Annotated in this window: 56 protein-coding genes, 1 pseudogene and 1 riboswitch (2 of these 58 running past the window's edge); of the genes and pseudogenes, 24 read left to right on the top strand and 33 right to left on the bottom strand. The window is 59.3% G+C overall.

Annotated features, from left to right (window positions below; translation table 11 throughout):
- Both BLW50_RS01490 and BLW50_RS01495 read right to left on the bottom strand, forming a co-directional pair.
- Positions 1-860, bottom strand: partial view of a DHA2 family efflux MFS transporter permease subunit gene (locus BLW50_RS01490; protein WP_090696497.1) — the 5' portion only. It extends 682 nt beyond the left edge of the window; 860 of the gene's 1,542 nt are visible here — the first part of the coding sequence; it begins with the start codon at positions 858-860; its stop codon lies off the left edge, out of view.
- Positions 853-2,115 (bottom strand): HlyD family secretion protein, encoded by a 1,263-nt coding sequence (locus BLW50_RS01495; protein WP_090708545.1) that lies wholly within the window; start codon positions 2,113-2,115, stop codon positions 853-855. The genes BLW50_RS01490 and BLW50_RS01495 overlap by 8 nt, the downstream gene beginning before the upstream one ends.
- 344 nt (positions 2,116-2,459) lie before the next feature.
- Between BLW50_RS01495 and BLW50_RS01500 the strand changes: the two genes are divergently transcribed.
- A complete protein-coding gene (locus tag BLW50_RS01500) occupies positions 2,460-2,984 on the top strand; it encodes a flavin reductase family protein (protein ID WP_090696500.1) in 525 nt (174 codons plus the stop codon).
- 23 nt (positions 2,985-3,007) lie between these two features.
- Here the strand turns inward: BLW50_RS01500 and BLW50_RS01505 are convergent, their stop codons facing one another.
- The gene (locus BLW50_RS01505; protein WP_139267417.1) at positions 3,008-3,547 is read right to left on the bottom strand and encodes a MarR family winged helix-turn-helix transcriptional regulator; all 540 of its coding nucleotides are present in this window, start codon (positions 3,545-3,547) and stop codon (positions 3,008-3,010) included.
- 256 nt (positions 3,548-3,803) lie between these two features.
- Here BLW50_RS01505 and BLW50_RS01510 point away from each other — a divergent pair, with 256 nt between their 5' ends.
- Together BLW50_RS01510 and BLW50_RS01515 are read left to right on the top strand one after the other, a co-directional pair.
- Complete coding sequence (locus tag BLW50_RS01510) at positions 3,804-5,321, top strand: 4-hydroxyphenylacetate 3-hydroxylase family protein (RefSeq protein ID WP_090696507.1); 1,518 nt, start codon at positions 3,804-3,806, stop codon at positions 5,319-5,321.
- 146 nt (positions 5,322-5,467) lie between these two features.
- Complete coding sequence (locus tag BLW50_RS01515) at positions 5,468-6,757, top strand: MFS transporter (protein ID WP_090696509.1); 1,290 nt, start codon at positions 5,468-5,470, stop codon at positions 6,755-6,757.
- 52 nt (positions 6,758-6,809) lie between these two features.
- Here BLW50_RS01515 and BLW50_RS01520 read toward each other — a convergent pair.
- Positions 6,810-7,588: pseudogene (locus BLW50_RS01520) on the bottom strand (phytanoyl-CoA dioxygenase family protein).
- A 303-nt stretch (positions 7,589-7,891) separates the two neighbouring features.
- On the opposite strand from BLW50_RS01520, the gene BLW50_RS01525 reads away from it, so the two are divergent.
- The 6 genes from BLW50_RS01525 to BLW50_RS01550 all read left to right on the top strand — a co-directional run bounded on the left by BLW50_RS01525 (position 7,892) and on the right by BLW50_RS01550 (position 13,389).
- A complete protein-coding gene (locus tag BLW50_RS01525; protein WP_090696512.1) occupies positions 7,892-9,523 on the top strand; it encodes an FAD-dependent oxidoreductase in 1,632 nt (543 codons plus the stop codon).
- Positions 9,520-9,804 carry a 4Fe-4S dicluster domain-containing protein gene (locus tag BLW50_RS01530; protein WP_090696515.1) on the top strand — a complete coding sequence of 95 codons (285 nt, stop codon included), beginning with the start codon at positions 9,520-9,522 and terminating at the stop codon, positions 9,802-9,804. The genes BLW50_RS01525 and BLW50_RS01530 overlap by 4 nt, the downstream gene beginning before the upstream one ends.
- Before the next feature lie 63 nt (positions 9,805-9,867).
- Positions 9,868-10,929 carry an ABC transporter substrate-binding protein gene (locus BLW50_RS01535; RefSeq protein WP_090696518.1) on the top strand — a complete coding sequence of 354 codons (1,062 nt, stop codon included), beginning with the start codon at positions 9,868-9,870 and terminating at the stop codon, positions 10,927-10,929.
- Positions 10,930-10,971: 42 nt separating this feature from the next.
- Complete coding sequence (locus tag BLW50_RS01540) at positions 10,972-11,835, top strand: ABC transporter permease (RefSeq protein ID WP_090696521.1); 864 nt, start codon at positions 10,972-10,974, stop codon at positions 11,833-11,835.
- Between the two features lie 4 nt (positions 11,836-11,839).
- Positions 11,840-12,634: an ABC transporter permease gene (locus BLW50_RS01545; protein WP_090696524.1), complete on the top strand. Its 795-nt coding sequence runs from the start codon at positions 11,840-11,842 to the stop codon at positions 12,632-12,634.
- Positions 12,619-13,389, top strand: coding sequence for an ABC transporter ATP-binding protein (locus BLW50_RS01550; protein ID WP_210186014.1), 771 nt, complete (start codon positions 12,619-12,621; stop codon positions 13,387-13,389). Before BLW50_RS01545 ends, BLW50_RS01550 begins: the two co-directional genes overlap by 16 nt.
- 207 nt (positions 13,390-13,596) lie before the next feature.
- On the opposite strand, the gene BLW50_RS01555 is transcribed toward BLW50_RS01550, so the two are convergent.
- Positions 13,597-14,682: an aromatic ring-hydroxylating dioxygenase subunit alpha gene (locus BLW50_RS01555; RefSeq protein WP_090696526.1), complete on the bottom strand. Its 1,086-nt coding sequence runs from the start codon at positions 14,680-14,682 to the stop codon at positions 13,597-13,599.
- Between the two features lie 237 nt (positions 14,683-14,919).
- Here BLW50_RS01555 and BLW50_RS01560 point away from each other — a divergent pair, with 237 nt between their 5' ends.
- From BLW50_RS01560 to BLW50_RS01575, 4 genes are all read left to right on the top strand, one after another.
- Positions 14,920-15,684, top strand: a complete 765-nt coding sequence (locus tag BLW50_RS01560) for a GntR family transcriptional regulator (protein WP_090696529.1) — start codon at positions 14,920-14,922, stop codon at positions 15,682-15,684.
- Between the two features lie 140 nt (positions 15,685-15,824).
- The gene (locus BLW50_RS01565; protein ID WP_090696531.1) at positions 15,825-16,685 is read left to right on the top strand and encodes a hypothetical protein; all 861 of its coding nucleotides are present in this window, start codon (positions 15,825-15,827) and stop codon (positions 16,683-16,685) included.
- A 157-nt stretch (positions 16,686-16,842) separates the two neighbouring features.
- Positions 16,843-17,874, top strand: coding sequence for an ABC transporter substrate-binding protein (locus BLW50_RS01570; protein WP_244544429.1), 1,032 nt, complete (start codon positions 16,843-16,845; stop codon positions 17,872-17,874).
- Positions 17,875-17,980: 106 nt separating this feature from the next.
- The gene (locus BLW50_RS01575; protein WP_090696537.1) at positions 17,981-18,808 is read left to right on the top strand and encodes an SDR family NAD(P)-dependent oxidoreductase; all 828 of its coding nucleotides are present in this window, start codon (positions 17,981-17,983) and stop codon (positions 18,806-18,808) included.
- Here BLW50_RS01575 and BLW50_RS01580 read toward each other — a convergent pair.
- From BLW50_RS01580 to BLW50_RS01595, 4 genes are all read right to left on the bottom strand, one after another.
- On the bottom strand, positions 18,801-19,580 hold the full coding sequence (locus tag BLW50_RS01580; RefSeq protein WP_090696539.1) for an ABC transporter permease: 780 nt from the start codon (positions 19,578-19,580) through the stop codon (positions 18,801-18,803). The two genes, BLW50_RS01575 and BLW50_RS01580, sit on opposite strands and share 8 nt — an antisense overlap.
- Positions 19,577-20,350: an ABC transporter permease gene (locus BLW50_RS01585; RefSeq protein WP_090696541.1), complete on the bottom strand. Its 774-nt coding sequence runs from the start codon at positions 20,348-20,350 to the stop codon at positions 19,577-19,579. Before BLW50_RS01585 ends, BLW50_RS01580 begins: the two co-directional genes overlap by 4 nt.
- Positions 20,350-21,207 (bottom strand): ABC transporter ATP-binding protein, encoded by an 858-nt coding sequence (locus BLW50_RS01590; RefSeq protein ID WP_244544105.1) that lies wholly within the window; start codon positions 21,205-21,207, stop codon positions 20,350-20,352. The genes BLW50_RS01585 and BLW50_RS01590 overlap by 1 nt, the downstream gene beginning before the upstream one ends.
- A 246-nt stretch (positions 21,208-21,453) precedes the next feature.
- On the bottom strand, positions 21,454-23,010 hold the full coding sequence (locus BLW50_RS01595) for a tetratricopeptide repeat protein (protein ID WP_139267418.1): 1,557 nt from the start codon (positions 23,008-23,010) through the stop codon (positions 21,454-21,456).
- A 478-nt stretch (positions 23,011-23,488) separates the two neighbouring features.
- On the opposite strand from BLW50_RS01595, the gene BLW50_RS01600 reads away from it, so the two are divergent.
- Positions 23,489-24,949, top strand: coding sequence for a porin (locus BLW50_RS01600; protein WP_139267419.1), 1,461 nt, complete (start codon positions 23,489-23,491; stop codon positions 24,947-24,949).
- Between the two features lie 196 nt (positions 24,950-25,145).
- Here the strand turns inward: BLW50_RS01600 and BLW50_RS01605 are convergent, their stop codons facing one another.
- The 4 genes from BLW50_RS01605 to BLW50_RS01620 form a co-directional block, all read right to left on the bottom strand.
- Complete coding sequence (locus BLW50_RS01605) at positions 25,146-25,886, bottom strand: SDR family NAD(P)-dependent oxidoreductase (RefSeq protein ID WP_090696553.1); 741 nt, start codon at positions 25,884-25,886, stop codon at positions 25,146-25,148.
- 32 nt (positions 25,887-25,918) lie between these two features.
- Entirely contained in the window at positions 25,919-26,887 is a 969-nt protein-coding gene (locus tag BLW50_RS01610) for a Bug family tripartite tricarboxylate transporter substrate binding protein (RefSeq protein ID WP_090696556.1), read from the bottom strand.
- A gap of 79 nt (positions 26,888-26,966) precedes the next feature.
- Positions 26,967-28,100 carry a Rieske 2Fe-2S domain-containing protein gene (locus BLW50_RS01615; protein ID WP_170849926.1) on the bottom strand — a complete coding sequence of 378 codons (1,134 nt, stop codon included), beginning with the start codon at positions 28,098-28,100 and terminating at the stop codon, positions 26,967-26,969.
- A 248-nt stretch (positions 28,101-28,348) separates the two neighbouring features.
- Positions 28,349-29,269: a LysR family transcriptional regulator gene (locus BLW50_RS01620; protein WP_090696560.1), complete on the bottom strand. Its 921-nt coding sequence runs from the start codon at positions 29,267-29,269 to the stop codon at positions 28,349-28,351.
- A gap of 153 nt (positions 29,270-29,422) precedes the next feature.
- Here BLW50_RS01620 and BLW50_RS01625 point away from each other — a divergent pair, with 153 nt between their 5' ends.
- Complete coding sequence (locus BLW50_RS01625) at positions 29,423-30,703, top strand: DUF2235 domain-containing protein (protein WP_090696562.1); 1,281 nt, start codon at positions 29,423-29,425, stop codon at positions 30,701-30,703.
- 48 nt (positions 30,704-30,751) lie between these two features.
- Entirely contained in the window at positions 30,752-30,973 is a 222-nt protein-coding gene (locus tag BLW50_RS01630) for a hypothetical protein (protein ID WP_090696566.1), read from the top strand.
- A gap of 6 nt (positions 30,974-30,979) precedes the next feature.
- Here BLW50_RS01630 and BLW50_RS01635 read toward each other — a convergent pair whose 3' ends face one another.
- Complete coding sequence (locus tag BLW50_RS01635; protein ID WP_090696568.1) at positions 30,980-31,516, bottom strand: invasion associated locus B family protein; 537 nt, start codon at positions 31,514-31,516, stop codon at positions 30,980-30,982.
- A 318-nt stretch (positions 31,517-31,834) separates the two neighbouring features.
- Here BLW50_RS01635 and BLW50_RS01640 point away from each other — a divergent pair, with 318 nt between their 5' ends.
- Positions 31,835-34,549, top strand: coding sequence for an autotransporter family protein (locus tag BLW50_RS01640; protein WP_244544430.1), 2,715 nt, complete (start codon positions 31,835-31,837; stop codon positions 34,547-34,549).
- 50 nt (positions 34,550-34,599) lie between these two features.
- On the opposite strand, the gene BLW50_RS01645 is transcribed toward BLW50_RS01640, so the two are convergent.
- Both BLW50_RS01645 and BLW50_RS01650 read right to left on the bottom strand, forming a co-directional pair.
- Positions 34,600-35,118, bottom strand: coding sequence for a YidB family protein (locus BLW50_RS01645; RefSeq protein WP_090696574.1), 519 nt, complete (start codon positions 35,116-35,118; stop codon positions 34,600-34,602).
- A 126-nt stretch (positions 35,119-35,244) separates the two neighbouring features.
- Positions 35,245-35,499: a GlsB/YeaQ/YmgE family stress response membrane protein gene (locus tag BLW50_RS01650; RefSeq protein ID WP_090696576.1), complete on the bottom strand. Its 255-nt coding sequence runs from the start codon at positions 35,497-35,499 to the stop codon at positions 35,245-35,247.
- Between the two features lie 383 nt (positions 35,500-35,882).
- On the opposite strand from BLW50_RS01650, the gene BLW50_RS01655 reads away from it, so the two are divergent.
- Positions 35,883-36,305 carry a DUF3597 domain-containing protein gene (locus BLW50_RS01655; RefSeq protein WP_090696580.1) on the top strand — a complete coding sequence of 141 codons (423 nt, stop codon included), beginning with the start codon at positions 35,883-35,885 and terminating at the stop codon, positions 36,303-36,305.
- A gap of 57 nt (positions 36,306-36,362) precedes the next feature.
- Here BLW50_RS01655 and add read toward each other — a convergent pair whose 3' ends face one another.
- The 6 genes from add to metA form a co-directional block, all read right to left on the bottom strand.
- Positions 36,363-37,472, bottom strand: coding sequence for an adenosine deaminase (gene add / locus BLW50_RS01660; protein WP_090696583.1), 1,110 nt, complete (start codon positions 37,470-37,472; stop codon positions 36,363-36,365).
- 7 nt (positions 37,473-37,479) lie between these two features.
- Positions 37,480-38,844: an NCS2 family permease gene (locus tag BLW50_RS01665; RefSeq protein ID WP_090708549.1), complete on the bottom strand. Its 1,365-nt coding sequence runs from the start codon at positions 38,842-38,844 to the stop codon at positions 37,480-37,482.
- 127 nt (positions 38,845-38,971) lie between these two features.
- On the bottom strand, positions 38,972-39,346 hold the full coding sequence (locus tag BLW50_RS30180; protein ID WP_139267421.1) for a hypothetical protein: 375 nt from the start codon (positions 39,344-39,346) through the stop codon (positions 38,972-38,974).
- 160 nt (positions 39,347-39,506) lie between these two features.
- Complete coding sequence (locus BLW50_RS01675) at positions 39,507-40,286, bottom strand: hypothetical protein (protein ID WP_139267422.1); 780 nt, start codon at positions 40,284-40,286, stop codon at positions 39,507-39,509.
- Between the two features lie 149 nt (positions 40,287-40,435).
- A complete protein-coding gene (locus BLW50_RS01680; RefSeq protein ID WP_090696591.1) occupies positions 40,436-40,903 on the bottom strand; it encodes a hypothetical protein in 468 nt (155 codons plus the stop codon).
- A gap of 44 nt (positions 40,904-40,947) precedes the next feature.
- Positions 40,948-41,871, bottom strand: a complete 924-nt coding sequence (metA, locus tag BLW50_RS01685; RefSeq protein ID WP_090696593.1) for a homoserine O-succinyltransferase — start codon at positions 41,869-41,871, stop codon at positions 40,948-40,950.
- 43 nt (positions 41,872-41,914) lie between these two features.
- Positions 41,915-42,019, bottom strand: a riboswitch (SAM-I-IV-variant riboswitch).
- A 202-nt stretch (positions 42,020-42,221) separates the two neighbouring features.
- Between metA and BLW50_RS01690 the strand changes: the two genes are divergently transcribed.
- Positions 42,222-42,644: a VOC family protein gene (locus BLW50_RS01690; protein ID WP_090696596.1), complete on the top strand. Its 423-nt coding sequence runs from the start codon at positions 42,222-42,224 to the stop codon at positions 42,642-42,644.
- A gap of 273 nt (positions 42,645-42,917) precedes the next feature.
- Here BLW50_RS01690 and BLW50_RS01695 read toward each other — a convergent pair whose 3' ends face one another.
- On the bottom strand, positions 42,918-43,316 hold the full coding sequence (locus BLW50_RS01695) for a DoxX family protein (RefSeq protein WP_090696599.1): 399 nt from the start codon (positions 43,314-43,316) through the stop codon (positions 42,918-42,920).
- Positions 43,317-43,331: 15 nt separating this feature from the next.
- Complete coding sequence (locus BLW50_RS01700) at positions 43,332-43,733, bottom strand: DoxX family protein (RefSeq protein ID WP_090696601.1); 402 nt, start codon at positions 43,731-43,733, stop codon at positions 43,332-43,334.
- Positions 43,734-43,852: 119 nt separating this feature from the next.
- Between BLW50_RS01700 and BLW50_RS01705 the strand changes: the two genes are divergently transcribed.
- Positions 43,853-44,254, top strand: a complete 402-nt coding sequence (locus BLW50_RS01705; protein ID WP_090696603.1) for a winged helix-turn-helix transcriptional regulator — start codon at positions 43,853-43,855, stop codon at positions 44,252-44,254.
- A 43-nt stretch (positions 44,255-44,297) separates the two neighbouring features.
- Here BLW50_RS01705 and BLW50_RS01710 read toward each other — a convergent pair whose 3' ends face one another.
- From BLW50_RS01710 to BLW50_RS01730, 5 genes are all read right to left on the bottom strand, one after another.
- Positions 44,298-44,882 carry a glutathione binding-like protein gene (locus BLW50_RS01710; RefSeq protein ID WP_090696605.1) on the bottom strand — a complete coding sequence of 195 codons (585 nt, stop codon included), beginning with the start codon at positions 44,880-44,882 and terminating at the stop codon, positions 44,298-44,300.
- Positions 44,883-45,008: 126 nt separating this feature from the next.
- Entirely contained in the window at positions 45,009-45,242 is a 234-nt protein-coding gene (locus tag BLW50_RS01715; RefSeq protein WP_090696608.1) for a LapA family protein, read from the bottom strand.
- Positions 45,243-45,330: 88 nt separating this feature from the next.
- The gene (locus BLW50_RS01720; protein WP_090696611.1) at positions 45,331-45,648 is read right to left on the bottom strand and encodes a hypothetical protein; all 318 of its coding nucleotides are present in this window, start codon (positions 45,646-45,648) and stop codon (positions 45,331-45,333) included.
- Positions 45,649-45,651: 3 nt separating this feature from the next.
- Positions 45,652-47,319, bottom strand: a complete 1,668-nt coding sequence (leuA, locus tag BLW50_RS01725; protein ID WP_090696613.1) for a 2-isopropylmalate synthase — start codon at positions 47,317-47,319, stop codon at positions 45,652-45,654.
- A gap of 342 nt (positions 47,320-47,661) precedes the next feature.
- Positions 47,662-49,068: a patatin-like phospholipase family protein gene (locus tag BLW50_RS01730; protein WP_170849927.1), complete on the bottom strand. Its 1,407-nt coding sequence runs from the start codon at positions 49,066-49,068 to the stop codon at positions 47,662-47,664.
- A gap of 200 nt (positions 49,069-49,268) precedes the next feature.
- Here BLW50_RS01730 and BLW50_RS01735 point away from each other — a divergent pair, with 200 nt between their 5' ends.
- The gene (locus tag BLW50_RS01735) at positions 49,269-49,955 is read left to right on the top strand and encodes a response regulator transcription factor (protein WP_090696617.1); all 687 of its coding nucleotides are present in this window, start codon (positions 49,269-49,271) and stop codon (positions 49,953-49,955) included.
- Complete coding sequence (locus BLW50_RS01740) at positions 49,952-51,343, top strand: sensor histidine kinase (protein ID WP_090696619.1); 1,392 nt, start codon at positions 49,952-49,954, stop codon at positions 51,341-51,343. The genes BLW50_RS01735 and BLW50_RS01740 overlap by 4 nt, the downstream gene beginning before the upstream one ends.
- Positions 51,344-51,349: 6 nt before the next feature.
- Here the strand turns inward: BLW50_RS01740 and BLW50_RS30955 are convergent, their stop codons facing one another.
- The 3 genes from BLW50_RS30955 to BLW50_RS01755 all read right to left on the bottom strand — a co-directional run bounded on the left by BLW50_RS30955 (position 51,350) and on the right by BLW50_RS01755 (position 52,922).
- A complete protein-coding gene (locus BLW50_RS30955; RefSeq protein WP_244544106.1) occupies positions 51,350-52,054 on the bottom strand; it encodes a DUF930 domain-containing protein in 705 nt (234 codons plus the stop codon).
- A gap of 72 nt (positions 52,055-52,126) precedes the next feature.
- The gene (locus BLW50_RS01750) at positions 52,127-52,531 is read right to left on the bottom strand and encodes a SecDF P1 head subdomain-containing protein (RefSeq protein ID WP_170849928.1); all 405 of its coding nucleotides are present in this window, start codon (positions 52,529-52,531) and stop codon (positions 52,127-52,129) included.
- Between the two features lie 13 nt (positions 52,532-52,544).
- Complete coding sequence (locus tag BLW50_RS01755; RefSeq protein WP_090696623.1) at positions 52,545-52,922, bottom strand: DoxX family protein; 378 nt, start codon at positions 52,920-52,922, stop codon at positions 52,545-52,547.
- A 471-nt stretch (positions 52,923-53,393) separates the two neighbouring features.
- On the opposite strand from BLW50_RS01755, the gene BLW50_RS01760 reads away from it, so the two are divergent.
- The gene (locus tag BLW50_RS01760) at positions 53,394-54,593 is read left to right on the top strand and encodes a multidrug effflux MFS transporter (RefSeq protein WP_090696625.1); all 1,200 of its coding nucleotides are present in this window, start codon (positions 53,394-53,396) and stop codon (positions 54,591-54,593) included.
- Between the two features lie 46 nt (positions 54,594-54,639).
- Here BLW50_RS01760 and BLW50_RS01765 read toward each other — a convergent pair whose 3' ends face one another.
- Positions 54,640-55,188, bottom strand: a complete 549-nt coding sequence (locus BLW50_RS01765; protein WP_090696627.1) for a hypothetical protein — start codon at positions 55,186-55,188, stop codon at positions 54,640-54,642.
- Between the two features lie 131 nt (positions 55,189-55,319).
- Here BLW50_RS01765 and BLW50_RS01770 point away from each other — a divergent pair, with 131 nt between their 5' ends.
- Positions 55,320-55,611, top strand: the start of a protein-coding gene (locus BLW50_RS01770; RefSeq protein WP_090708552.1) for an FMN-binding negative transcriptional regulator. Its footprint extends 371 nt past the window's final position; the window shows 292 of its 663 coding nt (coding positions 1-292); its start codon is at positions 55,320-55,322; its stop codon lies beyond the right edge, outside the window.

Here is a 55,611-nt window from a genome sequence, read left to right on the forward strand (position 1 = left end):
GCGTAGTAGGTGAGGCCGACAACGAAGATATACAGCATGCCCAGCGTAAAATTGCGGTCGAGGAAGAGGCGCGGATTGACGAACGAGCCGGTTTTGACCGTAAACGTGTGAACCAGGAAGATATAGAACGCCGCGGCGCAGACGGTTGCTTCAAAGACGATCTCGAAGGACGAGAACCAGTCGAGCTGCGAGCCGCGATCGAGAAAGACCTGTAAGGCAGCAATGGCGATACTTAGGCTGCCAAAGCCAATCCAGTCGAGCTTGGTCTGCGCATTGGCCTTGGTTTCGCTGATGAAGAACCAGACGCCGGCCAGCGCCATAATGCCGATCGGCAAATTGATATAAAACACCCAGCGCCAGCTGATGTTTTCCGTCAACCAGCCGCCGATCACCGGGCCAAGCACGGGGCCGACCATGACCGAAACACCAAACAGTGCCATCGCCGAACCGCGCTCTTCCTCCGAATAGATATCGAGCAGGATCGATTGCGATATGGGGACCAGCGCCGCACCGAAGAAACCTTGCAGCAGACGGGCGCCGACGATCTGAAACAGCGATTGCGACATGCCGCACAGCATGGACGCAATGACGAAGCCGGCGATGGCCACCATCAGAACGTTTTTGCGGCCGAACCGGCTGGCGAGAAAGCCCGACGGCGGGGTCATGATCGCCGCAGCAACGATATAGGAGGTCAGCACCCAGTTGATCTGGTCGGCGCTCGCCGACACGCTGCCTTGCATATAGGGCAGGGCCACGTTGGCAATGGTGGTGTCCAGAGCCTGCATCACCACCGAGAGGATCAAGCACGCCGTGATCGCCGCGCGGTTGGCAATGGGCGCGCTGGCGGCGGCGCTAGCCATTGCTCGCTCCTGTCGACGTGTGGAACCAGCTGGTCAAGAAATTCGGCAGGCCACGGCTATGGCCGGTTTCGACATTGACTTGGACGCTCATGCCAATGCGCAGGGGCGGTGCATCGGCCGGCGTTTCGATACGTATACGCATGGGAATGCGCTGGACGACCTTGACCCAGTTACCGCTGGTATTTTCCGCCGGCAGCAGCGAGAAGCTCGCGGCCGAAGCTGGGCTGATGCTGTCGACCGTGCCGGTCCATGTTTTGCCCGGATAGGTGTCGACATCGACCGTCACCTTCTGGCCGGGCTGCACATAGGTCAGCTCGGTTTCTTTCGGATTGGCTGTGACCCAGACGTGGTCGGTGGAGACGATGTTGAAGGCTGTCGTCGCGGCAGTCAGATATTGGCCGGGTTGCAGCGAAGGAACGTTGGTGACGATCCCGTTGAACGGCGCATGCACGACCGTGTGAGCGAGCTGCCGGGCGGCTTCGTCACGGGCCGCCAAGGCTTCCTTGTAGCTGGGCAGGGTCTCGACCTGTGCATCGGGCGTGTCGTTTAGATTGGCGGCAACACCAGCGAGCTGTTGCTGCAGAGAAGCAAGCTTCTGCTGCGAAGTCTGTAAGGTGTTGCGAGAGGCATCGAAAGTCGCCCGGGGCGTGAAGCTGTTGGTCAGCAGTTGCTGCTGGCGGTTAAAATTGGCTGTGTTGAAGTCGACGTCTTTCTTCGCCTGTTCCACCTGCGCTTGCAGATCGCGATAATTAGTCTGCAAGGCGTGCAGATTGTTGCGCGTCATATCGAGTTGCGCCTGCGTGCGGTCCAAGGCCAGTTTGAACTGCTGGTCGTCGAGCTTGAAGAGAATGTCGTTCTTGGCGACTTTCTGATTGTCGTGCACGGTCACTTCGCGGACGATGCCGGAAACGTCGGTGGTGATGCCGACGGTGTCGGCCTGCACATAGGCGTTGTCCGTCGACATGGTGGCGCCGCCGGTGACGTAGAAATAGCCGCCGGCGACAAGCATCACGGGGAGAAGGGCGAACAGTACGCGCCGCGTCATTGAACCTTTCGGCGCTTCGGTCTCTTTGACAGGAGGTTCTTCAGCCGGAGGTGGAGTGGCAGGCATCAGATCATCCGGCCGTGCTTTGGTTTCCGGCGGCGTGATCTCGTCGGTTACAGGTCCAGGCGCGGTATGAGCGGTGCGCAGCTGGCGAATATTGGTGATTTCGGCCGTGGTTTGGTCGCTGGAATCGAGGCCCGTCGTAGACATGGAAAGTCCCTTTATTTCTTTTTCCAGGCCGACCACTGGCAACCCTTAATCGTGTCGGGTCGGTCCAATCCGTCCGAGCGCGGGTATGGCCGCAATGGCCCGCTCACTCGCTTCTGGCGAATTATCTTAGAACGATACCGTATCGTTTTGTTTTTTTCAAGGCAGAGGCTTAGCCATTGTGCATTGCGCTGGTGAATGCTTACATCTTAGAAATATCATAAATATCAGTGTATTGAGCGAAAGCTTCTTCCTCGGCTTGACAGATTGCGATGTGATATTTCACCTTCATTTCAGAATCGCTCGATGTGGAAGGTTGCAAGCCTCCCGGCGTGCAGGAGTGTCAGATGAGTTTTTCGGACCGTGATTTCCGCAATGCGCTGGGCCTGTTTGGCACTGGCGTGGCCATCGTCACCGCCGAGGTCGAGGGCACTTTGCTCGGCACCACGGTGAGTTCCTTCAACTCAGTGTCGCTGGCACCGCCGTTGGTTCTGTTCAGCTTGGCGCGTTCGGCGATGGCGCATGGCCTGTGGACGAAAGCCAGTGCATTCGCCGTGACGGTGCTGCGCGAGGATCAAAACGAATTGTCGAATCGTTTCGCGCGCGGCGGGTCCGACAAATGGGCTGGCATTACGCCGGCGCGCAGCGATACGGGCACGCCTTATATCGCTGATGGCTTGGTCAGCTTCTTTTGCGACACCCAGGTCATTCATGAAGGTGGCGACCACGACATCGTTGTCGGTCGCGTAACCTCATTCCGGTGCAATGAAGGATCGCCGTTGTTGTTTTTCAGCGGACGCTATCGCCGGCTGCAAACCGATCAGCCGATCGAAACGCCGGCCGATGCGGATCTATGGCTGCACGGCTGGTGAGATCAGGCCAAATGAGTTGAAGACTAGCCGCGTGCCTCTCGTTTGCGGCGGCGCACTTTGGCCAGCGCTTCGTCTGAATTGAGAATGAGCTGGCGGGCCACTTGTCTAGCGGTTTCCAGCGCTGCCGGGTCGATGCCTTCGAACAAAGTGTCGTTCACCAGGCGGACCAACGGCGCCACATGGGCGATGGCTTGTTCGCCGTCTGGCGACAGCGATACATGCACACTGCGTCGGTCCGAAACATTCTGCCGCTTCACCAGCAGGCCTTTGCGTTCGAGCCGGCCGACTTCAGTGGTGACATGGGTGGAGGCGAGGGCGACATGCTCGGCCAGTTCCTTGATCGTGACACCTTCGGCGTTCTGGCGATAGGCAACGCCCATCAATACGGCGAACTGGCTTGCTGTCAGTGACAGGTCGTTGCCAAAAGCGTCGCGGCAGGAGAGCAGGCGGCCGGTGCATTGGACCATCGCATAGATGCTCTCGCGGAAAAGCCGGTCGGAGCCGTTGCGCAGATAGTCGTTGCGCGAAATGGTGAGCGGCGGCTTGTAGGCTTTGACGGACATTTTCTCTCGTTTCAGCACAGTGCAGCCGGGCAGGCTGCCCAAATCGATCACATCCCTCGCAGAGAGCAAGGCACAGTGATCAATGACTGAGTCTTAGGGAAACGCGCAACACCGATTGACACCTACAAAATGTAGCTATATTTTGTAGCTATATTTTGTAGCTATATTTTGTAGCTATTATGACGTAGCCAGACGCTTGGGGCCGCTCGTGCTTCCCCGCGGAGGCCAACAAACAACAAGCAGATGGAGACGAGACATGAATGCGAATGCAGCCGGCCAGCTGAAACAGCAGGCCAAGCTCGCCACCGCGATACCGCTGCGCAGCGGTGAAAGTTTCCTCTCGGATCTGAAGGCGAGCAAGCGCACCATTTTCGTCGAAGGCGAGCGCGTGAGCGATCCGGCCAATCATCCGGCTTTCCGCAACGGCGCGCGCACCGTGGCCCGTCTCTTCGACTATGCTGCGGCGCCTGAGAATCGCGAGCGTATGACCTACATTTCGCCAGACACCGGCGCTCCGGTCTGGCGCTGCTTTCAAATTCCGAAAACCCATGCAGATCTGCGCGCCAAGCGTTTGGCGGCGGAAGGCTGGGCCGAGCAGACCTTCGGCCTGATGGGACGCACGCCCGATCATGTCGCTAATTTCTTTGCCGGCTACGCAGCCAAGCCGGCGTTCTTCGCTCGCGGTGGTCAGCAGTTCGCCGACAATGTGGTGAATTTTTATAAGCACATCCGCGACGAGCATAAATATGTGGCCTATGCGATCGTGCCGCCGCAGATCGACCGCAGCAAGCCAGCGCATCAGCAAAGCGATCCGACGCTCTATGCCGGTGTCGTCAAGGAAACAGATGCGGGCATTATCGTGCGCGGCGGCCAGCAGCTCGCCACCGGCGCGGTCTTCGCCGACTATTTGCAATTGAGCTGTATTCATCCGCTGCGGGCAGGCGACGAGAATTATGCGATCAGCGTCGCGCTGCCGCTCGATGCGCCGGGCGTGAAACTGTTTTCGCGCCGCGCCTTTCCGTTGCAGGCAACGAGCGCCGAAGATTATCCGCTCACCAGCCGCTTCGATGAGACAGACTGTTTTGTTGTGCTCGACGACGTGTTCATTCCCTGGGAGCGGGTGTTCATCTATCGCAACACCGAGCTTTGTTTTGGCCAATGGTGGCAGACGCCATCGCATTCCTACGGCAATCACCAGGCGCAGGCCCGCTATGCCACCAAGCTGCGCTTTCTGCTGGGCCTTGCCAAGCGCATGAACGAAGCGACGGGTAACGATGCCGCGCCGCCGGTTCAGGCCGAGATGGGCGAACTGGCTGCCTATGCGTCGATCGTCGATCACATGCTGCATTCGCATGAAATCGATGCGCCGATCGATGAGGATGGCGTTCTCTGGCCGTCCAAGACAGCGCTTTATGCGGTGATGGCGCTCCAGTCGCAGATCAATCCGCATATGATCGATATCGTGCGCGAACTTACGGGCGCGGCCATGATCACGCTGCCGTCTTCCGCCAAGGATTTCGACAATCCGGAAGCACAGCCCGATCTCGATCGTTATTTCGTCTCTGGCAATATGAGCGCGCGCGATCGTGTGCGTTTGATGCGGTTGGCGTGGGATTTCATCGGTTCCGAGTTCGGCAATCGTCACCAGCAGTATGAGAAGTTCTACGGCGGCGCGTCTTACTTGGTGAAGATGAATATGTTCCGCGCTTATGACTTCCCGCGCGCCGGACGGTTGGTTGACGCGGCGCTCGCGCTGCCTGCGCTCGACGCGTGATGTTGACGCGGGCCCTTCTCATGGCCCGGTCTTTGCAACGCTGGCGATGGCATCATGTGCCATCGCCGACGCAAGTCGCTCTGGGGCCGCGGCGAGTGTCGATCTGCTTCGCGACAAGAAATTCTTTTCAGGGAATGGGGGCGTAGATGAGTGTTGATAATTCCATTCAGTCCGGTTCAATGCGTGCTGCAACGGTCTCGATGACCGACGCAACGGACGTGAAGCCCACCAAAAAGCGTTGGGCGATCGCCTTTATTCTCTTCCTCGCTGTTCTCTCCGCTTTCTTCGATCGCATCAGTGTCGCGGTCCTGTTCACCAACACCGATTTTCAGAACGCCATGGGCACGGGTTTCAACCCAACCTTGCTCGGCCTTCTGATGACATCTTTCGTTTTCGCTTATGGCTGCTCTGGTGTGCTGCTGAGTTTTGTCGGCGACATTTACGGCTTGCGCCGTTCACTGGCGATTGGCACCGCCTGTTGGGGCGTGTTGATGGCGCTGATGGGTGGTGCCGGTTCATTCACCGCCATGCTCACCTTGCGCATTCTGCTCGGCGTCGCCGAAGGCCCGCAATTTTCCATCACCAATTCGCTGGTGAAGCGCTGGTTTCCGCGACGCGAACAGGCGCGGGCCAATTCGATCTGGATGGTCGGCAGCCCACTTGGTTCTGCCATCGGCTTTCCGCTGATGATCTATCTGGAAACCGTCTACGGCTGGCGCACGGCTTTCTATCTGCTGGCCGCGCTCAATCTGGCGGTCATCCTGCCGCTGGTTCTATTTGTGTTGCGCGATGCACCGACGATGGCGCCGGTACCAAAGCCGGTGGCGCAGGCTCAGCCCGAAGCGCAATCGTCCTATCTGTCCCAGGTCGGTTTGTTCTGCCGCGATTGGCGCTTCTGGATGCTGGTGATCTTCAATTCGGCGGCGCTGATCTATCTTTGGGGTCTCAACAGCTGGCTGCCGAGCTATTTGATCCGTGAACGTGGCTTCGATCCGCGGCAGACTGGTTTCTATTCCTTCCTGCCGTTCTTCATGATGTTTCTCGGTGAGGTGCTGGCGGCAATTTTGTCGGATCGGCTTGGCCGGCGCGCCATTGTCTGTTTCGTCGGCCTCTTCATGGCGGGCATCTCGATGTATGCGGTCTCGGTCGTCTCCGATGCGCAGAGGGCGGCTCTGCTCATCGCTGTCAGCGCCTTCTTCTGGGGCGCCGCGCTGCCGCCGCTCTTCGCCTTGTCGCTGCAGATCTTGCCGCCTCGGGCGATCGCTTCAGGTGTCGGCATGTTCAACGGCATCGGCAACATCATCGGCGCGCTTTCGCCCCTGGTAATGGGCATGTTGATCGCCTCGACTGGCACGTTCAATGCCGGCCTGATGGTCTTGGTCGGCGCGACGCTGCTCGGCTCCTTGGCGATGCTGCCGCTGGTGCGCCGCTACTAAGCAAAACGCACGGTGGACGGATCAGATGATCGCGTCCGCCGTGCGTAATTCGTTATGCAAGCGCCGCTTTGATGGCGCGAGCGACGGGGCATTCGGGCGCCAATGGCCCGCGCGGCAGCAAAGGTGGTTGAGCGAGAAAGCGCGGCTCATGTCCATATGAGGTTGCGCCGCATGCACGAGGAAGGGGTGGCGGAGGTAAACTGTCCCAGTTTCACCCGTCGCCAGAACGATTTGCCGATGAGCAGAAGACTCAAAGCCATCGGCTGCGAGCTCGTGTAAAGTCAGCCCTTCATCCCCGGTTAGGGCCAATCGCCGTGCGATATCGCGGTGAGAGCCAAGACGTATGCGCGTCGGAGCGGCATTCTCACCGACATCGGAGAACAGGAACAGCATCAATAGGGCACGGCCCCTGGATGAAAGATTGACGCGCCAGGACATGAAGTCGGCGCTGTCTTCGAAGCCAAAGCTCACATCGACGTGCCAGCCCGTATCGCCTGGGTCGTCATGTGAGGGAAAACGTATGGGAAATGTGCCCATGCTTCGGCACGGCAGCCACTGCCCTGGGCCGATGAGTTGATCGAAAGCCTGGTGCAGGGTCGGCATGTTGGCCGCACGCAGGAATGGTTGCTGGCCGTACATGCCGAGGCGCACTACGGGTTTCGTCCACGTCTCCCGTCGGTCGGGATCACAGCCGGTGTCGCGCCAGAGTAAAGCGCGTGCCTCTTCGGCGACGGGGCGGGGGAAAGCGTCGTCGATGCGGATAAAGCCATCGGCGATGAATTGCTCAACCTGCATCTCGCTGAGGGGAGGGGCGACGTGTTTGTTGGTCATGATTTTTGCTCCGGATGCGCCGGTCATTTTTGGCGACGTTGGTACTGGCTTCCTCGGCGAGCCGCAGGCTCGCGGGGCGTCAGCGCAAGGGGAGGGAGAAGGAGAATATCATGATGGAGTCTTCTTAGCCGGACGAGTGGATTCTGGCTACGAAGCATCATTGCTGGACCGAATAACGGCTTCGCGCGGTAGTAATTTCCGATATTAGTATCTGAAATAACACCACAAATAGGCTCCATGAATTATTAGTTGACAATTTTTATGGACTAAATAGTTTTTATCTTATGTGAATGAGGTGAAGCCATGTCAGCACAGGTTCGGCGACCGGAAGAGATTGCGAGTGGTGGTGGGGTGCGGGAGTTCCGCGCCGATGTTCTGGTTCTAGGCGGCGGGCCGGCGGGGACTTGGGCAGCGATCAGCGCTGCTCAGCGTGGCGCCGGTGTCGTGCTCGCCGACAAAGGGTTCTGCGGCACGTCGGGCGCCACGGCCCCTTCCGGCACGGGCGTCTGGTATGTGCAGCCTGATGCGGCCAAGCGCGAAGCCGCCATGGCCTCGCGTGAAGTGCTTGGCGGCTATCTGCAGGATCGCCGCTGGATGGCGCGCACGCTCGACCAGACCTTTGACAACGTCGGTCAGCTCGCCCAGTGGGGCTATCCGTTCCGGGATGACGCGGCCGGCTTTCAGCGCTACGGCTCGGTGATGGGCCCAGAATATATGCGTCTGATGCGCAAGCGGACCAAGCAGGCTGGGGTCAAGATTCTCGATCATAGCCCGGCGCTTGAGCTGTTGCAGGACGAGGGCGGCGCGGTCGTCGGCGCGAGTGGTCTTTTTCAGCAATCGGGTGAGCGGTGGAATGTGCATGCTGGTGCGGTGGTGCTGGCCACAGGCGGTTGTGCCTTCCTTTCGAAAGCGCTGGGTTGCAATGTGCTCACCGGCGATGGTCTGCTGATGGGCGCCGAAGTGGGCGCCGAGCTATCGGGCATGGAATTCTCCAATGCTTACGCGATGTCGCTGGCCGAAGGTTCGGTGACGAAGACGCGTTTTTATGATTTCGCCGAATTCACGGACGCCAACGGCGATCCGATCCCCGGCGCGCAGTCGAAGGGCGGGCGTTCGATCATTGCGCGCTGGTTGATGAGCGGGCCGGTTTACGCACTTTTGAAAGATGTCGATGCGGCAACGCAGCAAGCAATGCGTCTGGCGCAGCCGAATTTCTTTCTGCCGCTTGATCGCTCCGGCATCAATCCGTTCACGGATCGTTTTCCGGTCACGTTGCGGCTCGAAGGTACGGTGCGCGGCACGGGTGGTCTGCGCCTTGTTGACGAGAGCTGCGCCACCAGCGTCGAAGGCCTCTATGCGGCTGGCGATGCGGCGACCCGCGAACTGATCTGCGGTGCTTTCACGGGTGGCGGCAGCCACAACGCAGCCTGGGCGATGTCGTCAGGTTATTGGGCCGGCGCGGGCGCCGCGAGCCATGGGCGGACGCGTCGGGTGCTGGGGCAGCCGACGAAGGTGATCAGAGCCGGCAAAGCTGCTCTCGTTGAGCAGGCCAAGCGCGCCTATGATCCCCTCGACGTGGTGCAGGCGGTGCAAGACGAAGTCTTCCCCTATGACCGGAACTACTTCCGCAGCGAACTCGGCCTGAAACATTCGCTCGAACGGCTCAACCGTTTGTGGGGCAAGGTAGAAGGCGCTGACCAAGCTAATGTTTTGAACGTGGTGCAGTCGCGCCAGGCCGCGGCCATGGTGGCGACAGCGCGCTGGATGTATCGCAGCGCCTTGGAACGCGATGAAAGCCGCGGCATGGCGCGTCGCGTCGATCGTCCGCAGCAGGATGCCGGGCCGCGCTATTATGTACGTTCGGGCGGTCTCTCCGACGTGTGGACACGGCGCGATTTGCAGCAGCCGGCCCGCGTTCTGGAGGCGGCCGAATGATTGAGGTGATCGACAAGGAGCGCTGCACCGGTTGCAATATTTGCGTGCACGCGTGTCCCACCAATGTGTTTGATACGACGGCGGATGTTCCCGTTATCGCGCGGCAGGCTGATTGTCAGACTTGCTACATGTGCGAGGCGTGGTGTCCGGAAGATGCGATGTATGTCGCGCCCAATGCGGACAGAGCTGTTGCTGTCGATCTCGCCGCACTTAAGGCCGGCAATGTCATTGGCAGCTACAGGCGCGCCATCGGTTGGTCGCGAAACGCATCGCCGGTCTGATTTTCTCTCGAAGCGCGGAGCGTTGATCGCTCGTCTACGTGCAACTCAATTTCGAGGTCTCATATGCCCAGATTTTTTCGTAAGTCGTTTGGTTTGGCGTTCATCGCCGCCATCGTTTCTATCATCTCGGTCAAAGCGGAAACGCTGCCTTCCGTTATTCGTCTGGCGGGGCCGGGGAATGCCGCTGGCCAGCCCTATGGCACCAATGTTCTCGGTGTCGTGCGCGCTAAGAAAGTCTTGGAAGAAGAGTTTAAGGCTGACGGCGTGAATATCGAATGGCAGTTTCCGCGCGGAACGGGACCAGCCATCAACGAGGCCTTCGCCAATGGCCAGCTTGATTTCGCGACTTACGGCAGCCTGCCCAGTATCGTTGGGCGTGGAGCGGGCCTGCGGACCAAGGCGATCGGCTCTTACGGTGTCGCACCGGTCTACGTGGTGGCGCGCAAGGATACGCCGATCGCGGGCATAGCCGATCTCAAGGATAAGAAAATTTCCCTGCAGCGCGGTACAATCTTTGAGTGGTCGCTCAACCGCATTCTGTCGACGACGAGCTTGAAGGAACGTGATTTGCAGATCTTTGATTTGCAGACCGCCGATCAAGTGTCGGCTTTCACCGCCGGCTATATCGACGCGGTCGTCGGTAACAACACCGTTCTCGATCTGGTCGATCGGGGGCTTGGCAAAGTGATCTATTCGACCAAGGGTACGCGGGATCCTGGTACGAGCTTCGGTGTCTTCACGGTCAGCGAGGATTTCGCCAAGAAATATCCTGAGACGACCCAGCGTGTCGTTACAGCCTTCACACGCGCGGCGCGTTTCGCTTCCGACGATGCCAATCGTAATGAGCTTTACGATATCTGGGCTCTCACTGGCACGCCGCGCGCGGCTTTCGTCAAAGACTACGGCGGAGACGATCTGCGCGAGCGCCTCAACCCGCTGCTAGATGAATATTTCGTCTCTAGCGTCAAGGACGGCGTTGATTTCACGCTCGGTGCCAAACTGGTGCGCAAGGGCTTCAAGCCGGAAGATTGGATCGATCGCTCCTATCTTGACAAGGCCATCAAGCAGCTTGGTTACGAAGGCTTCTGGTCGGCTTATGACGCGAACGGCAAACCGGCGAGCTGATCTCGCCTCGCGGCTGAACCCCTGTATCGATCAAGGTGTGACATGACTATCTTTGCCGAAGCCGGCCGTCGTCGACCTTCCTCCTCGTTTCAGTTTTCTGGGCGTGATGGCTTTGCTGCCGTCGGCGCAATCTATCGCCGTAGTCGTTGGCTCGGCGCTGTGGCTGTCGGGTTGGTTGTGCCCATCGCCATCCTGGCGCTCTGGTCGCTTGCTGTTCGGCTCGAACTGTTGGCACCGCAGATCCTGCCGGCACCATCTCTGGTCTGGACGACTCTGAGTGAGTTCCTGATTAGTGGTGATCTGCCTTATGAACTCGGGGTGAGCATGCTGCGTCTGGCCGCCGGCATTGCTATCGGCGCTGGTCTTGGGCTTGCGACAGGTGTTGCTCTGGGGCTCTCGCATCAAGCGGATGACTATCTTGGTGCCTCGGTGCGAGCCGTTTTTCTGGTGCCATCGCTCGGCTGGCTGCCGTTTTTCATGCTGATGTTCGGCATTGATGAAACATTGAAAGTGGTCCTCATTGCCAAGACATGCTTCCTGCCATTGATGGTTGGGCCCTATCACGCCATTAGGACGATGCCGTCGAAATATGATGATATCGCCCGCTGCCTGGAGCTCAAGCGCACCGACTATCTCCGCAAAATTCTTTTGCCGGCTCTGCTGCCCTCGATCGCCACGGGCTTGCGTCAGGCGGTGAGCAAGGGCTGGAAGGTACTAATCCTGGTCGAAATGATCTCGTCCGCCGCTGGCATCGGCTATCTGATGATGTGGGGCCGTAAATCTTTTCAGCTCGACGTGGTCTTCGCCACCATCCTCGTCATCGGCCTCGTTGGCTTGTTGTTTGATCGGGGCATCCTTTGGTTCGAACGGCGCACGGCCCAATGGTCGTTGCACGCGGCGGCGTGAAATCATGGCCACGCAGCAGTCCAGCCTGACATCTTGGTCCTGGCGTCCGCTTGTTGTGCCGCTGGCGCTGGTCGCGGTCTGGGGCGCTTATAGCCTGGTGCGCGGAGCCGGCGATACGGGGACATTCACCTCACCTGAAGCATTCGCCTCGGCGGTGGTGAAAGACACGGCGAGCGGCTTCTTGCCGGCAGCGATCGCCGCGACTTTGGCACGCGCCATCACTGGCTTTCTTGTCGGGGCCGGTGCCGGGCTTGCGGTCGGTTTGGCCATCGGGCTTTGGCGCCCGGTTGATCGCCTGCTGTCGCCGACCATCGACAGTGTTCGTCAGGTGGCGCTCTTCGCCTGGATTCCGCTGCTCAGCGCCTGGCTCGGCAATGGCGAAGCGATGAAAGTGACGTTGATCTCGCTCGGTGCGTTTTTTCCGGTGGTGCTTGCCACGGCTGTCGCCTGCGCTAACGTCAGCCGGCACTATCTGGAGGTGGGGCAGGTTCTGGAATTGTCGCGCCGCCAGGAAGTGCGCAAGATCATTTTGCCTGCCGCCGCGCCAGCCATCATTACCGGCCTTGAGCTGGGTCTCAATATCGCCTGGCTTGGGACGATCGGCGCCGAATATCTGATTGGCACCGGCTATATCAACGGCATGGGCGATGGGCTTGGCGCCTATCTGGCACAGGCGCGCGAATACGCCCGCATGGATCGTATTCTCATCGGCGTGATCTCGCTGGCGCTGGTCGGGTTGGCGCTTGATCGTCTCGTCTCGTGGTCATCAAGAAAGGTTTTCCCGTGGCATCGGCAGTAACCATTGGCGCGGCGGAAGCAGGCGTCGAGATTCATCAACTCTCGAAATGGTTCGCGGTGGATGATCATCGCGTGCAGGCGCTCGACCGGGTATCTCTCACTGTCGAGGACGGTGAGTTTCTGACTTTGCTCGGCCCAAGCGGCTGCGGCAAGTCCACATTGCTGCGCATGCTGGCGGCCCTTGATGTGCCTGATGAAGGGGATGTGGCCGTTTACGGCGCGCGGGTGGAACGCCCGTCGCTGTCGCGCGGCATCGTCTTCCAGGATCATCGGCTTTTGCCTTGGCTCACCGTGCGTGAGAACATCGGGCTCAGTCTGCATAAGTCCGGCCTGTCGCCGCAGGAGCAGGACGCGCGCGTTTCCGAACTCATTGCGCTGGTCGGGCTCACGGGGTTCGACAGGGCCAAGCCCTATCAACTTTCTGGCGGGATGTCGCAACGCGCGGCGATTGCCCGGGCTTTGGCGCCACGCCCGCGCATTCTGCTGCTCGACGAACCGCTCGGGGCGCTCGATTCCCTCACACGCACGCGCCTGCAGAATGAGTTGGTGCGGTTGTGGGAGACGGAAGGCATCACCATCGTCATGGTGACCCATGACGTGGAGGAGGCGGTCTATCTCTCCAGTCGGGTAGTGGTGATGGAGCCACGTCCGGGGCGTATCCAGTCGATTGTCGATATCGATCTGCCACGCCCGCGCAAGCGCACCGACGTGCGTCTCGTGACGCTGCGCGAGCAGATTTTGGCGAGCCTCGAATGACAATACCGGAGCTGCTGCATCGCCTGAGCGACGTGGTGAAGATCTGGTATGACAGGCAAGCGTTGCAGGCCGATTGGGAATTGGAGCGTCAGATCCGGCTGGCGTTTCCCGAAGATGCGGCCGACATGGTCGCATCGCCTTTTGGTTCCTCGGCGGCGCGGGCGATCAGAGGCTTGTGGCCGCGCGCCGATCTCGCCCAGGCGGATATTACTCCGCAGCAACAGCGGTCGGCTGCACCTGTTCCTGCGCCGCCAGCCGGCTCAACACCTGACGCATCATCAGACCAGGCCGATCGCTGCGGAAGCTGAACTCGCGATAGTCATCGCTCTCTGTGGTGACGATCTCGGAGATCCAACCCAGGGCGTCGACGTCTTCGACATAGGCCGCATGGGAGGCCTCGTAGAGGAATTTGCTGGCCGCTTCGTCGTCGAGGCCGAAGTCACGACTGTTGAACCACCAATAATGCAGGGTGTTCTGCGTCTCCGGCGTGAAGACGTGCAGAATGTTGACGCGGAATTCCTCACGTTCATTGGCGACGGGTTCGGACACGGTGATCTTGGCCAGTGCCAAATGACCGGCTGGGCCAAAGAACGAGGCTTCTGACAAACGATCGACCATGCGGCCTTCGAGCTTCATGGGCGTGCCGTAAATGCCGGGGGGGAGCGAGTTCTTCAGCTCTCGGCGCAGGGAGACGCTGTCGCCGTTCTGGCTGACTTCCAAAGGCGAGGTCGCCCATTCTGGTGTGCCGACGGAACCTGCATGCAGGAAGGTGAAATGGGTTTGGTCGAGCAGGTTCTCATGCATGGCGACATAGTTGGAGCGCATGCTGAACGAACCGGAGACCGTCTTCCAATTGGGATCCGAGAGGAAGCTGAAATCGGGGATCAACGCGGGATCGGCCTTTTCGGCATCGCCCATCCAGATCCAGACCAGCGGCGCTGTTTCAATGACCGGAAAGTGCCGGATCTTGATGTTGGCGCCGGCACTGGGGGCGCTTGGCACATGCAGGCAACGGCCGCTGCCATCATAGGTAATGCCGTGGTAGCCGCAGACGATCGTGTCGTCTTCGAGCCGGCTCTTTGATAACGGGAAAGACCGGTGCGGGCAGCGATCATGCAGGGCCGAGATCGAGCCGTCGCGCTTACGGAACAGCACCACGCGGGTCTCAAGCAAGGTGCGCGGCAGCAGATCGCGTCCGGTCTCACTCGATAGGCCTGCGATGTACCAGGCGTTGCGGATGAGTGGGGTGGTGTGATCGGCGTGCTGACGTTGCGGGGCTGTCGTGCTGATCATGATCGGGCTCCCTCGTTGTGCAGTTGGGATCCCAATTAGATTGAATTTGGGATCCCGTCAATGCGATTTATTCGCTTTAAAGGCGGAGTTTTCCAATTTTTGTATCCCAAATCGCGCGCCGAGATGACGGTAGGTCGGTTTTCCTTGGTCCTTTCTGTAAGTTACGGTATCCAGTACAGCCATGCTGTTGTCCGCCTTCGGAGTGGGAAGCATGCTCGGGATCCAATTCGAGGGCCTATGAAGCAGGAAGCAGATGTTTTGCAGCGGCTGCGGGACATGATCTTGCAGGGCGATCTGGCGCCGGGCCAACGGGTGCCGGAAGCGCATGTCGCGGCGCTCCTAGGTCTCTCGCGGACGCCGGTGCGCCAGGCGTTGCCGGTGCTGGCCAAGGAAGGCTTGCTGGTAGCCGCGGGCGCGCGCGGCTTTGCCGTGCGGGCGTTCACCAAGGCCGAGATCGCGGAAGGGGTCAACGTCCGTGGTTTGCTGGAGGGCTATGCGGCCCATGCGCTGGCGCAGCGCGGTGTCGATGCTGACACGTTGGCGCATCTGCAAGTTCTGCTAGCGCAGGGCGATGCGATCTTTGCCAAGCGTCACTTGGTGGCGGCGGACGAGCGCGCTTATGGCGAGATGAATCGGGCATTCCATGATGCGATTGTCGATGCGGCCCATCTGTCCATCGTCAAAGGACTGCTTGAGACGTTGAACCGCATCCCCTTCGCTTCACCTGAGATGATCGCCTTCGATCGGCTCGGTCTTGATGAAATGTATGACGCGCTTTGGTATTCCCATCGCCAACATCATCAGATCGTCGATGCGATTGTGGCCGGGGAAGGGGCGCGGGCGGAAAACTTGTTCCGCGAACATGTCTACAATCAGATGTACAGCATGTCCTTGCGTGGCACGGACAATCGTCGTTCGCCAATCGCGCGGCTTGAACCGCAAGAGGTGGTCGAGAAGCGTGCGCGACGGCCGCGTAAGAGCAAAGCGCAAGAGCCGCTCTAGCTATCTCCCGCCCCGGTAGAATTACCGATGTGTTTTTTAAGCGCGTTGGATCGTGATACCTTGCACATTGGATGACGTAATTCAGTCGTCACAATTCCCCGGCATGTGCCGATGATCGACCACGAAAAAGGGGAAGTGCCATGCTGAAAGCTATTTTGACCAGCGCCATTATTCTTGTCGGAACGTTTGCCGCCGGCGCGCAGACCATCGATAACAGCGCGCTCGACAGTCCTGACTTCCGCAAGCACGCGCGTACATTCGGCCTCGTCTATACCCTACCGGAAGCGGTCAATGAAAAGCTTGCCTCGACGATCGGCGGTATGCTGCGTGAGGATCTGCTGAATGCCGGTTTGTCGACCGAAGCGCAGATGTTCAACATTCCCCATGTCACCGTCGTCCACATCCACAATGCGGATCCGACGACGCCGGAGAAAATGCTGAAAGCCCTGCCGGCCTTGCCGGGCCGGCTCGATGTGACATTGAAGACTTTCTATACAACCGAGGCGGCAAAAGACGCTGGCCGGCCCTGGTGGCTTGATCTGGGAATCGTCAAGGAAGGCCAGGACTACGAGAAGATGATGGCCTTCAGCGTCACCGCCACGGCGGCCCTGGCGCCGCTGCGTGACGGCCCGCTGCCGCGCGTCACGGGTCCTGTCTATGCCAAGATGGGTGAGGCCGCGAAGAACCTCGTTAAAACCATGGGCGTGAGTGGCGTTAATATCATTCAGGACGGCAAGGCGACGACGTCGCACAATCCGCATAACACCCTCGTCTACAGCATGGCGCCCTTCACGCCTGCTATTCAGGCGGCGATGAACGAGACCGCGAAGAACTTCAATCAGGTTCTGCCTGACGGCATCAAGACCACCTTCCGCACGGTTTCGATCGTTGAACTCGCCTTCGCCGGAAATGTATTGCGCGAAATCTATCGCATCAATCTGGACGATGGCTCGGTGCTGGAATTGGCGACCGGCAAGGCGATGAAGTTGGCGAACAAGTAACGCTCATCCTCCTTCAAAGTCTGTTTCAACTATGCCGCCGCTTCGCTTGCGAGGCGGCGGTTGCTTTTTGTCGGTTGCCTCCGCGTCAAAAGTGGAGCTGGCGCTTGACGCTTATTTTATTGTCTGACAATCTTTTTGTATGACAATTTTGGCCGCTGTGGCTGCTGTCAGGTTCGGCTTGCTTGGAGGATTTTCGATGATCGGTCCGCGTGCTGCCTTTTTGATGTTGGCTGCCTCATTGATATGCAGTGTGCCTCTGCCCAGCCAGGCGCAAGAGCCAACGCTCATTCGCTTCGGGCGACAGACCGCTGCGGAAGACAATTTGTGGCTGATGATTGCCAAGCCAGAACTATCGCCAGAAATAAACAAGTCCTACAAAGTGCAATGGACGCAGTTCCGTGCTTCGGACATGGCGTTCAAGGCTTTTGAGGCCGGACAGGCTGATATCATCACCACCAATGCTAATGCGGCGATCACGGCGGCCACGAAGGGCCTCGACATGAAGATCATCGCGACGCTGAGCCGTGAATCCAACGCGGCCGCGAAGACCTATTTTCTCGTTCGTAAAGATGGGCCGGCCACGATCGCTGAGATGAAGGGCAAGAATATCGGCATTATCGGCTATCGCACCGGTGTGGAACTATGGGCACGCCAGGCGCTGAAAACGGGTGGCCTCAACCCTGACAGGGATGTGACCTGGAGCGTCGTTCCTTTCCCTGCGATGATCGAAGCGATCAGGGCTGGTAAAATCACCACCGGGCCGCTGCCGGAGATTTTTGCGACCAACGAGCTGCGCAAGGACGAACTGCGCGTGCTGTTCACCTCAAAAACCGGCGTGCCTTTTGACGAAGACCTTATTGTCGTTCTGGTGCGCAATGACTTTGCCCGCGCGAATCGCAAAGCCATTCAAGCCTTCGCGCAGGATCTAATCGCGACGTCCACTTATTACGACTCGCATCTGAAAGAGGCGCGGCAGGCATTGTTGGATGCCAAACTGGTGCCGCTGCCGCCAGATGTCTATCTGAATATGCGCGAATATGCTCGCGATCCGAAGCTTCTGCCTAATGTCGAGGCCTTGAACAAGCAGCAGGATATTTTGTTCGATGCCAGCTTTATAGACCAGAAGCTCGACGTCAACGGGCTGATCGATCGCTCCTACTTCGATGCCGCGACAACGGACGCACGATAAGAGGATGAAGTATCTGCATAGCTGCACGGCGTTTCCGCGAACTGGATGAGATTGTCGATCAACTATAATCTCCGCTCCACACAAGAAATTTTGGAGGAGCGCCGATATGTTGAATTTGGACGGCAAGGTCGTGTTGATTTCGGGAACGGCTGGTGGTCAGGGGCGGGCGGCAGCGCTGCAATTTGCCGCCGCCGGCGCCCGGGTTCTGGGCGGTGACGTCAAAGCCGATGAGGCGGAGGAAACCGTCGCTATGGTGCGCCGTGCCGGCGGTACGATGGAAAGCCTGCATCCCATCGATGTCTCGACACCAGAGGCAGCCAAACGTTGGGTCGATAAGGCGATCGAGGCATGGGGCTCTATCGACGTGCTCTACAACAATGCCGGTCAGATGCGCGCCAAGGGGCCGTTCGCCGAGACCTCGATGGAAGATTGGAACGCGACCCTTCTCTATGAGCTGACCATGCCCTTTGTGTGCACGCGGGCCGTGTGGCCGCATTTCGTGCGCCAGGGCGGCGGCCTTGTCATCAATACAGGCTCGATCTCCGCCCATCTGGAATTGATGCCGCTGCGCAGTTGCGCCCATGGCGCGACCAAAGCCGGCCTACTCGGCCTCACCCGCATGCTGGCGGCTGAGGGCGCGGCCCACGGCATCCGCGCGATCAGTTTGAGCCCTGGTGTCGTCCGTTCTCCGGCGACGGCGCGTTTCTGGTCCGGCGAGGATCCGCAGCAAACGGCGGTCGGTGAGGCGCTGGTGCGCAAAATCCCTTTGGGCCGCGAGGCATCGTGCGAGGAGATCGCGAGCGTCGCTGTTTTCCTTGCCTCGCCTATGGCCGCTTACATCAACGGAACCGATATTCTCGTCGACGGCGGTTTGCTTGGTGTTGCTCATCATCCTTACATACCTGCGGCCGGGAACGCTTCGTCGGTTACATGACGGGTGGGGCTGCCTTGTCCCAGAAAACGAGCCGGTCGCGAGCGAAAATCAGCAGACGGTCCAGCACGAAGCCTATCAAGGCGATCATCAAAAAAGCCGCCAGCGCCCGCGCATATTCGAACGACGACGTGGCGAAGGTGATGAAATAGCCGAGACCGCGGCTCTCGCCGATGATTTCGGTAACCAGGGTGACGATCAGGGCCACCGGCAGCGCGATGCGCAGGCCGGTGAATATGGTTGGCGCGGCGGCTGGAAGCAGGACGCGAGTGGATATCTGCCAAGGCGAAGCGTTCATGTTGCGCGCCGCCCAGATCAAGGCTTTCGGCGTGGCGCGGACACCAGCGTAAACGTGGATGGCGATGGGGTAGACACATTCGAGGAAGATCAGTGCGACCTTCGATCCCGTGCCGAGGCCGAAAACGAAGATGAAGATCGGATAGAGGGCAATCTTCGGCATCGGATAGCCGAAGCTGAAGATCGGCTCGATCAGAGCTTCAGCCCGCCGGGAACGGGCCATGGTCCAGCCGATGGCTAGCCCGACGATGGCGGCCAGAGCAAAACCGATGAAGGCCCGCATCAACGAAATGGCCGCATGGTAAGGCAAGTCGCCATTGAGCGTGTAGCGCCAGAACTGAATGAAAATGGCTTCGAGGCTCGGAAACAGGCGCGGCGAAACGAGGCGGAGGCGACTGGCCAGTTCATAGAGGGCGAAGGCCAGAATGATCGAATAATTGCGGGTGATCGCATGGGAGAGGTTTGTAAGAGCGTTCATCGCCGGGCCTCCGTGCCGAGCTCCTGGCCGACGACGATATGCCGGCGTGCCAGCAGCAAAAGCCTATCGGCGGTAAAGCCGATAATGCTGATGGCGAGAACCGCGACATAGACGAGGTCGAACCGCATGCCCTGTTCGGCGAAGACGACGAGATAGCCGAGGCCTTCGGAGGAGGCGACGAGTTCGGCGACAAACATGACGACGAAGGACAGGGCGAGCCCAATGCGCAGGCCATTGAAAATTGAAGGCAAGGCCGCCGGCAGAACGACCCGCCGGATGATCGTGGTGGGCGATGCGCCCATGTTGCGAGCGGCCCATATCCAAGTCTTCGTCGTAGATCGGCCGCCGGCCAGGGCGGCGATATAGACAGGATAGAAAATCGAGGTGGAGATGATGACGATCTTCGACAGATCGCCGAGCCCGAACCAGGCGAAGACCATCGGCAAAGCGGCGATTTTGGGAATGGGATAGGTCAAGGATACCAGCGGCTCGACGAAGCCCTCAACCGGACGCAAAGTTGCGGCGGCGAGGCCTGTGAGCACACCAACGCTGGCGCCGAGAACATAGCCGGAGAGGGCGCGCTTCAGACTGGCATAGCTGTGATAGAAGAGCTCGCCACTCACCAGCATGTGCCAGGTCTCTGTCAGAATAATCGATGGAGGCGGAAGGTAGGCCGGCAACCAGTCAAACCAACCAGCGCCTTGCCAGATCAGCAGCAGAACGGCTGGAATGATCAGGCCGACGCTGGTCTGGCGCCACTGGCGTGGCATCAGCCGAATTCCTTGCGGGCTTGTAGAACTTCGTCGCGCAGCAAGTCCCAAATCTGATTGCGATATTCGAGATAAGTGGCGGTTTTCTTCACCTCGATGTCGCGGGGGCGGGGCAGATCGATGCGAATATCGGCCTTGGTGCGGCCGGGGCGGGCAGTGAAGACGATCACGCGATCGGCGAGATAGATCGCTTCCTCGATATCGTGCGTGATAAAAATGGCGGTGCGCTTGAAGTCGTTGAGTAGGCGCTGCAGTTCTTCCTGCATCAATTCGCGGTTCTGTGCATCGAGAGCGCCGAAAGGCTCGTCGAGCAGCAGGACTTCTGGATCGAATGCCAAGGTTCGTGCTATGGCGACGCGCTGCTTCATGCCACCCGACAGTTCGGCTGGATAGTGATCGCGGAAATGGGTGAGACCAACTTTGGCAAGCAGCATATCGGCGACAACTTTACGTTCCGCGCGGCTGCGGCCCTGAATCTCTAGCGCCCAGGTGATGTTATCGGCGACGGTGCGCCAGGGATAAAGCGCATATTCCTGAAACACGACTCCACGATCGGGCCCCGGCTTGGTAATCGGCCGACCATCAATAGAAAGGCTTCCGCTTGTAGCACGCTCGAAGCCGCCGAGAATGTGCAGGAAGGTGCTTTTACCGCAGCCCGAGGGGCCGACAATCGCAATGAACTCGCCACGTGCGACGTCGAGATTGAAATTGTCGATGGCGGTCACCGTACGTTCGGCACGGGAGAAGCTCTTCATCAATCCTTGCACGCGGATGAGCGGTGTTGCCTCACGCTTGATTTGATCGACGCCAGGGTGGTAACACGCGTGCGGCGGATCGAGCTTCATCGTGGCCGTCAAGGTTTCGGTTCTCCGGTGAGCGCGAGAGACTTACCGGAGCTTCGGATTAAATGGTGAGGCTGTCAATATTGTCTGACAATTTTGGGTAGGTGGAATTTCTACCTCAGCACATTCTGGTGTCATGGCAGATTGAGCCGATGAAAGCGCCATCCTGCCTAAGCAAGCATCAGTCCTCTGTCAGGCAATCTAAGTAACCGCCATCGCGATGGATAGAATGCGATAGGAGGAAGGCTAAGTGCCTGCGCATCATCTGATGCCGTGGGCGGTATTCAATCGTTTTGCTGACAAGCCGGCAGCTTCCAGATCATCGGTGAGATGTTCAGCGATGGTCGGCAGCATTTGCATGCGGCCGAAAGCAGCGCGCACATCAATTGCGAATTCGGGAAATTCGCGTTCGAGATAATCGATCCACTTTTTAGCGGCGGAGCCATTTCCCTGCTGATGCAGGGCGACGATCCGCGCGATAGCGCCCAGTGGTGTCTTGGCGATCGAAGCTCGAAAGGCGTGACGTTTAGCCTCGAGTTTGTCGCCGTTACGATAGGCGTTGAGGAAATAATAGAACTCGAGCCAGCTAGCATGGTTGTCGGCAATGGCCGACACTTCATTGAGCAGGTTCATGCCGGTGGCGAAATCGCCACGCAAAATGTAAGCGCTGCCAACGCGGCTGCGGATTTCCATCGAATACGGATTGAGTGTCAACGTCCGTTTGGCTGCGGCGAAGGCCTCGCTAAAACGACCATCGTAGAAGCGAGCTAGAAACAGGGCACGGTGAGCTTGGGAGGAATTCTGGTTAAGTTCGACCGCTGTGTTGGCGGCTTGCAGGGCGCCTTCGAGGGCGCTTTCCTGTGCTTCCCCGGTCGGATAGCCTTTGAGATGGCCATCGATGAGCATGGCGGCCTTGAGTGCTTGGCCCAGGCTCGATTTCGGATTGGCGGTGACGGTGCGATTCGCGCAATCAAGCACCTGTCGAAAGGTCGTTGAAGAGGGGGTGTTGAAATATTGATAGCCGTCGATGCTACAGGCAAAACCAACGGTGGTCGCGTCCGACGGCGGCATGCGGTTGTAGCGATCGGTGAATACGACGCCATAGGTACGTCCAAGAACACTGGCGACCTTTGAGACGACCGGGCGACGTCCGTCGCCGGTGAAATTGAGCGGCAGATTGCGGAAGGCCTGGGTCCATATCACCTGGTCGGTGGCGGTGTGCAGCAGGCGAAAGAGAATCGCCAGTTGTCCCTCCATCTCGCTGGCATAGGCTTCGAGGCGATAGTCTGTTCGCCGCTGTACCTGGCCCGCGCCGAAATCATAGACGCGTAGGAAATCAAAGCCTGCCAGAGCGGCGAGGATTTCTACATTCAGTGCGTGTGCCTGGGCGGGTTTGAGCAGCCCGGCATCGAATTGTAGCGGCGCGATCGAAATCGACGGCGCCCGCTCCCAGGCCGTTGTACCGATCTCGATCTCGTCGTCCAGGTAGGATTGTGAAAGGAGCGGTGAAAACGCCAAGCCGACGATGCCCATAAGGAGAACGAGGCCCAATGCGGCCAAGGCCGGCAAGGGAAGATGGCCTCGCTTTAGGCTGGCCGTAGGTCGATCTGTTGAAAGAACGCTAGAAGATAAGGGCAGTGCGGGCTGCTGGCGGGCGATGAATTGGGGTACATAAGACCCCTTGGGGAGTTGGATCTCGAACGGACTGACGTTGGGGTTTCTGGCGTAGTGAATGGCCAGCAGCCGGCGCAGACGCGTGGCTTCGACACGAACCAAGGAGTTGGTTTGCGGGTTGAAACTCTCGTTGCGGCCGAACACGCTGAGCGCAATCGCATAGGCCTTGAGGCGGACGGCACGGCCCTCCAACGTCTCCGTCACGATATAGCGCAGGAAGCGCGAGAGACCGTCCGAGGCTGTGAAAGCTGGGTCGCGCAATACATGTTCAAGCGCGGCCAGAACCTGGGCCTTGTTCGTCTCCTCCTGCGAATCCAAGGACGAATCCCCCTTTGTTTCGGCTTGGGAGTCTCGTCCCTTGACTGCCAAACTCTAGCAGAGCTGATCGTGTAGCGATAGTTCCGCCATAGGTTTGTCGAGAGTCTAGTTTATTGAAACGAAAGGGTTTAACGGGTTTCAACGCAGGTTAGCACTAGTTATAGCCTACCACCGCTCAACCTCCCCTCCGCAAGCTCTTCCGACCCGGGGGCAAAGCGCCGGGCGCCCTGATCGCGTGACGCGATCGGAAAGCAAGCCGGAACGAAGCCCGCCACGAAGTGGGTAGAGGCCAGAGGAGAGCAAGGTGAATTCATTCAAGATGGCGCTGGTGGGCGGCGCCGCTTCATTCACATGCGTGGTTGCGGGTGTATCCATCGCTATGGCGGCCGATCTGCCGTCGCGCAAGGCCGCGCCCGTTGAATATGTCCGGGTCTGCGATGCCTATGGCGCGGGCTTCTATTGGATCCCTGGCACCGACACCTGCCTGAAGGTCGGCGGTCGCGTTAGGGTCGATGCCTGGTACACGCCAGCCAAGAATGCGGTCGTGCACCGTTCGACGGCGGGTGGTGGCATTGCCGCCAACACCTTTGTCAGCTCGAATGCGGTTGACCAATATGGTTGGTATGCGCGTGGCATCATCAACATGGATGCGCGCACTCAGTCCGCCTGGGGTACGGTGCAGACTGTTTTTGCTTTACGTTTGCAGAGCGCTTCCGGCCTCGCCAACACCCCGCCGGGCTATACTGGCGGTATTTTTGCCGCGGGCAACGCGAGCAGCGCGACCATCGAAGCGGCTTATATCCGCTTTGCTGGCTTCACCATCGGTCAGGCAGCTTCCAACTTCACCTTCCTGCCGCCGCTCCAATATCACACGATGTGGACGGCTGGCTTCCCCAACGGCATCCGCCAGCTCGCCTATACGGCGACGTTTGGCAGAGGCTTCTCAGCGACGATAGCGTTGGAAAACCGCGCTGAACTGACCAACGGGCAGCGGCCGAACACGCTTGGCGCCAATCCATTTACCGCCACGGCGGCGACTGCCATTGGCGGCCCGCAGCGTTTGCCGGCGATTGTCGCCAATCTGCGCGTCGATCAGCCGTGGGGCGCCGCGATGGTGTCCGGCGCCATCATCGAGAACACGGCCAACTTCAGCAATGCGCCGTTGGCGGTCATCGGAAATGCCGGTCCGCTCGTGCGCCATACGGGGTGGGCGGTCAGCGGTGGTCTGCGGATCAATCTACCGATGTTGGCTGCTGGCGACAGTATCCAGGCTTGGGCGGCCTATGGAGTGGGCGCGCTGAGCTATGTCACCAACTCGGGCATCAATTCGAACCCACCCGTGTCTGGCAGCTTCCTCGGTGGTTTCCTGCGCAATGACCGCGATCTGACGATGTTCTGCGCCAATGCGGCCTGTACTGTCGGTGGCGTTGAGCAGACCCGGGCGTTCAGCCTTGCCGGTATCTTCACTCACTATTGGACGCCATCGCTGCGCTCGCACTTGATTGGCTCCTATGTGCAGATCACACCGGGGAGCGTGACCCGGGCAACCTCTTGGGCTAACGGCGGCCTGTCGCGCGCTACCGTGTGGAACGTCATGGGCAGTCTCGTCTGGTCGCCGGTGCGCAACTTCGATATTGGCGTTGAACTGTCCTATGCGCGCCTGAACCAGAGCCTGCCGCTTTCGGTGCCCGTCGGCCTTGGCACGTTGGCTTCGGTCAGCCCGAACAATTGGACAGGCCGTATGCGTATCCAACGCACGTTCTGATCAACCTCTTCCGGCTGGAGCCTCCGCAAGCGGCCGGCCGGAAAGACCGCTCCTCGTGACACCCGGGCTTTCGGCAAGATTGAACAGCCTTCGTCAGTCCGCTCCCTCTGAGCAGCAGATTCGGGACAACAGGAACGGTAAGAACTCAAGCCTCGGCGATAAGCAGCGCCGAGGCTCTTTTTATGGCCGCAGTGCATCAAAGATGGCGACCGCCATCGACGACGATTTTGATGCCGGTGCTGGCCTTCAGATGTGTCACGCAAGCGGTAATGGCCGCCGCAACATCGTCGGGTTCGATGACCCGGCGCAGCGGCGCGGATTTAGCGCTGGTCTCGAGAGCTGCGCGATCCCGCCCCGGAACGAAGTCTGTGGCGACGGCGCCTGGCGATACACTGAGGACGCGGATTTCTGGGCCAAGGGCGCGGCCGAGTGACATGGTGATGTTATCGAGCGCGGCTTTCGAAGCGCAATAGGCGACATTGCTCCCGGAAGCCGTGAAGCCGGATACGGACGAGACGTTGATGACAACGGCGTCGCCTGAGGCGCGCAGCAACGGTGCCAGAGCGCGGATGGCCGAGTATGGTCCGCGCACGTTTGCCATGAGAATTTGTTCGAACAGGATATCGTCGAGCTTGTCGAGATCAGCGTGCGGAATGGCGCGTGTAAAGCCGGCTGAATTGACCAAAACGTCAACTTTGCCAAATCGTTCCCTTAACTGTTCGGCGAGAATCGCGAATGTCTTGGGGGCTTCGAGCTGAACGCGCGCGATCGCGTGATCAGCTTTTGGTAGCGAGTCTATGAGAGCTTGCGCGCGTTCCTCACCATTGTGATAGCCGACGACGACGCTGGCCCCGAGCGCGGCGAAGTGTCGAACAGCAGCCGCGCCGATCCCGCTGCTACCGCCGATGACAACGATGACTTTGCCGGTCAGTTCCATAGATCATTCTCTCTGTGCTTATGGGCCGACATCTAAAGCCGAATGCCGGCATTCGTTGCAATCTGCTTCCATCTGGCGATATCGGCCGCGATGAACTGGTCGAACTCCTTTGGCGAGGAACCTATTGGTTGCATGCCGAATTGTTCGGCTTTCTTTTTGAATTCATCTGATTTGACGAATGTGGTGATATCTGTCGCCAATTTTTCCACGTGCTCCGTCGGCGTTTGCTTGGGCACGATCAAGCCGAGGATAGAGCTGACCTCGTAGCCGGGCAGTGTCTCGCCGATACAGGGGTATTGGGGAGCGGTTGGAATGCGCTGCCCATTGATAACGCCGAGAATCTTGAGAGATTTATCTTCCACATAAGGCCGTACTGAATGCCAGAGATCGAACATGAGCGGCACTCGTCCTGCCAGAACGTCGGTAAGTGCCTCGGTGGCGCCGTTGTAGGGCACGTGTTGCAATTTGATTTGCCCGGCTCGTTGCAACAGCTCCGCCGCCATGTGCGGCGCGGTTGCTATGCCAGGCGTCGCATAAGCCAGCGGATCTGGCATTGATCGTGCCGTCTTCAGCAGACCTGGAATATCGCTGGCGGGAAAATTTGGATGAGCTGCCAGGACAAGGTAGGATGAAGCAAGTTGCGTCAAGCCGCGCAGATCCGTGCTTGTGTCAAACGGCATCTTCTCGCGCACGGCGGGATTGATCATATAGGAACTCGTGACGACACCAATCGTGGTGCCATCTGGCTCTGAACGCGCGACGAAAGTGGTGCCGATCATCGAACCCGCGCCTGCTCGGTTTTCAACGATAGTCCCGGCGGGCCATTTGCCGCGCATCGCGTCGGCGACAATTCGTGCCAATACATCGGTTGGGCCGCCTGGGCCGAAAGGGACGACAAAGCGAACGATGCGCGCAGGAACGACGTCCTGGGCGATGGCGGGCGTCATCAGGCCGGCTGTGCTTGCTGCCGAAGCTTTGAGAAATGTACGACGATCGATCATAGCCCACTCCCATTGGGTAGATGTGTTCGTGCGGAGCCGGCCCTGTCAGACCCATCCGGCTCGCACGTTTTGTTGGTCTTCAGAAGCCGCGTTGTGGCGGCGTACCGTCATAGTGCCAGGTCTTGATCGGCTTGTTCTGCATGATTGCCGTCAATTCGCGCGTGAATAGCCGGCGCAGGATGGCGATGCAGACGTCAGATGCGCCCAGACGTTCTCGGCTGCGATCGGCAATCGCACCTTGGCCAAGCTGGGCAATCGCGTCTTCGATAAAGACGAAACGAGGATGATCTTTATAATCCGCCAGGACCTTCTTCCCCGATAGGACAGCTTCCGCCACTTCGCGGATTGACGGCGCCGATTTGACGAACTGGCGAACCTGTTCGCGAATGGCCCAATACTCATTGAGCTGTTCTTGCGGCACGTGGACCTGGCGGGTCGAGAATAGGATATGGTTCTCATCGTCGGTCGGCACGAGAGTGAGATAGCTATCGCGCCAGCCGCCGATCTCCTTGCCATTGGGTGCGCGCTGCGGGGGCAGGAATATCCGCATCGTGTTGGGGAAGATGAGATGAGCCGCGCGCTCCGGTCCACCGGAAATTGATGTGATGCGCGACATACCGTAGTCGGTTTCATGGGCAGATAGTTTGGGCAGTTCGACCGTGCGCTTCAGGTCATCGTGAGAGCCGCCGCCGCTGTGGACAAAGGCGAGATGCACCTCGTCGGCGAAGTTTTCATAGGTCTGGAACCAATTGCAGGGAAATTCGGTCACCAGATTTTCGATGATGCCGCCGTCGGAAAACGGATAGGGCGGAAAAGCCGGTGGCTCGCCAGGGCCGAAATAGCCATAGATCAGGCCGTGATATTCGCGGGCGGGAACGCCGCCGATGCTGATGTCTTTGTGGGGGCCAGGCGGATTTTCAGCCGGCCGCTCGGTACAGGCGCCAGTGCCGCTGTACTTCCAGCCATGATAGAAGCATTGGATCTCTTCGCCGCGCACCCAGCCCGTCGACATTTGCGTGCAACGATGCGCGCAGCGATAGCCGACAATGTAAGGTGCGCCAGATTCGCCGCGATAGAGCGTGAACTGCTCGCCCATGATACGGATCGGTTTGGCGGTGCCGATGGCGAGATCACGCGAAGCGTAGACGGGCTGCCAAAAGCGACGAAGAAATTCGCCTCCAGGTGTGCCGGGGCCGGCGGAAGAAAAGTCCATCAATTGTGACTTCCTGCCAAGAGGCTTGCGGTCGCTCGCCTTGTTATCGCTTTGCATTTGCTGGCTCTCAGCTTGCACGATCCGCTCCCGCGCTCATGTTTTGAATTAGTCCGAGTATAGGGAAGCGAGAGGTCTTGAGAAGAGATCGAGCCTTGCCATCTGCAGCGCCATTATTATCGGAACTGTCATAGATCGCAGGCATACCCTTGGCATTTGGCCAAAGCTCAGGGCGATATCGGCCGAGCGGGTCAGCTGTTCTTTGACGCCGCTTTCAGGCTGTCGACGAATACTTTCTCAAGTTCTGACAGTTTGCGCGAAGCGAGCCGTGCAACGCAGACCGTTGAGGAGACGTTGTCGCCGCCGACCGGTAGAACTTTGAGATCGCGCGTCGACTGTTCGAACCATTTCGCCAAGCGCGATGACATGGCTGTGAGATACTTGCCGCTTTTTAGAAATTCGATGACGTAGTGCAATTCCATTGTCTCGACGACGACAGGATTGAGCTGCCCCGCACTGACCCGCAGATTGCGCTCGACGGTTCGACGCGTCGATGTTTGAACTGGCGTAAGGACCCAAGGATAGTCGGAGAGTTCTTTCCAGCCGAGCCGCTTGCGGCGTGCGAGCGGATGGTTTGCCGCGGAGAGGACGGAAATATGCTCTTCGTACAAGGGTTCTGCGACGAGATCTTCGCCGAACTGTCTGACGTCGAGATGGGTCAGCAGCAGGTCGCAGCGACCGCGCATGAGATCTACGACAAGCGCGTCGGCAAAATTGCTGTGAAAATGTACCACGAGCTTGGGTGCGACGGTTCGCGCCCGATCAGTGGCTTTAGCGAGTATGCGCGGCGAAAAAGCTCCGATGATGCCGACATTGAGCGATCCCAGGTCGCCACTGGCGATGGCATTGAATTCCGCCTCGGCTTTGTCGAGCTGACTTAGGACCTGCTCCGCATGCCAGGCAAGATTTTGCCCCAATGGCGTTGAATTGAACTGCCGGGTGGTGCGTTCAAAGAGCTTGGCGCCAAGCAGGGTCTCGGTTTCCGCGAGAGCTCGGGAAACAGCGGATTGAGACGTATGGAGGACGGTGGCACAGCGAGCGATACTGAGTTCTCGGGCCAGAACGCTGACAAGCCGCAGCTGTTTGACTGTCAGTCTTTGTTTGAATTGCACTGGATCGACCCTTTGTCAGCCTCTTCTCTATCTTTCGGTTTAGTGCCCCTGTCGTCAAGGTGTCCGATGTTCTCGCGCCATCGTTGACGCTACTACGTAAAACCGTGTTTCATGATCGTGTCGCGGCGCGTTCTGCGACGAGCGGGGGCGGGTATGGCTAAGAACATCGTCATCTGTTGCGACGGCACCGGCAACGAGATCGGCGAGACGATGTCGAATGTACTCAAACTTTTTCGCATCCTCACCAAGACTGCGCGGCAGCGCGTCTATTATAATCCCGGCGTTGGCACGATAGGCCAGCAGAATGCCTGGCAGCGTTTCAAACAGCAGGCGCGCGGTGTGTTCGGGCTCGCCACGGGCTACGGGCTCGATGATGACGTTTTGTCGGCCTATCGCTTTCTGTGCCTTAATTACGAAAGCGGCGACAAGATCTATCTCTTCGGTTTCAGCCGGGGCGCTTATACGGTGCGGGTGCTGGCAGGCTTCGTCAATGTCATCGGCCTGTTGCGGCCTGATCAGCTCAACCTCGCGCCTTATGCTTTCTCGGCTTATAAGAACTCCAGTTCTCGCGATGGTAGCGTCCGGCCAAATGGTGACGCGGGCGATGATGAGCAAAACGGCGCGCCGTCTGTGTCCGTGGATCCTGCGCTTGCGGCTGCCTGGCATTTCAGCCGGGTCGCTAGTGCCTATTCTGTGCCTATCGAATTTATCGGCGTGTGGGATACCGTGGCCTCCATCATCGTGCCTCGGTGGGACCGGCTGTCGCTTGGCTTGCAGGCGCTCCGTTACACGCGCACAAATCCGCGCGTGAAGATCTTTCGTCAGGCGATTGCCATTGACGAGCGGCGACGCATGTTCCGCCTCAACGTCTGGACAAAGCGGCAGATGTTTCGGCCCAATCCTTTCGATGCCACTTCGGAAATTGCTCAGGATATTCGGGAAGTCTGGTTTTCTGGCGTGCATGCCGATGTCGGCGGTGGCTATCGCGAGGTCGAAAGCGGTTTGTCGAAATTTCCATTGCTGTGGATGATCGAGCAGGCCGCCGCCGCTGGGGTTATCGTGAATCGCGCGATGGTCAATCATCTGGTGCTGGGACGGCCGCGCAAAGGGAGCAATCATGTTTATGTGCCGCCGTCCGCCACTGCGGCTCTGCACGATTCAATGACGATGGCCTGGCGCCTGCTCGAATACTGGCCTAAGAACGTGCGCTGGCGTGAATGGCCGCTACGACCGGTTTTCGCAGGCCTTTATCTGCCCCGAGCCGAGCCACGTCCCATTCCCGATGGCGCGTTGATCCATCGTTCGGTTCTTGAGCGGCGTCGGCTTATGCCGGATTATCGCCCCGAAAACTGGAACGACATTCACGAGGTCGAGGAGGATTCGGCCATTGATAGAGGTGCGGTAGGAGCGGATGAAGGCGATGAGACGCCTTGAAGCAGCCACGGGAATGCCGCTGACTGCGATTTGAGGAAGCGAGGCAGGATGGCTACGCGTGAACAGAGGTTGGCTGATTTCACCACGGAAGGCATTCCGCCGGAGAAGGTGTCATGCCAACTGCTCTGCGAAGATCACGTCGGCACTTATATGCTGCCCTTTGTCTGCCAGTTCCATCAAGGGCAATGGGTTAACGAGAAAACCGGATTGCCGATCGACGCCAAGGTCGTCGGCTGGCGGCCGGCGGGGCGCAGTGCGCCCGCCATTTAAGGCGCATTAGCGGGTCAACACCGTGACCCGGCTGATCGCGGCGGCAAAGCCCTCCAGCGACAGGGAATAGACCATCGGCATGCCGTTATCGGCGCGCGTGGCGAGGATTTTCAGCGTCGTTCCCATGCGCAGTTTATCGGTGGTGGCGGAATCGAGTTGCAGGGATACGAGGCAGCCAGCGGGCCCGCAATGGCGCACACGCAGGGGGCGGCCGATCGGCCGGTCATCGACCTGCAAGCTGGCGCCTGCCTCAGCCTGCAGGTCAAAGGGCAGGGCCAGGGTGCCGGTCAGTGTATTGCCCGCTGCTGGGATCAGTTCGACGGCGAGAAAACGCTGTCGCTGGGGGCCGGCCTGTTGCTGCGAGGCGACGCAGCGACGGGGGCCCGTCTGTGATGAGCAGAGTACTTGCCAATTCTCGAAGGTTTCGTTGAGCGACTGGGCTAAAGCAGCGAAGATTGTGGAGGACGATTGCGCGATGACGCAACCGGCGATCAGCGCGGCTATCCCTGCGGAACGGATAATGTTTCGTGTTCTTGTTTTCATGCGTAGGCCCCCTGGTAGTCTTTTGCAGTCCAGTTATAAATTTTTCAATAAAATCGGGAGTTTACGCATTCTCTAGGTTGTGATTCAAATACTGCTCGAGCTTTAGCTATTAACGCTACATTTGTTAAACCAAATGCGCAATCGCTCCACACTAAAATGCAAGGGTATACTTACTGATACTGGGGGTATTGTTAAGACCGAACGAATCGATCGTGACGCGAACGTCGGGCCGGGGGTGGGGGTATGAAACCGTTCGATCTTTCGAGACTGCGGCAGTCCTGTGTCGTTTCTATGCCCTTAATGGGATTGGTCTTGCCGGTGGTTTTCGCGCCCGGTGAGGCAGTGGCGGCCTGTAGTTCGACCGCTCCGACCACCGGAACCACGGTGACGTGCGACACGTCGGCGCCCAATCCATGGACCACCGCTATTCAGGCCGCAGCCGCCAGTAGCAATGTCACGGTCAACGTGTTGTCTGGTGCGCAGCTGACGGTGAATGGCGCCAATGCGATCGGTCTGTTCACGTCGAGTAGCGCAACGAACAGCGGAACGTTGACGATCAGCGGCAATGGCAGCACCGGAATTTATGCCGAAGGCGACGGCAATCAGCTGACCAATGCGACCGGCGGTCTCATTCAGACGTCGAGCGCAAACGTCAATGCCGTTGCGGTGATCGGTAACGGCAACGCGCTGCTCAACAACGGCACTATCACCACGCAGAACGGCCAATCGCGCGGCCTTGCCGTGTTGATCGCGAACCCGGGCGACAGCAGCAATGGCAATACGCTGACGAATAACGGTTCGATCACGACCCAGGGAACGCAATCGCACGGCATGTATGTGCAGACCGGCAATGATAGCGTCTTCGTCAACAATAGTACGATCACCACCAACGGTGGTGGCGCGCGCGCGATCTATTCGACTGGCGCGCGGGCGTTGATCACCAACAACGGCACATTGTTGACGACGGGCTCGAACGGCGGTGGTTCTGTCAATAATACCGTCTACATGCAGGGCAGTTCGAACCACCTCATCAACAATGGAACGATCGAGGCGCGCGGCGCCAATGCCGATGCTGTATTTTCCAATACTGCGGGCGCCAATTTCTCGGCGTTGATCGAAAATAATGCAGGTGCGAAGATCATTAGCGCAGCGGGGCCGGCGATCCGCACGCTCAACGGCCCGACGACCATTATCAACGCGGGCCTGATCAGCGGTCTTGAAGCGATCCGCGGTGGAAATGGTAATGTAACGTTTCGCTTGCAGACCGGCTCGCAGGTGATCGGAGCGGCCAATGGCGGCGCCGGCAACAATGTGGTGGAGCTCGAAGGCACCGGCCGGGTCGACAATCCGTTCACCAATTTCGGCACGATGCGGATGAACGGTACGGCCTGGACCTGGGCTGGCACAGGCGATTTCCGTGATGTGTTCATCAGCTCCGGCGCGTTGACGCTGGAAAATAACGTCACCGGAAATATGAACATCGCTGCCGGCACGCAGCTTCTGGCAGGCAATGGGTTCAATCCGTCGATTGGTCCAGCACCGGGCGCGCCACCGATTACCGTCACCAATGCCGGCACGATCGATCTCACCAACGGTGGGGCACCGGCAGCTAATAGCCTGACCATCAATGGCAACTATGTTGGTCAAGGCGGTATGCTCAATCTGCGCAGCGTTCTTGCCGGCGACGGCGCGGCGTCTGATCGGTTGATTATTTCTGGCGGCACCGCTTCTGGTTCGACAGGCGTGTCGGTGGCCAACTTCAATGGCGCTGGCGCAGCCACACTGACCGACGGCATCATGCTGGTGCAGGCGACGAACGGTGCTTCTACGACGCCCGGCGCCTTTTCGCTCAATGGCGGCTCGATCTCCGCTGGCGCCTATCAGTATTATCTGTTCCATGGTGGCGTCTCGGCGGGGAGCGCCCAGAATTGGTATCTGCGTTCGACGCTGGTGACGCCGCCCCCGTCGCCTGACCCGTCGGTCCCGCCGACACCGATCCCCGAGCCGGCACCGGGCACGCCGCCACTGCCGCCGGCACCACCGCCGGGCTCGGCGCCTATTCCGCTCTTCCGCCCCGAGGTCGCGCTCTACTCCGCAGTGCCGCAAGTGGCGCGCGAGATGAGCCTCGCCATGCTCAGCACTTTCCATCAGCGCAACGGTGAGCAGGCTTTAGTGCGTGCTGGAACGGTGACCGGTGATGGTCTCACTTTGCCGACGGTGTGGGCACGGGTTTTTGGCGAACATACAAATTTGCGCTGGTCGGGCGCGACCTTGCCGCAGTTCGATGGTCGGATCAGCGGTTTCCAGGCTGGGCTGCAGCTTCTCGGGGTCGACTATGGCGGCCATCGTGATGTCTTCGGCGCGTTCGCTGGTTATGCGCGCGCCTCGGGCGGCGTGCGTGGCTTTGCGTCCGGCTTCGTCGGCCTGCCGGTCGGGCAGCTCGGGCTTGAGAGCAGCAGCGTCGGCGCCTACTGGACACATATCGGTCCTGGCGGCTGGTATGTCGACGGCGTGTTGATGGGGGCGTGGTACAGCGGCAGCCAGACATCTTATCGCGGCATCGGTGCGCAAACCAATGGGCGCGGTATCACGGCTTCGCTCGAGACCGGCTATCCGATCGCGTTGCCTGGTAACTTGACCCTTGAGCCGCAGGCGCAATTCGTTTGGCAGCGACTGCAGTTCGACGCGACGCGTGATGCGGTGTCTTATATCACGCAGAAGCCGGTCGATGCTGCGATGGGCCGGGTTGGCGTGCGCCTGCAGGGGCAGTGGGAGGTCGGCTCGGCGTTGCTCATGCCCTATCTACGGGTCGGCTTGCGCCATGATTTCCGCGGCACGGATCTGCTGGTGTTCGATGGAATTGACGCGATACCGACTCGGCGTGGTGGGACATCGGCGGAAGTCGGCGGTGGATTTGTGCTGCGCATGAACAAGATGGTCAGTGCCTTTGCGACCGCCGATTATCGGGGCGGTGGCGGCGGTACCTATCGTCGTAGCTACGGCGGTACGCTGGGCTTGCGCGTCAGCTGGTAAAGAAAAGGGCGGCGTTGCCGTCGCCCTTCGCTTTCAAACTCATTCGCTGTTCAAGACTGAGGCAGGCGACCGCCGGGGGTATATTGATCGACCGCCGACGGCAGAACAGTCGACAGGCGCTGCAGAATTTCTTGCTCCGACATGCCCGTCGCCTGAGCGATGGCTTTGGTGATTTCGGGGCCTAATACGCTTTGCAGATTGGGCGGCGAAATCTCTTCGTTCTGGCCGGTGCCAACCCAGGAGTCAGCGACCTTGCCTTGACCATTGTTCTTGAATTGCTCGATCAGTTCGCCGAGCCCGCCGGAGAGGAGACCACCTGCGCCCGCGGCGCCGCCAACGCCGGCCAGCAATTTGTCGAGACCGGACAGGGGACCAGCGGACGGCTGGCCGGGGGCGCTTGCGGTTTGCCCTGGCGGTAGGCTTTGCGGCTGTTGGCCCGGGATCTGACCCGGCGCTCCGCCCTTGCCGAAGTTATTGATGATCTCCGCGATCTTGTCGCGGTTCTGGTAGCCAGCTACGGCCAGCAGGCCGAGCAGAGCGGTGAGGGAAGGGAAACCACGGGAGGCCATCGTTAAACTCCTTGTCTACGTACTCTGTCTACTGTGCTTACAATTGCGCCTGTCACATGCGGTGATCTATCCTTTGGCGCATCGCTTACTGGCATGTCGCTGCTACGCGACATTTCTATGACCGTGTCAGGCCCGTCGGCCAGCGACCATGCCCCACAAGACGAGCACAATAATCGCGCCGACGATCGCGCCGATGAGGCCAGCACCCTGGCCAGCCTGATAAAAGCCCATTGCTTGGCCGAGAAAGGTGGCGGCAAAGGCGCCGACGATACCCAGAATGGTTGTTAGGATGAAGCCTTGCGGGTCATTGGGGCCGGGGACGATGAACTTCGCGATCACGCCGGCAACGAAGCCGATGATGATGGTCCAGATAATGCCCATGCGGAGACTCCCTTTATCCTTTTGTCACCCGAATGCGGCGGGTGCGCCGATCGGCAAGGTGGCACGCCCAAGCTACGTGCGATAGTGGGCTGACCTCGGATTCTTAGAATGCGGTCGTAATGGCGACATGACAAGAGAGACGATCGGACAAGCCGGAAACAACGCTGGATGGTTATTATGGTTCCGACGCGGATGAATCAGGGTGACATATGACTTTCGTCATAGGTTTGTTTTGCCTTTGTCACGAGATTTACTGATCGTATGGCTGGATTTGTCGATCATGCCTGTGCGTATTATTGATCTGGCCGCGAGATAATCCTATCGTCCCTTGCCGCCGCTCGTGGCGCTTGCGATGATGCACTGCCTTTTAAGGAGTCAAAGACATGGGTATCTTCAGCCGTATCGCTTCCGCCATTTTCGGATCTCCCGCCAAGGCGGACGAAGCTCCGGCCAACCCGGCTGCGGCAGGCGGCGCGCCTGCTGGCGCGACCGTTGCTCAAGCTGGTGGTGCTGCCGCTGGTGCTGCTACCGCAGCGGCGCCGATGACACTCGACCAGGTCCAAGCGTTGATCGCCAAGATCGCGGATAGCTCTGGCCATTCGAACTACAATTGGAAGCAGTCTATCGTCGACCTGATGAAGCTGCTCAACCTCGACTCCAGCCTTGCTTCGCGCAAGGAGCTGGCTGAGGAACTTGGCTATAAAGGCGCACTCGACGGTTCCGCTGAAATGAACCTGTGGCTGCACAAGCAGGTCATGGAAAAGCTGGCGGCCTCCGGCGGTGTCGTGCCCGATAGCCTGAAATAGTCTTTCGCAGCACAGCTATAATAGCAGCCGGCGTTTGCGAACGCCGGCTGTTTTCGTTCAAGCCTCCAACGGGCGCGTTGGTAATGCCTGCGCCAGAACATCAAATTCCGCCGGCCAATCCCTGCGCCATTGTTGTTTGGTTTCTTCATCGATCCAGGCGCCGTCGATGCCGTTGAGCATGAAGTTTTTGAGATCGTCGATAGCGAAGCCGAAGTGGCTAAACATCAGTTCCCAAGCTTCGCTTGGGTTCACCTTATGAAGGGTGGGGTCATCAGTATTGGGATGAATCTTGAGGCCGAGCTGCGGCATGCGTCGGATCGGATGGAGTTCGGCCCATTGTTCAGGCGGTAGGGTGCGCATGTAGTAGGAATTGGTCGGTACGACCGTGAATACGAGGCCGCGTGCGGCGCAGCGCGCGGCGAAATCAAGATTGTCGACGGCCGTATAACCATGATCGATGCGATCGACTTCTAGAAGATCGACCGCCGTTTCGACATTGCGCCAAGGCATGCCGAATTCACCGGCGTGGGCTGTCGTGCGAAAACCCGCAACGCGAGCTTCGCGATAGGCTTTCCAGAAGAGTTCGGGCGGACGATCGTTTTCGCGATAGTCGATCCCGATGCCGGCCACATGGTCCGAGCGATTTTGCTTCATCCATTCGACGAAAACGACGGCCTCTTCCGGGTCTGCCTCGCGATCGATACTGGGAATGAGCTTTGCGGTGATGCCGAAGTCTTTGTGTGCATCCTCGATGGCGGTGACGATGGCTCGTTGCGCGTCGGCATAGGGAATATGAGAGACGCGCACTGTACCCGTGGGGTTCCAGAAGAATTCCGCGTGACGCACGTTATGGTCGGCAACATCCTCAAGATATTCATAGGCCAGCCGATGCAGATCGTCGGCTTTGGTCAGGATATATTCGTCGAGGGCGCGTAAGACGCGCAGCACGCCGATGGGCTTCTCGCCACGGGTATAAAAAGCTTCCATCTCCTCGTCGGTGATCGGTATGGGCTTGCGCTTGGCGAGTTCAAAAAATGTATCGCGCCGCACCGCGCCGAGGAGATGGCAATGCAGCTCGACCTTGGGGATGGCCTTGAAGAAGGCGCGATGAGCATCGGTGATGACGATGCCGGTGCGGGAGGGCGGAACGTTGCCGGGACTGTTCATGTTTCACTCAATGCGGTTTGACGACGGTCCAGAAATAGATGCCAAGCGGAATCGCTAGGATGACAAGGCCCCAGTGCACTTCGCGCCAGCGGCCGGCCAGCAGTTTCACCAATACGTAGCAGAGAATGCCGCCGGCGATGCCGGTGCCGAAACTGTTCGACATCAAGGTCAGCAGGACCATCAGCAGCACCGGCAGAGAGTCGGTAAAATCGTCGAAATGCGTAAGCCTGATGGTGCTGAACATGGAGAGACCGATGAGCACCAGAGCCGGCGCCGTCGCTTCCTTCGGAATGGCCAAAGCGATGGGGACGAACAGAAGCATCAGGGCGAACATGACGGCCGCAGCGATGGACGAGAGCCCGGTGCGGCCTCCCACCTCTACGCCGGCAGCCGATTCCACCAGTGCCGTCATGGCTGGAATTCCCATCCAAGGGCCGAGCGTCGCGGCAATGGAGTCGACCAGGAAAGGGCGATTGATGTCGGGGAGGTCGCCGTGTTCATCGAGCAAGCCAGCCTTGCCGCCGATCGCCAGGGTCGTGCCCATGGTGGAGAAGAATTCGGAGGCGAAGAAGGCGAAGAGATAGGGGATGGCTGATAGGGTGAGTGCTCCCCAAATATCGACCTGGAAAGCCACCGGCATGAAATCATGCGGCCAGGTGATGAAGGCATTGGGCACTTTCGTGACGCCGAGTGGTACGCCGGCGAGGGCGGCGATCAATATGGCCCAAAGAATGGCCCCGGGTATTTTCATGGCTTGCAGGGTCACGGAGGCGGCGAGGCCGATCAGGGCTAGAATTGTGCCGGGTTTGGAAAAATCGCCGAGCGCCAAGGCATTGGTTTGGGCGTTGGCGACGACGATGCCAGCGTTGCGAAACCCCAACATGGCGATGAACAGGCCGATTGAGGCGCCGAGGCCGAGCTTGATCTGGGTGGGAATGAGCTGGACGATGAGGCCGCGCGCGCCAGCTAATGTGAGGATCAGGAAAAGCACGCCCGAGATGCAGGCGATGCCCAGCCCGGTCTGCCAGGGCACATGTTCGGTGGCGGCGAGCGTGACGCCCAGGATAGCCGAACCGCCAATGCCGGGGCCGACGATAAACGGCAGGTTGGCGTAGAGCCCCATGAGGATGCAGCCGAACACGAAGACGATCATTGTTGCTGTTGTCGCTGCGGCGCGGTCCATCCCACCTGTCGAAAGCAGGGAGGGAATGACAATCAGCAGATAGGCGGCGGCCAAGAAAGACGTGATGCCGGCCAGGGTTTCGGTGCGCAGGTTCGACTGACGCGCGCTCAGGGAGAAATATCGATCGAGCCAGCCTCGCGATGTTTCAGGCGGGGGCGTATCGACGACGACGGTTTCCGAAGATGACATCGCAGCTTCTCCGATGAGCACCACTATTGTGGGCGGATCGAGGGTAAGCGCAAGCGGGGAGGGCATATCGGGCGGTCTTGGGAGCCTGTCTGTGAGGATTCGTAGTCCGATCTATCCTGAAGAATGCTCAGCCGACGGGTAGTGGTTCGTTGAGGTACTCGATCGTGTCATGGTGTTCGTTCAGGTCGAACAGATCGAAACGGCGTAGCAATTGGGCGGCGCAATTCTGAATTCTCCAGCGATCCTTCACGGCACGTTCGGCCATCCGTTCGATTTCGCGGGCCACGTCCTCGGTGACGTCGCGCAGCAGGTCACCGATATGGCCTTCCAACACATGTAACACAGGGCAATCTGGCAGGTCGCTGTCACAGAGTGCCTGGGCGATTTCCGCTTGGGTGGCGTGGCAGTCGAATTCGGTGACACTGATATGGCCGAGGCGGTCGGCCTGGATGACAAAGATAAATCGTTCGAGGTCGCGCTTGGGTAAGGTAGGGGCAGACATCGTAGCATCTAGGGCGAGAGGTTCCGCTGCATCCCGTTCCTGCCTTGGAGCCATTTCATTCTCCGCCTGTCGCGCCAGATTCGCGACTTACGGATATTAATTATAGCTTGATATCGGTCAATCTAAATATCAAGTATAGATTGATTTAAATGCGCGCACCTCAGCGCATGGCGCAAACGCCGGTGCAAGGCTGGGAAAGAAACTGCTCGATCGCACTGTCGATTTCCGGGCGGTCGGCAGGAGGCAGCAAGACTTGAGACGTTTTGAGCTGGGTGGCGATCCTGAGGCGGTCGCTCTGGGACAGGGCCGGCGCGATCAACGGCATATTTTCCGCCAGGGTTTTGGCGAGCGCTGAACGATTGGCGGCCTGGAGGTGCGGCATGGCAATAATCTCATTAACGTTCATCAGAAACGGTGCGTAGCCGACCTTGAACGAGGAAACGCCGAAGCGTTTGACGTCGTCCATCTGCCGATCCTGAATCAGCATGCTGATATCGGTGGCGACGGCTGCCAGGGCGCCGACGATCTTCAATTGGACGATCTGGGCACGGACGATTTCGTTCTGAAAAGTGATGATATTTTCAGCGAGTTTCGCGCGTTCCGAGTTATCCCGCGTGAAGAAAACATAAGCGCCGAGGATGCTGCGCTGCCGCGCTAAAATGGCCACCAGAGCCTCGCTGTCGGCGGCGCCATAAGGGGCTTGCCCGATAATCGCTGGGTTCCAGAAGGCATTGAGCAGTTCGGCGTCGGAGGGCGTTTCGAGCCTAGGCATGCCTCCTTCGGCGCGGCGGGTTTTGATCAACTGCTCGAATTTTTCATAGAGCGCATCGGTCTTCTGTGCCGCATCCGGCGGGGCGGCAGCTCCTGCGGGCGAGCAGACGAGAAACACCGCCAGAAGGCACCCCGAAAAGCTGTGGCTGAGCAACAAAGATCGTTTCATCATAAACATCGGCAACCCGGCATGAGCAATGTCAGGAGGACGTCGATGTTAGAACGCAGGCGGGCTGGCGAAGTTCCGCCTTACTGTTAGGCGAACCGGAGATAGAACAGTCGGTACCGATAAAATACGTCGGGGTAATATTTGTTGCTTCAACGCACGTCCCATTGGCGTAGGACCGTGACATCTTGAACCGGCCCCGGCCATAAATGGAGCGTATAGCGATCGTCGCCGGTGAGGCCATCGGTGCTGAGAGTGCCAAGACCAGTGGAGACAACCATCACGCGCAAGTCGCCGGGCGGGACCTGTAAACGTGGCGCGGTGGGGAGATGGTCGGTCAGGCCGGCAAGAACGATTTCTCCGGACGTATGCAGACTGCCGATGACAACGTGGTCGGCTGCTGCGATGTCGATGATTGGCGGGATGTCATGTGATTCCACACGCACCGGGACAGGCATGTTGCGCTCCGTCATGGCGATCAGCATGCCGTTGCCGATGAGCATGCGTGCCCTCAGGGTGGTCTCGCTATAGTCCGTCGGCATATCTAGCGCGATGGCGGCGTCCGCCAGATAGAACTGGTGATAGTCCGCCATCAGCTGGTCGTTGAACAGAAGCGCCATGCGATTTCCCTGTCGAAAAGGGGCATTGGATCGCGATCTGGATGTCAGAAATATGACGCGCTGCCGATGCGAGCGACATCGAAAGGCGTTGTTTGGTAGATTTCATTGATCCAGTTGCCAAACAGCAGATGGGCATGGCTGCGCCAGCGGTTCTTGGGTTGGCTCTGCGGGTCGTTATCTGGAAAATAATTGCTCGGCAATTGCATGCCGTTTTCGATGTCACGTGCATATTCCTCGGCCAGTGAGACCGAGTCATATTCGACGTGGTTGAACATATGCAGGGTGCGGCGCTGCGGATCGTCGAGCAGGCACAGGCCGGTCTCTTCGCTGTCTGCCAAAACCGTGAGGCCACTGCCAAGTGGGATATCGGCGCTGCGCGTTTCGGTCCAGCGCGACACTGGCACGGAGAAATCGTCGGAGAAGCCACGCATGAAGGGAGAAGACGGGATCAAGTTCCGCTGCCTGTAGACGCCGAAAGCCTTCTGCGACAGCGCGTGTTTGGGCATGCCATGGAAATGGTGAACGGCCGCCTGGGCGCCCCAGCAGATGGTGAAAGTGCGATGCACGTGGGTCTGCGTCCAGTCGAGGACGAGCTGTAACTCTTCCCAATAGCCGACTTCTTCAAAGGGCATCCGCTCCACCGGGGCACCGGTAATCAGAAAGCCATCAAAACGGTCGGACTGCATTTCACTCCACGGGCGATAGAAGGCGCGCATGTGATCGGCTGGCGTGTTGCGGGCGATATGATCGGTCATCCGCACCAAGGTGAGTTCCACCTGCAGGGGCGTTGCCGCCAGGAGGCGGGCGATCTGCGTTTCGGTGCGGATCTTGTTGGGCATTAGATTGAGCAGCCCGATGCGCATCGGACGGATGTCCTGGCGCACCGCATCTGTCTCACGCATGACCATAACGCCCTCGGCGTTCAATGTGTCATAGGCAGGCAAGTCATCGGGAATTTTGATCGGCATTACCGCGTAGGTCCTTCACTCCAGGGCGAGACAGACGCGGTGGCTTGATCCGTTTGATTGCCGGTTCGGCCACATCCTCCCTTCAGAGAGGCCACCTTGCTCGGTCAGCAGGTTGGCGTTGGGCTCGCCCCAACTCTTGATGCGGCCGCTATTTTAGACGGATCGTCGGGGTGATTTCAACTGCCGTTGCAGGGCGGGCTGTGTTTCAGTAAAAGGCGACGGTCGAAAAAGGAGAGATCGGTGCGGTTAGCCCGATCCCCACGCAAGTGGGTCCTGGCCGTCGCTTCGGCGTTGAGCCCCGAGACTTTTCCGCTGGTGCATGGGGCGCCGGCGCATGAAAGGACTTGGGTATGCAACAGCAGATTTCGATCATTACGCTTGGCGTCGCCGATCTGGCGCGCTCGAAGCGTTTCTACGGCGAAGGTTTCGGTTGGTCGCCGGTCTTCGAGAACCAAGAGATCGTCTTCTATCAGATGAATGGTCTCGTACTGGGCTGTTTCCTCAAACCCTCTCTTGAAGCTGATATGGGCCGGTCGTTGGCGACAGCGGCTGGTGCTTATTCATTGGCTCATAATGTGGGGAGCGAGGCAGCGGTGCTGGCGACCATGGACCGGTTGGCGCTGGCCGGGGGGCGTATCATCTGCCCCGCCGATGCTCCGCCCCATGGCGGCTTTCGCGGCTATGTGGCTGATCCCGACGATCATGCCTGGGAGATCGCGTTCAATCCGGCCTGGACGATTGATGCGCAAGGGCATGTAACCTTCGGCATCTGAGAAGAAGCGGCAGGTGAGCGGCCTTTCAGCCACTCACCTGCCAGGTCGCGAAACGTTCTGTCGATAGCCGATACGTGTTAGAGCGATTGCCTGGCGGGGAGCTTCCAGATGGACAATTTGGAAGCGGCATCGGATCTAACGGGACGGCGGCGTATCAACCAACATGCGCAACCAACTCGTCAAGTTGAGGCAGTGTGTTCGCGTGCGAACATCAATGCGGTCTGCCCCTCGTTCATTGTTTTGCTCCATGCTCATGGGGCATCGTGTTCACAGTCAGGCGTGAGTGAAAGCCGAGAACAACTCGCCGCGTTTGATCCAGGCGAGGATGAGAAAGATCAGCGCTGGGACGAGCGCATGAAGGGCGTCGTGATCGAGAACTAGAAGATTGGCGGATGTGGCGCCGATCATGATGGCCGCAGCAAGGATGGCGCCGAAAGCTGCCATTCCGCGTGTGACGAGCAGTCCTGCTGCCGTGAGTTCGAGGAGCCCGGTCACGACGCGGAACCATTGTCCGGCGCCGATTATATCGAAGATCTGCACGGACTGACCGGCGCCATAGAGCTTGGCGAGCCCGTCGCTGACGAGCCAGAGGGCGAGTGCGAGTTCAAGAAATCGCAGCGAGATCGTTTTCCAGCGGCCGGCAGGCGCCGGGGCGGCGACAGGCAATGACATGACTGCTGTCCCCACTCAGACGCCGTCCGCCAGCGCGACGAGCTGGCTGCGCCTCTCCCAGGCGATAGCGAGGAAGGCAATGGCGATCACCGTCGAATGGATGGGGTCATGGCCGATGGATACGTTGGCGAGGGTCGCGAAGGCCATGGTGATGGCGCCGAGCAGGGCGCCAAGGCCGACGGTCGCCGGATACAGCAGCGTCAATCCGATGACGATTTCCATCGCTCCGGTGAAATAGCGCAGCCATTGGCCGATGCCGATGGTGGCGAACAATTGCACCATATCAGCGGTGCCGTAGAGCTTGGCCACGCCGGCGCCCACGAAAAGGAGAGCGAGGGCGATACCAAGTGCCCAGAATCCAATGGTTTTCCAGCGATATCGATAGACGGATTTGGTGGTGATAGCCGAGACGGACATGACGACACCCCTGGCACTTGTTTTCTCTGGGGTTGAAACTGCCAGCCGAAATGTCGATGTTAGTCTGGATTTACAAGTAGGATGGATTTTCTGCTGTAGTATGGAAAATATGGTGTAGTATGGAAAAGGTGACTACCCCGGAATGTGCTCAGGCCGAGTGTCTCCGTGAGCCTCCGCCTGAAATTGCCGCGACGCTCGCCGTTCTCGACGGCAAGTGGAAGATGCTCATTCTCTGGCAATTGTTCCGTCGCACCTGTCGTTTTAACGAAATGCGCCGCGCCATTCCAGGCGTCAGTCAGCACATGCTGACGGTGCAGCTGCGCGAGCTGGAGGGCGAGGGGATCATCAGCCGGACGGTCTTTCCGGAAGTGCCACCGCGTGTCGAATATGCTTTGACTGAACACGGGCGCAGTCTCGGCCAGGTGATGCATGCTCTATATGCGTGGGGCGAGACGCATCTGGCGCGGATCGCGCCGGAACGGCGCGTCACGACGGACGCGCCGCGCGAAGAGCGGGTATGAAGACTTCAACAGGGGCAGTTACATATCGGTCACTGCCAGCTGTTTACGCCAGACCTTCGCTCTTGAAGACCGCTTGAACGGCGGGACGCGCCTTCATTCGGTCGCGGAAAGCTTGCAGCGCTTCTGGTAGTTGCACGCCAACCTTCTCAGCCCAGAGGGTGATGATGAACAGGTAGCAATCCGCAACGCTCAGCTTGTCGCCGAACAGATAGTTTCCCTTCATATTGTCGACGATATATTTGGCGCGGCGGTTGATGATCTCACTGGCCTGGGCTTTCTCTTCGTCGCTCCCGTTCCGGAAGAAGGGCTTGAAGCTCTTGTGAACCTCGCTGCTGATGAAGGCGAGCATTTCCAGAAGCCGCGTCCGGCCGAGCGGCCCTTCGAGCCCCAGCGCCGGAGCCTGCTGGGCGATATAGTCGAGCACCGCGACATTCTCAGTCAGAAGCGCGCCGTCGTCGAGCGCCAGCGCCGGCACATAGCCCTTTGGCGAGATGGCATTGTAGTCCGCACCCGAGGCGGTTTTCTTGGCCTTCAGATCGACCCGTTCACTTTCAAACGGCAAGCCCGCTTCTTGAAGAGCGATATGGTCGGCCAGGCTGCAAGCGCCGGGGGAGTAGTAGAGTTTCATTCGGTATGTTCTCCATTTGGGACGTCAAGGCTAGCATCCGACGGGGTGTGTAGCAGCGGGCGGCATGGACAGCCATCCGCTTCCGGTCACTTCAATTTGAGCGCAATGGCCTGCGAGGCGACAAGCTCAGGGGCTTTCGGATTGGGATTCCCGTGGTCCGCGCCAGGCCCAGCGGATCAGCGCCCATGCGCTGCCGCCCGTCGCCATGCCGAGCAAATAGACAATGACGATCTGCACCGCCAAAGGCGCCGTGACCCTGAATCCGAGGAAGGATAGGGTAACGTTCTCGAGATTCTGGAGTGCGAAAATCAGAATGGCCGCGCCAAGAATGACGATAGTCGCCGTGTTCAACCAACGCATGATCCGCCCCCGTTAGATTCCTTATCGCAACAGCATTTCCTCGCGGACGGCGCCCGTCAAGAGGAGGAAGTTTAGCGGAAAAGCATGGTTAAAACAGGTGTGTGAGTATCACGCCTGCCAACGCGCAGAGCGCTAGCATGGGGATCATACCTAGTTTCAAGCGGAACACAGCCGATATGGCAAAGGCTGACAGCGCGGCGGCGCGCCAGTCGACGGAGATCAATACCGACCACTCTGGGGTTAGTGGACCAAGCTGCAGCGGCGCCATTTCGCGAAACAGCACGTGTAAGGCGAACCCGACGGCGAGATTGAGAATGATGCCGACCACGGCTGCGGTGATTGCGGAAAGTGCCGCAGCGATGACCTTATTGCCGCGCAGGGTGGAGGCTTTCGCCTCCACCATCATCGTTCAAATCGCGTTGAAGGCGCTTAACAAGGCCTTGATTGAAGCCGTCGCCACATCTGTGTCGATGCCCACGCCGAAAAAGCGGCGATCGTCGGCCGTACGACATTCGACATAAGCGGCGGCCTGCGCATCCGAACCACGGCGCAACGCATGTTCGTGATAGTCGACAACCTCGACCTCCATCTTCAATCCGTCGTTCAACGCTGCCACGGCGCTGGAGATGAGGCCGTTGCCGCGACCGTTGACGGCGATCTCGCGGTCTCCGGCGCGGATGCGGCCGGTGAAGATGCGGGACGGACCACCACGCTTGCCACCTTCTTCATAATCGACAAGCTCGAACTTCTGCTGGCCGTTGAGGTGGTAGGCATCCTCGAAAGCGGCCCAGATGTCGGCGGCGCTTAGTTCCCTGCTGGTGCCGTCAGCGATGGCTTGCACCTTGCGGCTGAAATCCATCTGTAAGCGCCGTGGCAATTGCAGGCCGCGATCCTGTTCCAGAATCCAGGCAACGCCGCCCTTGCCGGACTGACTGTTGACGCGGATGACCGCTTCATAGGTGCCGCCGACGTCGGCCGGATCGAGCGGCAGATAGGGCATTTCCCAATAGCCATCGTTACGCGTCTCATGGGCCGCGAAGCCCTTGCGGATAGCATCCTGATGCGAGCCAGAGAAGGCAGTGAACACCAGCTCTCCAGCGTATGGGTGGCGCGGGTGGACGGGTAAAGCGTTGCAATGTTCCACCGTGCGGACGATGGAGGCCATGTCCTCGAAACGCAGCTTCGGGTCGATGCCTTGGGTATAGAGGTTGAGGGCCAAGGTCACCAGATCGACATTGCCAGTGCGTTCGCCATTGCCGAACAGGCAGCCTTCGACGCGATCGGCGCCGGCGAGGACGGCGAGTTCCGTCGCCGCCACGCCGGTGCCGCGATCATTGTGCGGATGGACGCTGATGATCACGCTGTCGCGCCGCGAAATATGCCTGCAGAACCACTCGATCTGGTCAGCGTAGACATTGGGCATGGCGACCTCGACCGTTGCCGGCAGATTGAGAATCGCCGGATGGTCTGGCGTCGGTTGCCAGACGTCGAGCACGCGCTCGCAGATTTCGAGCGCGAATTCGGGCTCGGTGAAGCAGAAGGTTTCCGGCGAATATTCAAATGTCCATTTGGTCTGCGGCTGCATCGCAGCTTCGCGTGCCATGGCCTGTGCGCCGGAAACGGCGAGCGCAATCACCTCCGGCTTGTCCATCTGGAAGACGACGCGTCGGAACAAAGGCGCGGTGGCATTGTAGAGATGGACAATGGCTTGGCGCGCGCCTTTGAGCGACTCAAAGGTGCGGGCGATCAGATCTTCGCGTGACGGGGTGAGAACCTGCACAGAGACGTCGTCGGGGATGAGATTGCCTTCGATCAAGCTGCGGACGAAATCAAATTCCGTCTGCGATGCAGACGGAAAGCCGATCTCCATTTCCTTGAAGCCGATGTCGAGCAGCATGTGGAAGAAGCGCAGCTTCTTCTCCACGTTCATCGGATCGGCGAGGGCTTGATTGCCGTCGCGCAGATCGGTCGAGAGCCAGCGCGGTGCGGCCGTCATGGTTTTCGATGGCCATTGCCGGTCGGGCAATTGGATCGGGGCAATGAAGGGACGGTATTTGGTTTCTGGATTGGTCAACATGATGCAAAGCCGTGTGCGAGTATTCGGGAAGAGTGAATACGGCGCGATACAGCCGCCGGGCTGCCGTCAGTCCCGACGGCCGCCGCTAAGTCGCAGGCTGTTGCACGGCGTCAGGGCGCGGCCTTGCGCGAACAAGTTAAAAGAAAACGTCAATCCGTTGGGAGCAAACATGACGGCACCAATACGAGCAAACCAAACGACGAAACCCCGCCTTCCTCAGAAGGTCGGGCCTAGAAGTCGAAGGTTTGCCGGGCGCGTGAATGTCATGGTGGCTTCGTATGACATCGTGCGGGCGGATGCGCAAGCCTGCTCTGTGGGCGGATCTGCGCAACTGGCCTGCTGTCAGCTCTCACTGCGCCGGAAATCGCGCCGCAAGCGACTGAGAAAGCGTCGATAACCTGGCTGTTCACGCAGCAGCCGGCGGCCCAGGGCGGCGATAAAGTCGACATCCTCGCTCTGCAAGGTCAGCCGGTTGTGCAGGGTGAGGATGCGTTGGGCAACGGTGGGTTCGGTAATGTCCGAGAGAGCGATACGAACGAGACCGACGTCGAGATCCTGGCAGCGGGGGGCGCCCTGACATCGCCAGCGTACAATCTCATCGCGCCAGATCGGCAGGCGGCGCCGCAGCATGTCGTAGCTCTGCAGGCTGGGAATATTGATCAACGCGTCGACCGCGCCAATCACCGTTTCCTTGGCGTCGGGCGCCGCCGCCGTTTGCGAGACATTCCCGCCGATTCTGGTTGAAGCATCGACGACGATGAAGAGGAGGTGTTTGATGCGGCGTGCCTTTGCTTCGGGCAAAGGTTCTGGCGATGGGCGGCTCATGAGATGCAGCAGGCTCTGCGTGCCAATGCCGTCAACGAGGCCACCGTCATAGAGCTTGAGATAATTCAAGTCGGTTGCGGTGCGATAGCGTGCGATGGATTCACGATAATATTGTTCTGTCAGCGAGGCGTGGGCATGGCGTGTGCGGGGAGACCGGGGTTCGTTCGCGACCGGACAGGCGGCGTTGTAATTGCGCAAGGTGATGGGAGCGAAGATGATGGGAACGGCGGCGGAAGCGGCAACTGCATAGGCCAGAGGATAGTCGTCATGGCGGCTGCAAATCGCCGAGAAGGAGGGGCGGTCGAAGATGAAGGGCGTGCGATTATAGAGATCGGTCGCATGAATGATGAGGCGGGGGCGATCTGGATGACTGACCGTGCCGAGGGTAGCGCCACGGAAGAGATGGGTGTCGAGCCAGGAAGGGAAGCCGGAAAGATCGTTGACGCCGCCCTGATAGCCGCGCAGCAAGTTGGCTGGCGTCAGTGTGGTGTGTAGGGCCGCTTCGACGTCTTGGCCGAGGAAGGATTGGCGGAACGCGGGCAGGCCGTCTGGCCCGTAGAGCGCGAAATGGGCAGCGAGTACCGCGCCACCTGAAACACCAGAGACGACCGCCACCTCATCTGCAAGCGTGCGTCGTGCAGGCGAGGTAGCGGGCGACGCTTGCTGCGCCAGTTCCGATAGAACGCCATATCCGAAGGCCGCAGAGCGGGAGCCGCCACCGGAAAAGGCCAGCACGATGGCAGTGTCGTCGGTTTCATCTGAAGCGGGTGAGGGCGAGCTAGGCACAATGGAGCCGGTGGTTAGTGCTAGCGGTGCGTTTGTCACACGCACATCGGGGCCGGCGCAGGCGGCAAGGAGTAGCGAACAGGCAAAAGGAAGCGCGATAGCCTTGTGGCGGACGACACGGCGAAAGAAATTGGGCAAGCGCGACCGTCCAGGAGAACCGATAGGTGATGCTTCACAATTGCCGGTCGCAGGTTGCGGCAACATGGCGTGGATGGTCTTGAACGCTGATTCTAAAGGTAAATTTTTCGTCTCTTGCAATGTTGATGCAATGTTCGCGCAATGCGGAGCGCTCAGGTTTGCCGAATCTGCTGGTCGACCCGGTGCAGGAGAGTGTTTGGATGCGTGTGCTGTTGGTGGAGGACGAGCCGGAAATGGTGTCCGCATTGCGTGCGGCTCTGACCCGGCACGATATGGTGGTCGATCATGCACCGAATCTCGCCGAGGCAGAGGCAAGTCTGGCCGAAGGGGTGCACGACGCGGTCCTGCTCGATCGTCAATTGCCCGATGGTGATGGGCTTTCGCTGATCCCGATCTTGCGGGCGGGCGGCAACACGATGCCGGTACTGGTTTTGACGGCTCGTGGCGATCTGGTGGACCGGGTGGCGGGCCTCGACAATGGTGCCGATGATTATCTCGGTAAGCCGTTTGCTTTTGAAGAGCTGTTGGCGCGTCTGCGTGCCTTGTTGCGTCGGCCTGCCCATGTGCAATCGGACGTGGTGCGGGCCGGGCGACTTGCGTTCGATTTCGTCCATCGCGAAGTGAGTGTCGATGGCGTTCGGCTTGATATGCCGCGCCGCGAACTTTTAGTGCTCGAAGCGCTGATGCGGCGCACGGGGCGTATGGTGGTGCGCACCTTTCTGATGGAGGCAGTGTTCGGCCTCGATGACGAAATTCAGTCGAACGCGCTTGATACGCATGTGTCGCGCTTGCGCCGCAAGCTCGCCGAGGCTGATGCCGGAGTGACCATCAATGGCATTCGCGGTGTCGGCTATCTTCTGCGTGAAACGCCGATTGAAGCGCGATGACGGTCTCCCTGCGCAGCCCGCGCTCCCTCAAGTGGCGCCTCGTGGTGCGCCTTGTCATTTTCCAGACAATCATGCTGGCGCTCATTGTCTTCTTGGCGGTGAGCACCGTGTGGAGCACGGTTCTCATCGTCAATGCTTATGAGGATAGCACACTCGATGTCCTGCGCGACGCAGTGGCGCGCGATGCCGATGGCGGCTTGAGACTCAGTGCGACGTCGGATCTCAATCGTCTGCGCTCGGAGGCCACCGGCCTCTGGTTTCTGATCCGTGATGAAAATGAACACAGGCTGGCAGAAGGCACGGTTCCGCCGGAGTTCGCACCTGTCGTCGCTGGGCTCGACAATATCAGCCAGGCACGGCTCGGCTGGAAGTTGAGAAGTTCGGATCGTCCCGATGGACTGGTCAAGTGGGTCGACAGTGCTGCTGGCCGCGTGCAGATTCTCACGGGTACGCAGGGGCGTATGTCATGGCGCCGGCTCGCCTCTGGCGTATTCCTCAGTTCACTTTACATCACGCTGCCGATCTTGGCTTTGATGGCGTTGGTGACCGTTCTGGCCACTCCGCTTGTGGTGCGCAAAGCCATGACGGGCTTGAATCTTGCCGCCGCGCAAGCCGAGCGTGTTGATGTCGACCAGCGTGGCGTCCAATTGCCAGTCGACGATGTACCAACCGAGATCAGCCCCTTGGTCAAAGCGATGAACGATGCGTTGGCGCGGCTCGATAAGGGCTATGAACGACATCAACGTTTTCTTGCCGACGCGGCGCATGAGCTGCGCACGCCGATCGCCATTCTCAACACCCGCATCGCCTCGCTCCCGCCGAGCCCGGAGAAAGCGCGTCTGCTCGAAGACACGACGCGTCTGTCGGTTCTGACCGGTCAACTCCTCGATTTGCAACGCCTCGATCAACAATCAAGCCGCTTCGCCCCGATCGACCTTGCTGCGCTTTCCCAGCGGGTCGTGGTCGATCTCGCACCCTTGGCTTTTGCTGCGGGCTACGAAATTGATTTCCAAGCCGAGGCTGGTTCGACGCTTGTCAGTGGGGACCAAACATCGCTGGAGCGCGCCCTGACCAATCTGGTGCAGAACGCTATAGAACATGGCGGCCGGCGAGGTACGATCACGGTGCGCGTCAGCAGGATGAACGGGCAGACGGGTGAGATCGAAGTCTGCGACGAGGGCGATGGCATTGCTGCTGGCGAAGCCGAGCGGATTTTCGAGGCGTTCCATCGTCTGCGCCATGATGGCAAGGGCGCGGGTCTTGGCCTCAATCTGGTGCAGGAAATCGTGCGTCTGCACGGTGGGCAGGTGATCGCCATTAATTTGCCCGCGGGGGGGGCCTGTTTGCGGATGGCCATTCCGCTGACACCGCGTCAGCAGCAAGCTTGAATGGCATCAATCAAGGTGCTTGCCGTCAGCCGGTAGATCGTGGCTTTCCCAATCACGCGCTGGGATGGCGTCACCAACGTGGAAGGCAAAAGCTGTGACCTTCTTGTGATCTGATGTCAGGTCACATTGGAATTTAAGATTGTACCACTGGTGCTTGCTATGAAAGGCCGCGCCATCGGCGAAGAGCGTGTCGCCCGCAACTTTCGTGTCGGTCATCGCGTAGGCGACGAGACTGTCGGGTTGAAACGCCTTCTGCCAAGCCTCGACCTGGGCCATGGCTTCGAGCGAGCAGAGCTGCACCATACGCTCTTCCGATTCAAGCTTTGGTAATGTCTCGCGTGCCTTGCGACTGCGCGGATCGGCGAGGATTTTTTCCGAGAGCATATGTGTCGGGCGCATCATGGCGAGCGGAGCTTCGGGAACAGGCCCAGGACGCGTGGCCTCGGTCGCCGGTGGCGGTGCACTTTGAGCTGGAGCAGGCAGTGGCTCAGCTTCCCTGGCGATCGACGGCTGTGGTTGCGGCTGCGGTTCGCTCGTGGGAGTGGGAGGTGGCGGGGATGCCAATATCTCGACTTCTATCGTGCGCTCGAGCATCGGTTCCAAGCGTCGGGTGGCCGGCGCAAGCACGAGCACGATGGCGATCGCCGCATGCAGGAACAGGGAAGCGAGAATGCTCCCTGTAATCAACCGGTCCCGCGCATAGTCCCGCACCGGTGTCTCCACATGTCATGCCTGTGCCGGCACTGTTGTGAGTAAAGCAAAGCGGCGATTTTGCGACGGGTTTTAGTTCGCTTTTACGTCCGCTTCTATCCTTGAGGTGCCGGCGGTGAGTTGCTTCGCCAACTCCTGCAATTGTTTGAGCTCCAAAACGCCGCTGATCTGCAAGGCGCCGCCGAGGATTGGCGTTCTGATCGTCGGGGATACGACTATCTTGCCGTCAATGCTGATGGTGATCTGCTTGCCGACCAGATTGCTTGTCCACGTCGCGAAGGCTTTGCTGCTCTCGGGCGTCAGTTCTACATTGAGAACGGGTGTTCCAAACTTAGGATCAGTGGTCGCCTGCGCTTTGGTGATGGAGAGAGACAAGGGGTCGGCAAGAGCTGGCGCGTGGGCCAGCACAGTCATCACCAGAGCGGAGGCGATCATAGCCGTACGCCGCAGGTATAATGCTTTTTGACCGCTGTGCATGCTCGGCTCTCTCCTATGGCAGGCCGAGTGTACGTCCTTTCGTCACCGACCAAGCGCCGGCGCCTGCGGCGGCCAGAACGAGGAAGCCGCCGGCCATGACCACGTGCTCCATAAACACCGTCCGATTTCCGACGTGGACGATATAACCGGTTGCCAGGCACCAGAGCGCCAGCAAGACACTCGTGGTGCGAAAAGCGAAGCCGCCGATGATGGCCAGGCCACCCACCAGTTCGCATAGGCCGACGAGGTAGGCGAGGGCGAGCGGAGACGGCAGTCCCATTTTTGCCAGAGCGCCGGAGAAACCGGCCGCGCCTGTCAGTTTGAGAATGCCCCAGACGATGAAGGGCACGCCCAAAAGCAGGCGCCCGAGCAGCAATCCGGCATTGTTCATTCTTAGTCTCCGCAGATCAGGATTTGTTGCGTTGCGAGAGGCTGGATGGAACGAGGTTGTGTCTAATTCAAGTTGCACGGAGGCGATCGCAATCAAGTCGCCGTGATCAGCTTTATCGGTGTGAGGTCGGCCGACGTTGGATGACTCGTGTCAGGACCTGCTGTGACGAATAACCTTTTGAAATTGAGGCATTACCTGGCCCGATGCTCGGTCTAGGGAAGATGGTGGTCAGGTAGGTGGCTTGTCTCGCTTGTACCGAGCTGGCACGCAGCCGGAGCTTTGCAAATTTTGCATGCGGGGCAGATGCATAGGCATCTTGTGCAATGCAAAATAAGGGCAATATTAGCTGGTATCAAGAATCGGCGCTGGCCGCGCGCTGACCTCATTCGCCATTTTTCCGGACCTGTCTCGTCCCGCTCGCGGGGCGCGGTGCGTCTGCTGTCGCCTTCAATCGGACCCTTTGGGATTTCCATGCGCACCAGTTTTGCCCGTAATGCCCTGACTCTGGGCCTTCTCTCCGCCATCGGTCCCTTTGCGATCGACATGTATCTGCCGGCTTTGCCGGCTCTGGGCGCTGACCTCAAGGCCAGCACCTTTGGGGTGCAAATGACCCTGATGGCCTATTTCGTCGGCTTCGGTCTCACCCAGATCATCTATGGCCCTCTGTCGGATATATTCGGCCGGAAACTGCCACTCTATTTCGGCCTTGGCCTGTTTGCTCTCGCCACCCTTGGCGCGGCGATGGCGACGTCGATCGAATGGCTGATTGCCCTGCGCGTCATTCAAGGCGTCGGTGCGGCTGCCGCGATGGTGATCCCGCGCGCCGTCATTCGTGATCTGCATACGGGTGTCGCGGCCGCGCGGCTGATGTCGCTCGTCATGCTGGTGTTCAGCGTGTCGCCCATCCTGGCGCCCTTGTTCGGCAGTGCGTTGATCGTGCCTTTCGGCTGGCGCGCGGTTTTCTATGCCGTTGCCGTGACGGCTCTGATCGGTCTGGCTTTGGTTGCTTTCTCGCTGCCGGAGACGCGTCCGCCGGCCACGCGGATGAAGGGCGGTCTCAAGCCGGTGCTGTCGAGCTATGGATATCTGCTGCGCGATTGGCATTTCATGAGCCTGTCGATCATCGGTGGGCTCGGCATTTCGAGCTTCATGGTGTTCCTGTCGACTTCCGCCTTCATTTATATGGATCATTTCGGCCTGACGCCGACGCTCTATAGTCTGGCGTTTTCGATCAATGCCGTTGGCTTCATCGGTGCGTCGCAGTTGAGCGCCTCGCTCGGTCAGCGTTTTGGCATGGGGCGCGTCGTTCTTGGAGCGGTGAGCGCTTTCGCGGTGATGGCTGTCGCCCATCTTCTTCTGGCTTTGAGCGGCATCGACAATATCGCGGTCGTGATCCCTATGCTGTTCATGACCTTCACCTTCCTGGGACTGGTCATTCCCGCCAGCATGGTGATGTCGCTTGATCCCCACGGTCCGATCGCCGGTATGGCTTCGGCCCTTGGCGGCACATTGCAGATGGTGATCGCAGCGGTGGTGATCGTACTGGCGAGCTTGTCCTTCAACGGGACCGTGCTGGCCATGGTGGCGGCGATCGCCCTCTGTGCGATCGGAACTGTCATCCTGGCCTGGATGAGCCTCGGCACGAGAATGGTGGCTGCACCGGCTGAATGATCGTCGCGCCCTGGTCTATCCCATAGACCAGGGCTGCTTCGCAGTATTACGGCTTCCGGCTGTCCGACGGAGCTGTCCGTCTCGCAGCCTCATAGTCATCGGCGCGATTAAAGGGCCAGGCGGTGACATCCCCAGCCGCTTCAAAGGCTTTCTGCGCTTGGTCGTGACGAGCATGAATACGCCAGTCAAGCCAGAACAGCAGGACGACGACGGGAATAGCGGCCATCCAGCCGAAGTTGGCCCATCCAATCAACGCCGCCAAGAGACCCACGGTGATGATGAAACCGCCGAGTCCGGTTGCGGCCTTGAAATCACGTGGCGGCCATTCGTAAGGCAGATCGCTATCGGCGAAACACGCGAAACGGGTGAAAGCCTCGTGTCCGTCTGGCTTCAGCGTGTGGCGCCAGGTTAGCGTATGCTCGTAACGAGCGTCGTAAAATTGCCAGATCATATCTTTGAGGGCGGATAATGCGGGATCCGTGGATCCTTTTGGCCATTGGTTCTCGAACTGGTCATTGCTGATCTCGCCATCGCGGAAGCGACGGATGAGGCTGGCGGCTGTGTCGCGGGCGGGCCGATCGATCGTAGAGGTCATCGCCTGTCGATATAGCGTTCCGGATTGGATTTGTCGCGCCCATAGGGTCGTGAATGTGGCCAGCCGCGCGATGCTTCTTTTTGCTATTGTGGTAGGATTTATCCCTCGCCTGAGCGAATAGGATGCTGAAAATGTATACGCCGCCGGCCTTCAAAATCGAGGATCTCACCGATCTGCAGGAAACTATACGGGCTGCGCGTCTGGCTAACCTTGTTACCCATGGCGCCGACGGGCTCTGCGCGAGCGCCTTGCCGCTGCTGCTCGATCCGAGTGAGGGCGAGTATGGCGTGCTCTACGGGCACGTGGCGCGCGCCAATCCGCACTGGCGGACGTTTGGTGAGGCACTCGGTGGTGAGGCGATGGCAATCTTTCTGGGGCCGGATGCCTATGTCACGCCGGCCTGGTATCCGACCAAGGCTGCGA

Source organism: Beijerinckia sp. 28-YEA-48 (assembly GCF_900104955.1).
GTDB lineage: Bacteria > Pseudomonadota > Alphaproteobacteria > Rhizobiales > Beijerinckiaceae > Terripilifer.

Excerpts from the sequence above, each read along its gene's own strand:
- BLW50_RS01575 (WP_090696537.1), top strand. The coding sequence starts at position 17,981 with ATGTTGAATTTGGACGGCAAGGTCGTGTTGATTTCGGGAACGGCTGGT.
- BLW50_RS01585 (WP_090696541.1), bottom strand. The coding sequence starts at position 20,350 with ATGCCACGCCAGTGGCGCCAGACCAGCGTCGGCCTGATCATTCCAGCC.
- BLW50_RS01495 (WP_090708545.1), bottom strand. The coding sequence starts at position 2,115 with ATGTCTACGACGGGCCTCGATTCCAGCGACCAAACCACGGCCGAAATC.
- BLW50_RS01765 (WP_090696627.1), bottom strand. The coding sequence starts at position 55,188 with ATGACCTCTACGATCGATCGGCCCGCCCGCGACACAGCCGCCAGCCTC.
- BLW50_RS01500 (WP_090696500.1), top strand. The coding sequence starts at position 2,460 with ATGAGTTTTTCGGACCGTGATTTCCGCAATGCGCTGGGCCTGTTTGGC.
- BLW50_RS01515 (WP_090696509.1), top strand. The coding sequence starts at position 5,468 with ATGAGTGTTGATAATTCCATTCAGTCCGGTTCAATGCGTGCTGCAACG.
- BLW50_RS01625 (WP_090696562.1), top strand. The coding sequence starts at position 29,423 with ATGGCTAAGAACATCGTCATCTGTTGCGACGGCACCGGCAACGAGATC.
- BLW50_RS01655 (WP_090696580.1), top strand. The coding sequence starts at position 35,883 with ATGGGTATCTTCAGCCGTATCGCTTCCGCCATTTTCGGATCTCCCGCC.
- BLW50_RS01540 (WP_090696521.1), top strand. The coding sequence starts at position 10,972 with ATGACTATCTTTGCCGAAGCCGGCCGTCGTCGACCTTCCTCCTCGTTT.
- BLW50_RS01675 (WP_139267422.1), bottom strand. The coding sequence starts at position 40,286 with ATGAAACGATCTTTGTTGCTCAGCCACAGCTTTTCGGGGTGCCTTCTG.
- BLW50_RS01650 (WP_090696576.1), bottom strand. The coding sequence starts at position 35,499 with ATGGGCATTATCTGGACCATCATCATCGGCTTCGTTGCCGGCGTGATC.
- BLW50_RS01715 (WP_090696608.1), bottom strand. The coding sequence starts at position 45,242 with ATGCGTTGGTTGAACACGGCGACTATCGTCATTCTTGGCGCGGCCATT.
- BLW50_RS30180 (WP_139267421.1), bottom strand. The coding sequence starts at position 39,346 with ATGTCTGCCCCTACCTTACCCAAGCGCGACCTCGAACGATTTATCTTT.
- BLW50_RS01605 (WP_090696553.1), bottom strand. The coding sequence starts at position 25,886 with ATGGAACTGACCGGCAAAGTCATCGTTGTCATCGGCGGTAGCAGCGGG.
- BLW50_RS01750 (WP_170849928.1), bottom strand. The coding sequence starts at position 52,531 with ATGCACAGCGGTCAAAAAGCATTATACCTGCGGCGTACGGCTATGATC.
- BLW50_RS01560 (WP_090696529.1), top strand. The coding sequence starts at position 14,920 with ATGAAGCAGGAAGCAGATGTTTTGCAGCGGCTGCGGGACATGATCTTG.
- add (WP_090696583.1), bottom strand. The coding sequence starts at position 37,472 with ATGAACAGTCCCGGCAACGTTCCGCCCTCCCGCACCGGCATCGTCATC.
- BLW50_RS01705 (WP_090696603.1), top strand. The coding sequence starts at position 43,853 with ATGGAAAAGGTGACTACCCCGGAATGTGCTCAGGCCGAGTGTCTCCGT.
- BLW50_RS01545 (WP_090696524.1), top strand. The coding sequence starts at position 11,840 with ATGGCCACGCAGCAGTCCAGCCTGACATCTTGGTCCTGGCGTCCGCTT.
- BLW50_RS01525 (WP_090696512.1), top strand. The coding sequence starts at position 7,892 with ATGTCAGCACAGGTTCGGCGACCGGAAGAGATTGCGAGTGGTGGTGGG.
- BLW50_RS01535 (WP_090696518.1), top strand. The coding sequence starts at position 9,868 with ATGCCCAGATTTTTTCGTAAGTCGTTTGGTTTGGCGTTCATCGCCGCC.
- BLW50_RS01700 (WP_090696601.1), bottom strand. The coding sequence starts at position 43,733 with ATGTCCGTCTCGGCTATCACCACCAAATCCGTCTATCGATATCGCTGG.
- BLW50_RS01615 (WP_170849926.1), bottom strand. The coding sequence starts at position 28,100 with ATGGACTTTTCTTCCGCCGGCCCCGGCACACCTGGAGGCGAATTTCTT.
- BLW50_RS01735 (WP_090696617.1), top strand. The coding sequence starts at position 49,269 with ATGCGTGTGCTGTTGGTGGAGGACGAGCCGGAAATGGTGTCCGCATTG.
- BLW50_RS01645 (WP_090696574.1), bottom strand. The coding sequence starts at position 35,118 with ATGGCCTCCCGTGGTTTCCCTTCCCTCACCGCTCTGCTCGGCCTGCTG.
- BLW50_RS01695 (WP_090696599.1), bottom strand. The coding sequence starts at position 43,316 with ATGTCATTGCCTGTCGCCGCCCCGGCGCCTGCCGGCCGCTGGAAAACG.
- BLW50_RS01510 (WP_090696507.1), top strand. The coding sequence starts at position 3,804 with ATGAATGCGAATGCAGCCGGCCAGCTGAAACAGCAGGCCAAGCTCGCC.
- BLW50_RS01680 (WP_090696591.1), bottom strand. The coding sequence starts at position 40,903 with ATGGCGCTTCTGTTCAACGACCAGCTGATGGCGGACTATCACCAGTTC.
- BLW50_RS01505 (WP_139267417.1), bottom strand. The coding sequence starts at position 3,547 with ATGTCCGTCAAAGCCTACAAGCCGCCGCTCACCATTTCGCGCAACGAC.
- BLW50_RS01760 (WP_090696625.1), top strand. The coding sequence starts at position 53,394 with ATGCGCACCAGTTTTGCCCGTAATGCCCTGACTCTGGGCCTTCTCTCC.
- BLW50_RS01755 (WP_090696623.1), bottom strand. The coding sequence starts at position 52,922 with ATGAACAATGCCGGATTGCTGCTCGGGCGCCTGCTTTTGGGCGTGCCC.
- BLW50_RS01635 (WP_090696568.1), bottom strand. The coding sequence starts at position 31,516 with ATGAAAACAAGAACACGAAACATTATCCGTTCCGCAGGGATAGCCGCG.
- leuA (WP_090696613.1), bottom strand. The coding sequence starts at position 47,319 with ATGTTGACCAATCCAGAAACCAAATACCGTCCCTTCATTGCCCCGATC.
- BLW50_RS01690 (WP_090696596.1), top strand. The coding sequence starts at position 42,222 with ATGCAACAGCAGATTTCGATCATTACGCTTGGCGTCGCCGATCTGGCG.
- BLW50_RS01565 (WP_090696531.1), top strand. The coding sequence starts at position 15,825 with ATGCTGAAAGCTATTTTGACCAGCGCCATTATTCTTGTCGGAACGTTT.
- BLW50_RS01710 (WP_090696605.1), bottom strand. The coding sequence starts at position 44,882 with ATGAAACTCTACTACTCCCCCGGCGCTTGCAGCCTGGCCGACCATATC.
- BLW50_RS01610 (WP_090696556.1), bottom strand. The coding sequence starts at position 26,887 with ATGATCGATCGTCGTACATTTCTCAAAGCTTCGGCAGCAAGCACAGCC.
- BLW50_RS01630 (WP_090696566.1), top strand. The coding sequence starts at position 30,752 with ATGGCTACGCGTGAACAGAGGTTGGCTGATTTCACCACGGAAGGCATT.
- BLW50_RS01720 (WP_090696611.1), bottom strand. The coding sequence starts at position 45,648 with ATGATGGTGGAGGCGAAAGCCTCCACCCTGCGCGGCAATAAGGTCATC.
- BLW50_RS01740 (WP_090696619.1), top strand. The coding sequence starts at position 49,952 with ATGACGGTCTCCCTGCGCAGCCCGCGCTCCCTCAAGTGGCGCCTCGTG.
- BLW50_RS01580 (WP_090696539.1), bottom strand. The coding sequence starts at position 19,580 with ATGAACGCTCTTACAAACCTCTCCCATGCGATCACCCGCAATTATTCG.
- BLW50_RS01665 (WP_090708549.1), bottom strand. The coding sequence starts at position 38,844 with ATGTCATCTTCGGAAACCGTCGTCGTCGATACGCCCCCGCCTGAAACA.
- metA (WP_090696593.1), bottom strand. The coding sequence starts at position 41,871 with ATGCCGATCAAAATTCCCGATGACTTGCCTGCCTATGACACATTGAAC.
- BLW50_RS01530 (WP_090696515.1), top strand. The coding sequence starts at position 9,520 with ATGATTGAGGTGATCGACAAGGAGCGCTGCACCGGTTGCAATATTTGC.
- BLW50_RS01555 (WP_090696526.1), bottom strand. The coding sequence starts at position 14,682 with ATGATCAGCACGACAGCCCCGCAACGTCAGCACGCCGATCACACCACC.